The following is a 47,753-nucleotide window of genomic DNA, read 5'->3' on the forward strand; positions in this document are numbered from 1 at the left end:
ACAAGGTCAAGGTGAAGTTCCTGGGCGCCGACGAGCGCGGCAAGATCCGCCTCTCGATGAAGGTCGTCGACCAGGAGACGGGCGAGGACATCTCGGAGAAGATCAAGGCCGAGCGCGCCGAGCGCGGCGAACCCGAGGAGCGCGAGGAGCGCGGCGATCGTCCGCCCCGTCGTGACCGCGACGATCGCGGCGGCGGGCGTGGCCGCGAACGCGGCGGCTTCCGCGACCGCGGACCCCGCGAGGACCGTCCCCGCGAGGAGCGCGCCGAGCGCCCGGCCCGCGACGGCTTCCCGGGCGAGGGCGAGCCGGCCTCGAACCGCAGCGAGCCGGTCGACGCCGGCGAGTAAGCCGGCTGTCTTCAGCCATTGCGACGAGACAGGGGGCGGACCGAAAGGTTCGCCCCTTTTTCGTTGGGCCGCCATCGCCGCTCGACCCTCTCCCCATGTGGGAGAGGCGAGGAGGCGCGAAGCGCCGCCCGCATGGGTGGAGACTCTCCGGGTCTGCGAGGGGCCGCGACACCTCGCGCCCTCCGTAACCGACGTTCGCCCGACAGGGCCGGGGAACGGCGGAGCCCCAACCCCGTTTCAGGCAGGACGCGGAGGGGATCGCCTCCACCTGGAGCCGAACATCATGTCGAATGCCATCGTCGAAGAGGCGCAGCACCTCTTCTCGGGCGAGACCAACCTGTCCATGACGGAGCGGACGCTTTCGGTCGTGGGCGGGCTCGCGCTCGCGGCCCTGGCCGCGAAGCCCCGGCCGAACAAGATCCTGAGCCTCGTCGTCCTCCTGGCCGGGTCCGCCCTCGCGATCCGGGGCGCGACCGGCCATTGCACCGCCAAGGCCATGATCCAGGGCGACGATGCCGACGGCGTCGCCCACCCCGGCGCGTAGCCGCTCATCGACGCAGCAAAAAGCCGGCCTTCGGGCCGGCTTTTCTGTCTCCTACGGCTGGAGGTCCCGGCGCTCGCGCCGGGACCTCGTAGGCTCCACTCAGATCGTGCGGCGACGACCGGCGATCATCGAGTAGATGAACAGGACGATGATCGCGCCGACCACGGCGCCGATGAACCCGGCCCCGTCATTCGGCCGGTACCAGCCGAGTGCCTGGCCGAGATAGGTGGCCACGAAGGCGCCCACAATGCCCAGGATCGTCGTCAGGATGAAGCCCTGCGGCTCGTTCGGCCCCGGCATGATGAACTTGGCGACGATGCCGGCGAGGAAGCCGATGATGATGGTCCAGAGTATGCCCATGACGTGTTTCCTGACTGATCTGGCGGGAGAACGCGCCGATACGGTCAAGGTTGCAGCGCGACATCACGGTTTTCGCAAAGAACCGTCCTCAGGCGGCCTTTCGGTAGACGAGCAGCGACCGGGAAAGGCCGACGCGCTCGACCCCGGCCCCTTCCTCCCAGGCCGCCACCACGTCCTTGGCGCTGTCATTCGCGCGAGCCCAGGCGTAGGAGCCCGGAAAGAACAGGATGTGGCCGCCCGGCCGGACATGGTCCGTCAGCAGGCGCGTGAGGTCGAGATCGGTCATCCCGCCGTAGGCATCGTTCTTCTCGCCCCGGAATTCGCAGAGATGGAACAGGGTGACCACGTCGAACACCGGCAGGAGGCGCGAATTCAAGAGGTAGATGTCGCCGAAGAGGACGTTGTAATGCCGGAGCACGTCGGGCCGGGCGATCGCGAGCTCGACGAAGGTGTCGAGTTCCTTCGGCGCCGCCGTGATGCCGAGCACGGCATTGCGCCGGTCCGGCCGGGCGCATTCGATGCCGACATGATGGTGGCCGCCGGTGCCGAAATGGAAGATCGCGGCATCCCGGACCGCCATCTCGTCCAGCCAGAGCACGAAATCCTGGTCGCAGGGGCATTCCGCCGGACGGTGGTCCCAATAGGCGTCCCAGTAATGCAGTCCGGACGGCGGGGCAGGCGCGGGGACGGGGGACGACATCGGAGGCTTGCTCTTCGGTGGGGCGAGGGCTCTAGATGAGCCACAAGACAGGATGAAATCCGATGGACGGTCAAGCTTCCACCGCGACCGTGGCGCCCCGCACCCTCCGGCTCGGGGCCGGCGACAACGTCGCGGTGGCGCTCGACGTGGTCAGGCCGGGCGAACTCGCGCAAGCCATCACGGCGCGGGCCCGCATCCCGAAGGGCCACAAGATGGCGCTCCTGCCGATCCGGATCGGCGAGCCGGTCGTCAAGCTCGGCCAGATCATCGGCTTCGCCACCGCCCATGTCGCGCCGGGCGACTGGGTGCACGAGCATAATGTCGGCCTGCACGAATTCGACCGCGACTATCGCTTCGCCGAGGATGCGCGCGACGACGACCTCCTGACCGAGGCCGACCGCGCCACCTTCCAGGGTTTTCGGCGCGGCTCGGGCCGGACCGGAACCCGCAACTATATCGGCATCCTGACCTCGGTGAATTGCTCGGCCTCGGTCGCGCGCTTCGCCGCGCTCGCGGTCGAGCGTTCGGGCGTGCTAGCGGACTATCCCGGCATCGACGGGATCGTCGCCATCGTGCACGGCACAGGCTGCGGCCACGCCGCTTCGGGCGAGGGCTTCGACGTGCTCCGCCGGACGCAGTGGGGCTATGCCAGCCATCCGAACTTCGCCGGCATCGTCATGGTCGGGCTCGGCTGCGAGGTCTTCCAGATCGGCCGGATGAAGAAGGAATACGGGCTCGCCGAGACCGACACCTTCCGGACCCTTACCATCCAGGAGACCGGCGGCACGAAGAAGACCGTCGCGGCGATCCAGGCCGCGATCCTCGACATGCTGCCGCTCGCGGCCGCCGCGCAGCGCGAGACCCGGCCCGCCTCGGAACTCGTCCTCGCGCTGCAATGCGGCGGGTCGGACGGCTATTCGGCACTCACGGCCAACCCGGCCCTGGGCGTCGCGTCGGACATCCTGGTCCGGAACGGCGGCACCTCGATCCTGTCGGAAACGCCCGAGATCTACGGTGCCGAGCACCTCCTCACCCGCCGGGCCGCCTCGGTCGCCATCGGCGAAAAGCTCGTCAGCCGCATCCGCTGGTGGGAGGACTATTGCGCCAAGAACGGCGGCGAGATGAACAACAACCCGTCCCCGGGCAACAAGGCCGGCGGCCTCACGACCATCCTCGAGAAGTCGCTCGGGGCCGCCGCCAAGGGCGGCCGCTCGACGCTGCGGGCCGTCTACGAATATGCCGAGCTCGTGACCGAACGCGGCTTCGTCTACATGGACACGCCCGGCTACGACCCGGTCGCGGCGACCGGCCAGGTCGCGGGCGGCGCAAACCTCATCTGCTTCACCACCGGCCGCGGCTCCGCCTTCGGCGCCAAACCCGCCCCCTCGATCAAGCTCGCGACCAATTCCGACGTCTATCGGAGCATGGAGGGCGACATGGACATCGATTGCGGCGACATCCTCGCGGGCGTGTCGCTGGAGGACAAAGGCCGGGAGATTTTTGCACGCATCCTGGCCGTGGCGTCAGGGGAGCACACGAAGAGCGAGGATTTGGGGTATGGGGACGCGGAGTTCGTGCCTTGGCAGATCGGAGCGGTGATGTAATTGGCGACCTCGGCCGAATCGTGAAAGCGTTACGGAGCTAATTGTGCTTCCCCTCACCTACTCTCGACGCAAACGTCAAGCGGAAACATCGGCCGTTGATGTTTACGAGTACAGCATCATATCGAAGAAGGTTAGGATTCAAGTCGTCCAGATCATCAAGGACGGCCTAGGGCCATACTACGATAGCTTCGGGAACACCGCTTCAGGACCTCTGTACGATTTCATTGTTAAACAGGTCAGGCGAGATGTAGGTGTTCATCAACTCGTAGGTCACGCGCGGCATCCCGAAGCAGAGCTGTTCAAATGGTTGGAAGAGGTAAATACGACGGACGATTGGCTCGATGCGGTAGAACTCTCTCTTAAGGTGGTGGATCGTGTTGTGAAGGCCCATCCTAACACGTACTCTGAGACGGAGGCTGCACCGGACGACACGATCCAAGAGTTCAACGCCCGAATGCAGGAGGCGGCGCTCGGGTATCAATACGTTTCAGGTGAAATCGTTCGCGCGGATTCCTTCCATCTTCATCGAGAGGTCGTGGTTCCGGCCCTGACGCTGCTTGCGAATCCGCGGTTCCAAGCTGCAGAGCAGGAGTATCGTTCAGCCCACCATGCATTCAGGCATGGGGAGCTTGAGGACTCTCTGGTCGACTGCGGAAAGGCGTTCGAGAGCGTACTGAAGGTAATTGGGACTGCTCGCCGTTGGCCGATCAACGATTCCGATCCAGCAAGCAAGCTAATTCAAGCTGCGGTCAATGCAGGCTTTCTAGCCACATATTCGTCAGCTTCTCTAAATCACCTCAAAGGCCTTCTTGAAAGCTCAACCCCGACAGTGCGGAATAAGCAGGGGGGACATGGGGCTGGAGTTAGCCCCCGAACGGTTCCAAGGGAGCTTGCTGCACTTCAGCTCCATCAAACAGCTGCTGTGATCCTCTTCCTTGTCGAGCTTGACCGACGCTGAAGAGCCCTTGGACGCGAAAGTAGTCATGCCACTCTGAACTTCGATCAATCCCGATGCGGCCGAAGCTTCGATCCCGCATTGATCGGCAGGTGGAACCGGCCCCGCTCGGTGAGTTCGACCTGGGCCGACATCTTCGGGACGAGCCGAATCAGCCGCGCCGCCGTCTCCGCGACGTCGAACTTCCGCCAAGCTCCGTCCATGAAGAAGAAGACAATGCGGGCTCGGTCCATCGCCAGCCGCTCGTGCGGCCGCGTCCTGAGCCGGAGGTCTTGGGTCAGCACTGCCCAGCCCCCGTCTCGGTCGAGAGCCGTGATCCACTCTACATCGGTGGCGCGTGGGTGGAAGCGCTCCCGGAGGGCGACGACCTCATGATGGCCTGAGAACAGAGCGGCGAGCGCTCGCGCGATGCGCGGACTGATGTTGTGGTCGAGTAGCAGCCTCAAGCCGCCAGGGCCCGCTCGAACTGAATGGCATCGCGAACAACTTTCGCCGACACCTCGTAAAGTCTCGCCACCCTCTCCGGCGAACCTTCCACCGTCATGGCATGCGCCAGAACCTCGGTCGGAACGCCGGACTCGGCCGCAACGGGCCGACCGAAGGCGCGCGTCGGGTCGACCACGATCGACCGCTGCCCGGTCCCGAGCGGAAACCACCGCGCCACAACGTCGGCATCGAACTCGAGGTCGCGCAGGCTCGGCTCGACCACGGATCGGAAGACACCCTGGCGTCGCCTGAGATCGACCAGCTCGCCCTCGCGCACGTCGCGGGTGATGTCGAGAAAGATGGTTTTTCCATCCGTCCGGAAGCGCCGCGTCGAGAATGGGCGCTCGTCACCAACCTCCTCTACCGCCCGCCGGAGACATTCCCGGATGGTTGGCAAGGCGAGGCCAAGATCGCGAAACGCCTTCACGAAGCGCAGCTCGATCAAGTCGCGAAAGCTCAGCTCGAGAAGGTCGTCGTCGTTGGCGTAGTCCGGCAGCCACAGCGGATCGGAATGCCCGACCTCATCCCCGGCCCGAAAGTCGTAGCCCCGGAGCCAGCGGGAGAGCGTCTGGCGCGAGATCCTACGGTCGACGCGGGCCGCGTCGCGGCTGAAGTTCAGAAGACGGAGGCTCTCGGCAGCACCGTACGCCCCGCGCCCGAGCGCGTCCGGTTCATGAGATGAGAGCCGCGTGAGCATGTCACATCACATAGTCGGCCCAAAGGCAGGTAGAAAGGCCACCCGGGCATGTCGCCATCTCAATCCGGCCTCCTTCGGTCATCGGGAGGGGGTCCGGGCCGTCGAAGACGAGATCGCGACCGTCGCCGACCGTTTCGCCAATGCCCTTGATCGCGGCATGTTCGAGCGCTCCCGTCGGTCCGCCTTCTCACAACGGCGTAGCAGATTCGAAGCAGATCAAGGGGCCCGCCCTCCCCGTTGCCGTAGCCACTCCCGCATATGCGCGATCTCCCGGGTCTGGCTGTCGATGATCGCCTGCGCGAGCTCCCGGTTGTGGGCATCCGACCCGTATCTGAGCTCGATCCGCGCCATGTCGATCGCGCCTTGATGGTGCGGGATCATTCCCCTCACGAAGGCCACATCCGGATCAGGGTCCAGGATGCCCTCCATCATCGGCTTGTGCATCCGGTCCATGGCTTCCGTGAAAGCGGCGGTGGCAGCCCCAGGGACCGCTGCACCGCCCGAATGGGTCGAATGCGAAGGGGCACGATCCGGAGGGGCCCCGATCCCGCCGGGGGCTCGCGGGCCGTGGGGGTGTTCGGGGCTGTGCGAGTGCGTGGCGATCTCGGCGGTGGGCTGGCCGATGCGGCCTTCGGGGCCGTAGAACGCGATGTGCAGGCCCCAATAGCTGCCCGCCAGCAGCACGAGGGCGGCGGCGACCCCGGCCGGCACGCCGGCCAGCGAGCGCTTCACGGCCGGCAGGAAATGAACCTGCCGGGTGTGATCGGCCGCGATGGCGACGATGATCGCCATGATCAGCGCGTGGCCGATCATGTCGATGCGTCCGAAGGGGTAGACCGCGGCGTTGAAGATGACGAACAGGGCGAGGGCCGACAGCCTGCGGACGAGCGGGGTCCAGATCAGGCCGAAGCCCATCGTGAATTCCGCGACGCCGGCCATGGGGATGAACACGTCCCGGGGCATGCCGAAGGTCAGGAAGGGCTTTTCCACGACGAGCGGGTAGAACCAGTCCGGATAGGCGAATTTTTCCAGGCTCGACCACATCAGCGCGATCGCGACTCCCCAGCGGAGCATTTCGAAGCGGTGCTTGCGCCACTCGGGATCGCGCGACGTCTCGAGCACCAGGTAGCCGGCCACAGCCACCCCGAGGGCCAGGTAATCGAGCAGGTGGAAGAGGTCGTAGTCGCGCAGCGCGACGAGCCACAGCCCGATGATCCCGGCGGCCGAGAGCGGCATCGTCTTGCGGGAGAACACCCCCGCCGCGATGAGGAGCTGGGCCCACGAGACCCACTCGGCCGGGGTCTTCAAATCCGCGGTGAGATAGACGCCGCCGACGGCGAAGATCGCGACGAAGAAGGCGCCGATCACCACCCTGACGAAATCGTCCAGGCGCTGCCAGAGCGGGTCGGTGAGGCGGTCGAGGCCGGACAGGATAGTCTCGCCCGCGGGTGAGCGTTCGACCACCCGCGTGGCGAGGAAGAAGACCAGCACGAGCACGAGCCCCGTCCAGAACCAGGAGTTCGTGAGCGTCGCGGACAGAGGTGCCGGCGGAGCGCCGACGATGTAGGGCGCGAACCACTTCACGTGTGCCTCGGCCGGGAACGGGACTATCGCGGTGCCGAGCGCCGCGCCGACGATGCCCGTGCGGGCGGATCGACGGGTCGCATCGAGCGCCATCGCTCTGCGCCCCGCCGGTGTTGCACAGCTCGGACTTTCACGTCTCATGACGGAATTCCTCGGCCGACAGGAGGAAAGGACGGCGCCATCTCGGCATGCTGGATTGAACGTGAGCGAACCCCTGAGAGCAAGCGGCGAAATAGCCGACCATGGGCGCGCGGCCGCATCTCGCGGCCCCGCACTGCGCTCAACTGCCCTCCGACGCCCGATGACGCACGCATGGCGGCTTTGGGATGGGCAGGTATCTTTCCTGCCGCCGAAAAAACCGACACTCAGGGAAGGGCGCTCGTGTCCGAGACGGGTGGTGGAGAGCGGACGTCAGGCAATCGCAAGATTGCCGATGCCTCGAAGTGAAGCCGAAACGGCAAACCGCCACAATCACCTCATTGTCCTGCGTAGATCCGTGGGGCGACTTCCGACTCACGGTGATCTACGCGCTTCGGAACCGGATCGAGCCGGCCACGAACCGCGCCAGGTCGCCGCGGCCTGCGGTCCGTGTTCTTGCCTGAAGCGACATCATCATTTTTGGATCACTCAATGAATATCTACACGGATGGCCAGTTACGGGCAGTCGGGATCCTTGAGCGCCCCTGTCCCATGGTGCATGGCGCACTTGTTGATCACGGGCATCGCAATCGATCGACAGACCGCTGGCGTGAGGTCTTCACGGTCGCCAAGGAAACGGGATTTCAGTACATCAGAGGCGGTATTCCGTGGAACCGTGTTTGGCTCGACCGCGATGATTTCGACTGGGCGCAGCTCGATGAGGAGTTTGCTTACGCCAAGGAACTTGGGCTTATCATCATTCCCATGTTAGCGCATATGAGCTACGACTGGGAAAGCGGCTGGATGCGCGGCCCCTCAGGCGAGCATGCACTCGAGAACAAGGCACTACCCGAGCAGTTTGCCCATTATACTAGGCTCTACATAGAGCGCTATCGTGAACACCTCACGGCGGGCATCATCCCGATCGTGGAAGTTGGCGGCGAAGCCTTCAACCGGTTTGTCCGAGGAATTTGGGAACCACATCGCGAGGGCGACCACGCTGCAGAAGAGCGGGTGCTCTACCACTTGGTTGACACATTCAATGCCGGAGCGGCCGTAGCTCGCTCCCTCGGGGTTCCCGTCGTCGCCTGCGAAGCCATTTGTCTCAATGCGCCGAAGTTCACCGTCGCGGCGCTGCAGCTACAATTCGACGTGCTGGGGATCAATTTTTACGGTTTCGCGAACAAGGGACGATCTCTGACTGAAGCTCTCGTGCAATGGCGGCACATGTTTCAGATCACACGAGGTATTGACCCGATATTCGCGATGTTCGAATGGGGAAGTCCAGAGTATATGCCGCCGGACGATTGGTGGATCGAGGAAGAGGGTTACCTGAATCCCTCTCCGGAGCATCCGTATCCGGCACCGGGCCGAGACATCAACCGTAAGAAGGAGGACGAGCTTCTAGCATCGTGGCTTCCGGATGTGAAGCGGCACGGAATCAAGCTGTCGTTCGTCTGCCGCTTCCTGGTCAGCAATTGTTGGCATTACTGGCTCACCAAGCCCAGCGAAGGAATGGAATGCGATCGTAACGGCATCGTTGATCTCACATGGAACGAGGAGACGCAGGACTATGATTACTGCGTGGGTGGTGGGATCGCCGCACGCCTGCATTCGATGGTCGCGGACTATAGTCGGACAAGCTGAGGAGGCCCGGGCACTTTCGGTCCCATCGAGGTGGCGCACGCGACGCGGGGCGGTCGCGAAGCCCAGGGAGCCCGGACTGAAATCGCCGTGCGCGGGAGGCCGGACGGCCCTCCTCTCTAGCTAAAACGGGTTGACCGGACTCCCGCGTCCCCTCGCCTGGTCTTTGAACCATCCGTGATGACCGACCCGGGACACGGGATGGACGGCGCGTGCCTGCCCCTCGTCGCGACGGCCGAACGCCTCCTCGCCACCCCGTTTACGGCAGGTGGTCCCCATCTTGCTCCGAGGGCCGCGCGATCCGATAACGGACACCGATGAGCTCATCCCTCGCCATACCGGCCACGATCCCGGCCCGTGTCGCCGCGCCGTCCTGGCCAGCCGGGCTCGGACGGCTGACCTTTCGGCTGCTGCTGGTGGTCGCCTACGCGATCATCTTCGCGCCGATCGTGACGGTGATGATCGTCTCGGTCTTCGACCAGGAAATCGTCAGCGTGCCGCCGCCCGGGCTGACGCTGAAATGGTACGCCAATGCCTGGCTGCAGCGCGATTTCGCGCGCGGCTTCGTGACCTCCTGCCAGATCGCCGCCATGGCGACGCTGATCGGCGTGCCCTTCGGCACCTTGGCCGCGCTCGGCATCGCCCGCGGACGGTTCTGGGGCCGGGAGGCGCTGAACACCTTCCTGCTGGCGCCGCTTGCGGTGCCGGCGATCGTGGCCGGGTCGGCCCTCTACCTGTTCTACGTCTCGGCCGAGAACGTCCTCGACATTGACATCAAGGGGACGCTCGGCGGCCTCGTCGCCGCGAATGTGCTCCTGACCATCCCGTGGACGGTGCGGCTCGTCGGCGCGAGCCTCGCTGGCCTCGACCGCTCGGCCGAGGAGGCGGCGGCCAATCTCGGCGCTCGGCCCGGGACCGTGTTTCGCCGCGTCACCCTGCCGATGATGCGGCCCGGCATCGTCGCCGCGACCCTGTTCTCCTTCGTGTCCAGTTTCGAGAATCTCGAATTGAACCTCCTCCTCGTCGGCCCCGGCCGCACCACTCTTCCGGTCGCCATGCTGAGCTATCTCGAATTCCGGATGGACCCGACGCTGGCGGCCGTCGCGGCGGTCCAGATCACGATCATCGCGGCCATGATGCTGATCACGGATCGCTTCGTGAAACTCTCCCGGGTCGTCTGATGGGCACGCTGAAGCTCGAGGGCCTGATGAAGCGCTACGGCGCGTCGACCGCGGTCGAGCATGTCGATCTCGACGTCGCGGAGGGCGAGTTCGTGTCCCTCCTCGGACCGTCGGGATGCGGCAAGACGACGACGCTCCGGATGGTGGCGGGCTTCATCGAGCCCTCCGCCGGGCGCGTCGTCATCGCCGGCCGCGACGTGACCCGGGCGCCGCCCTATGCCCGCGACACCGGCATGGTGTTCCAGTCCTACGCGCTCTTCCCGCATATGAGCGTCGCCCAGAATGTCGGCTTCGGGCTCGAGATGCGGAAGGTGGGTCGCGCGGAGCGCGACGAGCGGGTGCGGGAGGCGCTCCGGCTCGTCCGACTCGACCATCTGGCGGAGCGTTTTCCGCGCGAGCTTTCCGGCGGGCAGCAGCAGAGGGTCGCCCTCGCCCGGGCGCTCGTGGTGAAGCCGGCGGTCTTCCTCCTCGACGAGCCGCTGTCGAATCTCGACGCGAAGCTTCGGGCCGAGGTCCGGCTCGAGATCCGGGCTTTGCAGCAGCGGCTCGGCCTCACGACCCTGTTCGTCACCCACGACCAGGACGAAGCCCTCGCCATGTCCGACCGGCTCGTCGTCCTGGCGCATGGACGCGTGCAGCAGGTCGGCACGGCCGAGGACCTGTACGAGCGGCCGGCCAACGCCTTCGTGGCCGGCTTCGTCGGCCGCTGCAACGTTCTCGCCGGCACCGAAGAGGCGCCGGGCCGGTTCCGGCTCGAGACCGGAACCGTGATCCCGTGCGGGCATGACGGCGCAGCGAACCCGGCGACGCAGCGGCTTCTCGCGCTCCGGCCCGAACGCGTCGCGATCTCGCGTCCCGAGCGCGAGGACGGCCTCGTAGGGACGGTGACGTCGGTGACCTATCTGGGCGCGCAGACCGAATATCATGTCGATCTCGGCGGCACCGACATCCTGGCCATCCGGCCGACCCCACCCGAGGGTGACGGGTTAAGACGGCTTGCATCCGGCGACCGGGCGGCGCTCCATTGGGAACCCGCCGCGGCCCGCCTGCTCGCGAGCGAAGAATAATCACAGAGGAGAACAGGATGACGATCAGCCGTCGCACCGCGCTCACCGGCAGCGCCGCCGCCCTCGCACTCGCCGGATCGCGCAGTCCCGCCGGGGCACAATCCTCTCAGGTCGTCGTCGGGACCTGGGGCGGGGATTACGGGTCGCTGCTGCAGTCGCAAATCGACCAGCCGCTCGTGAAGCCGCTCGGGATCGAGGTCGCACAGGACATCGCCAACAACGATCCGCGCCGCACCAAGCTCATCGCCGAGAAGGGATCGCGCCGCTCCAGCATGGACGTGGCCTGCATCAACGACGTCGATTCCTACACGCTGAGCCAGGCCGACATCCTGGAAACCGTCCCGGAGAAGGACGTGCCGCGCCTCTCGGCCGTGCTGCCGGTATTCCGCAAGCCCCATTCCATCCCGCATATCTATTCGGCGATGGTGGTCCTCTACAATCCGACCAAGATCACGACGCCGCCGAAATCCTACGCCGACCTGTTCGACCCGAAATACAAGGGCAGGGTCGGGTTCTCGGACATCCTCTACAACTTCAACATGGCCGGCGCGAATATCGCGGCCGGCGGCAAGGCGAACGATTTCACGGCTGGCAACAAGCTTCTGAAGGAGCTCAAGTCCCGCGACCCGAAGGTCTATCCCTCGAACGAGGCGCTGGCGGCGGGGCTGAAATCGGAGGAGGTCTGGATCACCACGATGTGGCTCGCCCGCGGCTTCATGTGGAAGAAGGGCGGCATTCCGATCGCCTGGTCCGTGCCCGAAGAGGGTGCCATCCCGATCCTGTTCGAGGCCGCCGTACCGAGGAATTCGCGGGCGAAAGACGCCGCCTGGAAATACCTGAACGCCATGCTCGATCCCACGGCCCAGGTCGCGTTCGCAGACAAGATGGGCTACGTGCCGACCGTCAAGGACGCGAAGCTTCCGGCCGATCTCGCCCGGGAGATCAGCCTGACCGAGGCCCAGCAGGCGAAGCTCCGGCCGCTCGATTACGCCTATATGCAGCAAGAGCGCGGGCCGCTTCTCGATTTCTGGTCGAAGGAGTTCAAGGCCTGAGCCGCACCGCGCTCACTCTTCTCCCCGTCACGACGGGGAGAAGACAACGATGGTGCCGCTGATGCCCGCCGCCGCCCTCGTCTTTCCCGCTGGATTGCTGGTCGCCGCGCTCCTTGTCGGCCCGATGCTCTATCTCGGCCGCATCTCGCTGAACCATTACGATCCAGCGCAGATGATGGTGGAGGCGCTGACGCTCGAGAATTACGTCCGGGCCGCCGCCGATCCGTATTACCGCAACGTCATGGCGACCACGCTCGTCATGGCCTTCACGTGCACGGCGCTGACGCTCCTCCTCGGCTTTCCGGCCGGGTATTGGATCGCCCGGATGCAGAGCCGGTGGAAGAGCCTCGTCACCGTGCTGACCCTCGTGCCGCTCCTCGTCGGCAACGTCGTGCGGGTCGCCGGGTGGGTCGGGCTCTTGGGCAACGAGGGCTTCGTCAATGTCGGCCTCCAGGCCGTCGGGCTGACGAGCGGGCCGGTGAAGATCCTCTATACGCCCGGTGCGGTCGTCATCGGCACGATCGCCGTCGTGCTGCCCTACATGGTGCTGACGCTCGCCTCCGTGATCGAGGGCATTCCGCGGGCCGTCGAGGAGGCGGCCGCCAATCTCGGGGCGCCGAACCTGACCGTGTTCCGGCGCATCGTGTGGCCGCTGGCCCTACCGGGCGTGGCGGCCGGCTCCACCCTCGTCTTCATCCTGTGCATGAACACCTTCGCGACCGCCGTCCTCCTCGGCGGATCGCAATTCAAGATGATGGCGCCAGCCGTCTACGACCAGTTCTCGAAGGGATCGAACTGGCCCTTCGGCGCCGCGCTCGCCTTCATCCTGCTGATCGCAACCCTGACGCTCACCATTCTCGGCAGCGCGCTCCTGGCGCGGCGCGCACGCCGGCCGGCCTGAGGAGACCTTTCATGGCAGACACCGACATCCTCGTCGGCGAGGAACTCACCCTCGAACGCGCCAAGGCCGGACAGCCGCCGGTCGCGGCGGCGACGACGCGCGACCGCGGCGAGGGACCGTATCGGCGCCTGGTGCTGCGGGGCGCGACCGTGATCGACGGCACCGGCGCCCCTCCGATCGGCCCGATCGACATCGTGGTCGAGGAGGGCCGCATCACGCTGATGAAGAAGGTCGGATCCTCGATCTCCACCATCAAGGACAAGCTGCGCCCGGAGGCCGGCGACCACGAGATCGATTGCCAGGGCAAGTGGGTCACGCCCGGCTTCGTCGATTGCCATGCCCATGCGGGTGTCGCCTACCACGCGGCCAATGGCTGGGTTCCGCCGGTCGACTATGTCTACAAGCTCTGGCTGGCGCACGGGGTCACGACCGTCCGCGAAATGGGCTCGTTCAACGGGCTCGGCTGGATGCTGGACCAGAAGGCGCTCTCGGCCGAGAACCGGATCGCGGCTCCGCGCCTCATCGCCTATGCCTATTTCCCGGCCGTGAACGACAGGCTGAAGACGATCCACTCTCCCGAAGAGGGCCGAGCCTGGATCCGGGCGCTGGCGGAGCGGGGCGCGGACGGCGTGAAATTCTTCGGCGCGCCGCCTGCGATCATGGAGGCCGCGCTCGACGAATGCCGCAAGGTCGGGCTCCGGTCCGGCTGCCATCACGACCAGATGGCCGTAACCCGGATGAACGCCCTGACCACCGCGCGCTGGGGGCTGACCAGCGCCGAGCATTATTACGGATTGCCCGAGGCCCTCTACGAGGACCAGGTCGTGCAGAGATTCCCGGCCGATTACGACCAGTCGGACGAGTATTTCCGCTTCTCGGTTGCCGGGCAGATGTTCGGACAGGCGGCGAAGCCGGGCAGCGCGAAATGGAAGGAGGTGATGGATGCCTTCCTCGAACTCGGCTTCACCTTCGTGCCGACCTTCACGATCTACGACGCCAATCGGGACCTGATGCGGGCCCGCCAGGCCGATTGGCACAAGGATTATACCTGGAAGTCGATGTGGAACTATTTCCAGCCTCAGCGCGGCGGGCACGGCTCGTATTGGTATCGCTGGTCAACCCAGAACGAGGTCGAATGGAAGGAGAATTACCGGCTCTGGATGACCTTCATCAACGAATACAAGAATCGCGGCGGACGCGTCTGCACCGGGTCGGATTCGGGCTTCATCTTCCAGATCTTCGGTTTCGGCTTCGTTCGGGAGCTGGAGCTTCTTCAGGAGGCCGGCTTCAACCCGATCGAGGTGCTGCGAGCCGCGACCTCCCAGGGTGCCGCCCTCTGCGGCCTCGAGGACGAGATCGGATCCGTCGAGGTGGGCAAACGGGCCGACCTTCTCGTTCACGACCACAATCCCCTGACCGACTTCAAGCTCCTCTACGGCACGGGCGCCCTGCGGCTCGACGAGGCGACCAACCGGCCGGAATGGCACCGGGGCCTGAAGCTCACCATCAAGGACGGCATCATCTACGACACCGCGGAGCTCCTGGCCGACGTGCGTGACCTCGTCAGGTCGAGCTGGGACGAGGCCGATGAGGACCGGCCTGTCGACGCCGCGCCCGGCCCGAGCCGTGCCGACGACGCGCGAGCCGCCGCGGGGTGACCCAGGCCGGAATCGACTTCGTCGTCCTCACCGGTTTCCTGGGCTCGGGCAAGACGACGCTGCTGCGCGAATTTCTCGGCACCGACGAGGCTGGCGAGACGGCGATCATCGTGAACGAGGTCGGCGAGATCGGGCTCGACGGCGCCCTTCTTCGCGAGGCCGGCGGCGACGTCGCCATGACCATGCTGGCGAATGGTTGCGTCTGCTGCCAGGTCGGAACCGACCTCACGCTGACCGTGGAGTCCCTGCTCGCGGCGCCGCGGCCGGATTCCGCACGGCCGCTGCGCCGGATCGTGCTCGAAACGAGCGGCCTGTCGAAACCAGGGCCCGTCCTGCGGCAGATCGCGCCTCTCGCCTCCCACAGGATGCGCCTCAGCGTGGTCGCGACCTTCGATGCCGCGCGAGGTCCGGAGACGCAAACCTTCGAGGAGGCCGCCGCGCAATGGGCCGGCGCCCACCGCATCGTGGTCACCAAGCTCGACACGATGCCTGAAGCGAGACTCGCCGAGGCGGCCAGCGAGGTGGCACTGGTGAACCCGTTGGCCGAGGTGGTCGCGCTGCGCTATCGGAGTGCCGCATCCCGCGCAGCTTTCGCCCCGCCCCTGCCAGGCGCGCTTTCGCTTTGGCCCGACCCGCATGCCCAACCGGGACGGGCAGCCGGCCCTCACCCACGGATGACGACCTTTCTGCTCCGGCAGTCGGCCGCCATCCGCTACGATGACCTGGCGGAGTGGCTGGACAATCTCGCGGGCGCGCTCGGCGACCGGCTGCTCCGGCTGAAAGGCCTCATCCAGGTCGCGGAGAGTGATCGCCCGCTGCTGGTGCAGAGCGTCGGCACCGTGTTCTCCCAGCCGCGCGCCTTCGGCGGCGTTCCGCCCGCGGGCGGATCTTTCCTCGTCGTCATCGGCCGCGATCTCGCAGCCGACGAGATCGAAGCCGTGTTGCCGCGCCTTCCTCTCGAACTCGGGCGGGGCACAGCCTTCGTGTCAAACGCAACCGCCAGCTTGGGGCGGAGATCGCTGCGGGCCGAGGCCGTCTGAGACTTGGATCGCGGCCTCAAACCAGGCCGGTTCTGGCGCTTGGGCCGGCAGGGTTAGCGCTGCCTTAACTGGCCGGCTTCTAGGGTCTGGCGAGCACCACGCCGCCGCGGTCCCCGACATGCACACGTATCGCCGCCACGAATCGCCTCTCGAGCGCGCATCCGACTTCCTGGTCGGCTTCCTGCGACGGCGGGTCGTCGAAGGGTCCGGCCTCGCCCTCGTGGCCGGGTCGGGCGCCATCGCGGTCGCTCTTGCGAGCTGGTCGGTGAGAGACCCGAGCCTGAACCACGCGACCTCGGCGCCCGTCAGGAACCTCCTCGGGACCTACGGCGCGATCTCGGCCGATCTCCTCATCCAGATCTTCGGCCTCGGCGCCGCGCCGCTCCTCCTCGCGCCCGCGGTCTGGGGTATCCGGCTCATGCGACAGGGCCGGTTGTCCCGGGTCGGGATGCGCCTCGCCTTCTGGGCTGCCGGCGTGTGGTCCGCCGCGGCTGCCGCCAGCGCGCTTCCCACGACAAGCCGCTGGCCCCTGCCGACAGGCCTCGGCGGGGTCGCGGGCGACGCGCTCCTGGGTGCGGCCCGCACCGTCGGCGGCCTTGCCGGTTCGACCGGTTCGGCCTTTGCCGGCCTCGTCTTCGCGGGCCTCGGAGCGCTGGCGCTCGTGGCCGCGTGCGGGTTCGGCAAACCCGACGCGCGGTCGCTGAGCGAGCTCGAACCCGCCCAGGCGCGGCGATTCGATCGTGACGAGCCCGCCCGGGACGACGAGCCGAGCTGGGCCATCATCTGGCTCGGAGGGCTCGTGCATGGGATCATGAGCACCAAGGCCGCGTTGAAGCGGCGCGTGGCCCGGCTTGGGCAGTCCGAATTCGACGCGCCGGTGGTCGCCCGCGCGCAAGCGTCCGGCGACCGGACCAACGCGACCGTCGTCCGGCGCGAGCCGGTCTTCGCACCAGGGCCGGCCGCAGCGCCTTCGATCCCGACAAGGATCCCGGTTCAGCCCCTCCCGCCGGAGGATGAGGACGAGCCGGAGGAGTTCGACATGGTGCCTGAGTCGGTCCCGAACCGACCCACGCGTGCGGCGGCGCGCGACCCGTCGGACCTGCGGGAGGTCGGTCCAGTCCCCTATCAGCCCGACCTCGGTGAAGAGGACGACGACGACGGCTTCCCCGAGGCTCCGGTTCTCGCTCCCGTCCCGTCCCGAAAAGCTCCGTCGGTCGCGGTCCAGCCACCGGCCGCCGCGCGGATTTTGCCCGCAGCTGCCCCGATCCGGCCCAGGCCCGGTGCCGATGCGGCCGGGCGCTCGTCGACGGCGGGGGAATACGAATTGCCGCCCCTGGCCCTTCTCGCAGAGCCGAAGAAGCAGGTCGCGACGGTATCGAAGGACGCGCTCGAGCAGAATGCCACCTTGCTCGAATCGACGCTGGAGGACTTTGGTGTCCGGGGCGAGATCATCAACGTGCGGCCGGGTCCGGTGGTCACGCTGTACGAGCTCGAGCCGGCGCCCGGCACGAAGTCGAGCCGCGTCATCGGTCTCGCGGACGACATCGCCCGCTCGATGTCGGCCGTGTCCGCCCGCGTCGCCGTGGTGCCGGGCCGGAACGCGATCGGCATCGAACTGCCGAACCAGAAGCGCGAGACGGTGTTCCTGCGCGAGCTCCTGGCGAGCCAGGATTTCGTCGGCACGAAGCAGAAGCTCGCCCTCTGCCTCGGCAAGAATATCGGCGGAGAGCCGATCATCGCCGACCTCGCCCGCATGCCCCACCTCCTGGTCGCGGGCACGACCGGCTCCGGCAAGTCGGTCGCCATCAACACGATGATCCTGTCGCTGCTCTACATGCACAAGCCCGAGCATTGCCGGCTCATCATGGTCGACCCCAAGATGCTCGAGCTGTCGGTCTATGACGGCATCCCGCATCTCCTCTCGCCCGTGGTCACGGACCCCAAGAAGGCCGTGATCGCCCTGAAATGGGCCGTGCGCGAGATGGAGGAACGCTACAAGAAGATGTCGAAGCTCGGCGTCCGCAACATCGACGGCTTCAACGCGCGCGTCCTCGAGGCGAAGGAGCGCCACGAGGTCATCACCCGGACCGTCCAGACCGGCTTCGACCGCGAGACCGGCGAGGCGATCTACGAAGACGAGATTATGGATCTCGAGCAAATCCCCTATATCGTCGTCATCGTCGACGAGATGGCCGACCTGATGATGGTCGCCGGCAAGGATATCGAGGGCGCCATCCAGCGGCTCGCCCAGATGGCCCGTGCCGCCGGCATCCACCTCATCATGGCGACGCAGCGGCCCTCGGTCGACGTCATCACGGGCACGATCAAGGCGAACTTCCCGACCCGGATCTCCTTCCAGGTCACCTCCAAGATCGATTCCCGCACCATCCTGGGCGAAATGGGCGCCGAACAGCTGCTCGGTCAGGGCGACATGCTCTACATGATGGGCGGAGGCCGGATCACGCGCGTACACGGGCCCTTCGTGTCCGACACCGAGGTCGAGAAGGTCGTGGCGCATCTGAAGGCGCAGGGCCGGCCGCAATATCTGGACAGCGTCACCTCGGACGAGGAGCCCGCCGGCGCCGGCGGGTCGGAAGAGGGTGGCCCGGTCTTCGACAAGGGGGCGATGTCGGCCGCATTCGGCGAGGAGGGCCAGGATCCTTACGACCAGGCCGTGGCGGTCGTGCTCCGCGACAAGAAGGCCTCGACCTCCTATATCCAGCGCAGGCTCGGAATCGGCTACAACCGAGCCGCCTCCATCATGGAGCGCATGGAAAACGAGGGTATCGTCGGTCCGGCCAATCACGCCGGCAAGCGCGAGATCCTCATCGCGGGCTCTGCGGCCCCGATGCGCGACGACGATTAGCGGCAGGGCCGGGAGAGACGCGAGCATGATGCGGATCGTTGGCGCCACGGCGCTTGTGGCGGCGTGCAGCCTGATGAGCGTGACGGCGCGGGCGCAATCCGCCGGCGATCCGCTCGAGATTGCACCGGCCCGGACCGAGCGTGCTGCGCTGAACGAGCGCGAGATCGTGGATCGCGCGAATGTCGCCCTGAATGGCGTACAGTCGATGAGCGCCACCTTCACGCAAACGGGCGGGGAAGGGCGTCAGCTGACCGGCACCGTCTATGTGCAACGCCCCGGCAAGCTTCGCTTCGAATACAACAAGCCCTCCACCATGGAGATCGTGTCGGACGGTTCCACCGTGCTCGTCCGAGACCGCAAGCTCAACACCTCCGATCCCTATCCCGTGTCCCAGACGCCGCTGAAGTTCCTGCTCAGCTCGCGCATCGATCTCGCGCGGGAATCGCGGATCCGGTCGGTCGGCCGCGAGGGCAACGGCGTCCAGGTCACGATCGAGGACAGCTCCACGCTCGGCGGCACGTCACGGATCACGCTGTCCTTCGACGCCGACCTGACCACGCTGAGGCGCTGGCGCGTGGTCGATCCGCAGGGTTATACGACCACGGTCGCGCTCTCCGGAATCGAGAAGAACAAGCCGCTCGATCCGAAGATCTTCATGCTGCAATACATGCGGCCGGTGGTCGACTGACGCGAGCTCGACCGACACCGTGCATCTCAAGGTCACGACCTGGAACATCAACTCCGTCCGTTTTCGCCTCGAGCAGGTGGGCCGGGCGCTGGACGAGATCGGGCCGGACGTCCTCTGCCTGCAGGAAACGAAATGTCCGGGCGACTGCTTTCCGCTGAGTTCGTTGCAGGGCTTTGGCTACCCTCACGTCGTGCAGGTCGGCCAGAAGGGCTATAACGGCGTCGCGATCCTGTCCCGCTTTCCGTTCGCCTCCGTCGAGCCGCGGAGCTGGTGCGAGCGCGACGATGCCCGCCACCTCTCGGTCGTCCTGGGGCCAGAGGCCGGCGCGGCGGCCGGGGTAGCGATCCACAATTTCTATGTGCCGGCCGGCGGCGATGTTCCCGACCGGGCTCTCAATCCGAAATTCGACCACAAGCTCCGCTTCCTGGCCGAGATGCGGCGCTGGGGTGCCGCGAGAGAACAGCGGCCCACCATCCTGGTCGGCGACCTCAACGTGGCCCCGCTCGAGCACGACGTCTGGTCGCATCGCCAGCTCCTTTCGGTGGTGAGCCACACGCCGGTCGAGACCGAGGCCCTCGAAATGATGCGGGTCGAGAGCGGCTTCACCGACGGGGCGCGGCATCTCACGCCCGAGCCGACCAAGATCTACACATGGTGGAGCTATCGCTCGCCGGATTGGGCGGCGGCCAACAAGGGACGCCGGCTCGACCATGTCTGGACATCCCAAGACCTCGCCGGCGCGCTTCGTTCCGTCGACGTGCATGGCGCCGCCCGCGGCTGGCTCCGCCCCTCCGACCATGCCCCGGTCACGGCCTCGTTGGTCCTGTAAAGCGCCCGACTAATGCTGGTCGATGTCAAGCAGCATGCGGCGCACTCGTCCGAGGCCCTCGGTGAGTTCGTCAAGGTCGCGGGCGAGCGCATCGCGGACCTCGCTCGCGGCCGACGGAAATTCCTCCAGCAGGCGTCGCATCAGCGTCGGCGAGATGCGGAGGACGCTGGTCGGCTGACGAGCAACCGCCGCGGCCGGCCTGACCATCCGGACGAAGAGTGCAACCTGTCCGACCAGTGAACCCGGCCCAGCCAGCGTCACCTCGTCCGACCCTGCGCGCGTGACCGCGATCTCACCCGACAGAACGACGTAGCCACCATCCGACCGATCCCCTTGCCTGAACAGGATCTCGTTCTGACGAAGCCGGCGGGTCTCCGCCGAGAAGGCGACCAGGCGGAGGGCGTCTCGCTCCAGATGACCAATGACGGGCGCATGGGAGAGGATCGCGATCGTATCGTCGAGGGCCAAGCCGGGCGCCTCGCCTCAGGGCATCAGCTTGTAGCCACCCGGCTCGGTCACGAGGATGCGGGCAGCCGAGGGATTGGATTCGATCTTCTGCCGGAGACGGTAGACGTGGGTCTCGAGCGTGTGCGTCGTCACCGCCGCGTTGTAGCCCCACACCTCCTGGAGCAGGACATCACGGCTGACGGTCTTCTGGCCCGCGCGGTAGAGGAAGCGGAGGATGGCCGTTTCCTTCTCGGTCAACTTGAGCTTCGACCCGCGTTCGCTGACCAGGATCTTCGCCCCAGGCCGGAATGTGTAGGGGCCGATCGCGAAGACGGCGTCCTCGGAGGCTTCGTGCGCCCGCAACTGGGCCCTGATCCGGGCGAGCAGCACGGCGAATTTGAAGGGCTTGGCCACATAGTCGTTCGCGCCGGCATCAAGGCCCATCACGACATCCGTATCGCTCGTCTGCGCGGTCAGCATGACGACCGGCCCGCGAAATCCTTCCTGCCGGATCAGCTTCACGGCCTCCCGACCATCCATGTCCGGCAGGCCGACATCCATGATGATGAGGTCGGTGCGCCCTTTGGCGAGCGCCTCGCGGGCTTCCCGGACGGTGCCGCATGCCACGACCTCGAACTCGCTCGAGGGTCCGAGCTGCTCGATGAGCGTGTCGCGGAGGTCGACATCGTCTTCGACGACGAGAAGGCGGCTGACATTGGCCATCAGCGGTCCCGCCGACGTTCTGGTGCGGGCGCCAGGCCCGATCTGAGGAGCGGCATGGAACCTGTATAGCTTGACAGCGGGGTGACATTGAAGTCCCTCCGGGCGGTGAAGCGACGCAGTGTCGACGTTATGCGCGTCTTTCGGGCGCCCGGCTGCCCGAATCGAGGGCGCCTGCGGGTCGGGCCGTTGGATATCCCCTGCGCCTTGGGTCGGAGCGGACCCGTCCCCCGCAAGCGAGAGGGGGATGGCGGCACGCCCACGGGCCGCATGCGCGTCCTTGGTGCCTATTACAGGGCCGACCGGATCTCGCGACCCTCGACCCTCCTGCAACTCCGGCCTATCGGTCCGGCGCACGGCTGGTGCGACGATCCGGCCTCCTCCCTCTACAACCGCCCGGTTCGGCTGCCGTCTGGACCTTCGCATGAGCGACTTTGGCGTGAGGACGACCTCTACGACGTGATCCTGGATCTCGGCTGGAACCGTCATCCTGCCATCAGAAGGCGCGGCAGCGCCGTCTTCCTGCACGTGGCGCGATCAGGGTTCCTGCCTACGGAAGGTTGCGTGGCCGTCGAACGCCGTCTCGTCAACCGGATCCTGAGCCGGATCGGACCCCGGACGGTGGTGGACATCCTGGCAAAACCTCGCCGCTCGCGACACCAGAGGCTTAGACCCTGAAGCTGTCGAGGTCTCATGACGGGCGGCTAGGCGGCCCGGCTTCGTTCTCCGAAAATGGCCGTTCCGACCCGAACATGCGTGGCTCCGAGTTGGATGGCCGCGGAAAAGTCCGAACTCATCCCCATGGACAGGAGGGGAAGGCCATTGCGCTCCGCGATCGACCGCAGCAGCGCGAAATGCGGGGATGGTGCGTCCGCGAAGGGCGGAATGCACATCAGGCCCTCGATCTTGAGGCCGTATTCGTCGCGACAGCGGCGCAGGAACTCGTCCGTCTCCCCAGGCGGTACGCCGCCCTTCTGAGGCTCTTCGCCCGTATTGACCTGGCAGAGCAGGATCGGCTGCCGTCCCGTCTGGTCCATCGCCTTCGCGAGGGCGGCGGCCAGGGAGGGACGGTCCACGGTGTGGATGACGTCGAACAGGGTCACGGCCTCGCGGGCCTTGTTCGACTGAAGGGGGCCGATCAGGTGGAGTTCACATCCGGGATACGCCTCGCGCAAGTCCGGCCACTTCGCCCCGGTCTCCTGGATGTAGTTCTCGCCGAAGCAACGATGGCCGGCCTCCAGCAACGGCCGGATGCCGCCGGCCGGAACCGTCTTCGAGACCGCGATGAGGGATACGGCCGACGGCTCGCGTCCCGCATCCTCGGCGGCGCGGCCAACTTCCGCCTCCACGGCCTTCAATTGATCGCTCATTCAGGGCGTCCCGGTCTCCGGCGCGAGGGGTCGGAAAACGTTGACCCTCCTCGGTATATCGTGTCTGTCGGTCTCGGCTCACCCTGATCCCTGCACAAGTCCGAGACCGCGGCCGCTATGTCTGTCGAGCGCTACAACGCGAAGGAAGCCGAACCTCGTTGGAGGCAAGCCTGGACCGATCGTGATCTTTTCACGACGGCGAACGACGATACGCGCCCGAAATACTACGTGCTCGAGATGTTTCCCTATCCCTCGGGCCGCATCCACATGGGCCACGTGCGGAATTACACGATGGGCGATGTGGTTGCGCGATACAAGCGCGCACGTGGCTTCAACGTCCTCCATCCGATGGGGTGGGACGCCTTCGGTATGCCGGCTGAGAATGCCGCGATGCAGAACAAGGTCCATCCAAGGGACTGGACCTACGCCAATATCGCGACCATGCGCACGCAGCTGCAGTCGATGGGCTTGTCGATCGACTGGTCGCGAGAGTTCGCGACCTGCGATCCGACTTATTACCGCCACCAGCAGCGCCTGTTTCTGGACTTTCTCTCGGCAGGGCTGGTCGACCGCAAGACCGCGAAGGTGAATTGGGACCCGATCGACCACACTGTGCTGGCGAACGAGCAGGTGATCGACGGCAAGGGCTGGCGATCCGGAGCGGTGGTCGAACAACGCGAACTCACGCAATGGTTCTTCCGGATCACCGATTTCGCGGCCGATCTCGACCAGCGCCTCGACGACCTGACGCGCTGGCCGGAAAAGGTCCGGCTGATGCAGCGGAACTGGATCGGCCGCTCAGAAGGCCTGCTCGTCCGCTTCGCCCTCGACCCTGCCACTTGCCCGGGCAGTGAGCCGGAACTCGACATCTACACCACGCGTCCGGACACGCTGTTCGGGGCGAAATTCATGGCGATCGCCCCGGACCATCCTCTCGCACTCGCCGTGGCTCAGCGAGACCCGAAGGTCGCGGACTTCATCGCGGAAGCACGGCGCACCGGGACATCCCAGGCCGCCATCGACAAGGCCGACAAGCGGGGCGTCGATACCGGAATCCGGGCGCTGCATCCCTTCGACCCGTCTTGGCAGCTGCCCGTCTACGTCGCGAATTTCGTCCTCATGGATTACGGGACGGGCGCCATCTTCGGTTGCCCTGGACACGATCAGCGCGATCTCGATTTCGCCCGCCAGTATGGGCTCGGTGTGACCCCGGTCGTTGCGCCCGACGATGCCGACCCCGCGACCTTCGCGGTGACGGATGTCGCCTATGACGGCACCGGTCGCATGATCAATTCGCGCTTCCTCGACGGGCTCACGACGGATGCCGCCTGCGAGGAGGTTGCACGGCGCCTCACGACGGAGCTGCGCGGCAACGCTCCCGTCGCCGAGCGCAAGGTGAACTACCGCCTCCGCGACTGGGGGATCTCGCGCCAGCGATATTGGGGCTGCCCCATCCCGGTCATCCATTGCGACGAATGCGGGATCGTACCCGTCCCGGTCGCCGACCTGCCCGTTACCTTGCCGGATGACGTCTCCTTCGATCTGCCGGGAAATCCGCTGGACCGGCACGAGACGTGGAACAAGGTCCCATGTCCCTGCTGCGGCGGCCATGCCCGGCGGGAGACGGACACGATGGACACCTTCGTGGATTCGTCCTGGTATTTCGCGAGGTTCACGGATCCGGATCTTGCCGACGCGCCGACCGACCCGGCCACCGTCGCGTCGTGGCTGCCCGTCGACCAGTATATCGGCGGCGTCGAACACGCGATCCTGCATCTCCTGTACTCGCGCTTCTTCACGCGCGCCCTGCACCGAACCGGCTGGGCGGGTTTGGACGAGCCGTTCGCCGGGTTGTTCACCCAGGGGATGGTAGTCCACGAAACCTATCGCAGCCCCGCCGGCGAGTGGCTGCAGCCGTCCGAAGTCAGGCTTGAAGTCGCCGGCTCCGAGCGGCAGGCGTTTCACGTGAAAACTGGCGAGTGCGTGCAGATCGGCGGCATCGAGAAGATGTCGAAGTCGCGTCGGAACACCGTCGATCCCGACGACATCATCGGCAGCTACGGCGCGGACACCGCGCGCTGGTTCATGCTGTCCGACTCGCCTCCCGACCGAGACGTGATCTGGACCGAAGAAGGCGTCAAAGGCGCCTCCCGCTTCGTGCAGCGGGTGTGGCGACTCGTGTTCGACGTGTCGGCGCTCGGGCTAGCTAGGGCCAATGTCAGCGCCGGTGGCGACATCCGGAAGGCCGCACACCGCACGCTCGCTGCGGTGCAGAACGACCTCGACAACCTTCGCTTCAATCGGGCGGTGGCTCGCCTCTATGAACTCACGAACGCGCTTACGGCCGCGTTGGCGGAGGAAGGCGGGGAGACCACGGCTTCGCCGGACATCGTTGAGGCCACGACGCTGCTTGTGCAGATGATGGCACCCATGATGCCCCACCTCGCCGAGGAATGCTGGCTGGCTCTGAAAGCGGGACCGGGTCTCGTCGCCGAGGCCTCCTGGCCAGTGGTCGATCCTTCGCTTCTCGTAGACGACCTGATCACGTTGCCGGTTCAGGTGAACGGCCGCAAACGGGCCGATGTGGTAGTAGATCGGTCGGCTGACGCCGCCGCCATTCAGGTCGCCGTGATGTCGCTGGAGGCGGTCGTGAAAGCCGTCGAGGGACGCCCCGTGCGTAAATTCATCGTCGTGCCGAACAGGATCGTCAATGTCGTGGCATAGATACATCCGGCCGGCCCTCGCAGCGGGAATCGCTCTTGCGGCGGCGGGCTGCCTTCGTCCGCTCTATGGACCGACGGCATCGGGCGTTCCTCTTCAGGAGGCCCTTGCATCGATCTCGGTCGAGAATGTTACCACCCCTCTGGGGCAGGAGCGGCTTGGTCATTATCTTCGGAGCGAACTCATCTTCGACCTCGACGGCTCCGGACAGGTCAGCCGCAAGAAGTATCGACTGACACTCGATGCGAGCGAGTCGGTCCAGGTGACCACCACAGACACGGTCACCGGCCGAGCCGACGCCGCCCTGCTGAATGTCACGGTGAAATACGTTCTTCTGTCGAACGATGGATCTCGCCCGATCGGTTCCGGGACAGCCCGGACGACGGCCACCTACTTCCGCGATCCTCAGCGTTTCGCCAACGTCCGCGCCGCGCGAGACGCCGAGATCCGCGCTTCCAAGCTCATAGCGGACGATATCAAGCAGCGTCTGGCAGCGTTGTTCGCCACGTCCCCTTGAGCCGATGACCGCCGTCAAGGCAGGGGACGTCGAACGGACGCTCCGCCGGCTGCCGCCCGGCGTCCAGCTTCTGCTCCTGTACGGGCCCGATGCGGGCAGCGTCAGCGAGCGCGCCCGTCGGGCGGCCGAGGAGGCCGTAGCAGACCCCAAGGATCCGTTTCAGCTAGTCCGGCTCGAAGGAGATGCAGTCGCAGACCGGCCAGGGCTTTTGGGTGAAGAAGCCTCCACATACGGCTTGTTCGGAGAGCGTCGCGCCATCTGGGTGGGGCCAACGGGGCGAAACATCTCGGGCGCCGTCGCGACCTGTCTGTCGACCAGCCTGACCGGCGTCCTCATCGTGGTCGAAGCAGGGGACCTGGCCCGCACCGCTCCGCTTCGATCCATCTGCGAGCAGTCCCGTCTAGCTTTAGCGCTACCATGCTACGCAGACGAGACCCGCGACCTCGGTACGATCATTGACGAGACGTTTCGAGGAGAAAACCTGCGGCTGGATCCGGATGCCCGGGAATTGCTCCTGCAGAGCTTGGGCGGAGATCGCCTGGCCACGCGGGGCGAGCTTGCGAAACTAGCCCTCTACGGCCGCGGTGCTGAGAGCGTCAGTGTCGCCGACGTCGAGGCGGTGGTGAGCGACGTCTCGAGCCTCAGCATCGACACGGTCGTGGACGCTGCCTTCTCGGGAGACGCAGCGGGCCTGGATTCCGCCTGGACGCAGCACGTGATCCACGGCACGAGCCCGGTCGCTGTCCTATCGGCGGCATCGCGGCATTGTCTCGCCCTTCTCGCCTGCCGGAGCCTGATCGACGATGGCCAAAGCGTCGAAACTGCCGTCGCGTCGTGGCGCGGTCTGCACTTCAGGCGCCGGAGCATCGCGGAGCGGCAGCTCCAGCGCTGGCGGACGGAGGCTTTGAAGGACGCGAACCGAGCCCTCTTTGCTGCGACGGAGCAGACCCGGCAGGCTGCCGGAATGGCAGCCGCAATCGTTCCGGCGAGCCTTTTCCGTCTGGCAAACTACAAGCGGACCGATCAGAGAGCAGAGGCCCGAAGCGAACGACAGAGCGCGTCGAGCTGATCGAATGAGCTGTAGCGGATGCTGATTTCCCCCTCGTTCCCCTGCTGACGGATGTGGACCACCAGCCCCAAGGCGTTCTGCAGCTCTCGCTCCAAAGCGCGGGTGTCTGCATCGCCGGCACCCCGGACCTTCCGGGGCCGGCCTCCTGATCTGGTTGCGGCCTGGCCGACAGCGGGATCTTCGGGCTGACTGAGGCGCTCGATGTCTCGAACGGTTAGTCCTCGAGCCGAGATGCGCCGCGCGACCTCTTCCGGGTCCTTCACGGCAAGAAGCGCCCGTCCGTGGCCGGCAGAAATCTCGCCACGCACGATCATGTCTCGGACGCTGTCCGGAAGTTTGAGCAACCGCAACGTATTGGCGACATGGCTCCGGCTCTTGCCCAGCATCGTCGCGAGGTCGGTCTGGTTGTAGCCATGTTCGCCGATGAGGTGCTCGTAGCCGGCGGCCTCCTCCAGCGCGTTGAGGTCGCTTCGCTGCACGTTTTCGATGATGGCCAGTTCGAGAGCGAGCCGGTCGTCCGCTTCGACCACGACCACCGGAACGTCGTGCAATCCCGCGCGCTGAGCGGCCCGCCAGCGGCGTTCGCCGGCGATGATCTCGTAGACGTCCGGCAGGTCGCGAAGGACGCGGACAACGATCGGCTGGATGATCCCGCGCTCGCGGATCGAGGAGGCGAGATCGTCCAGCTCGGTCTCGTTGAAGTGGGTCCTAGGATTGCGAGGATTGCGCCTCAGGAACTCGATCGCGACGCGTCGACCGCCCTTGCTTCGCTCGCCGGCGACGAAATCGTCGTCGACATCCCCGATCAACGCCGCCAGGCCTCGACCGAGGCGTGCTCGTGCGGGTTCTTCACCCATGGCTGTGTCCATTCCGATCAGGCCGCAGATTTGAGCGAACGCTCGCGGTGGATGACCTCGGACGCGAGCCGCAGGTAGGCCTGCGAACCGGCGCATTTCAGGTCGTAAAGCAACGCCGGCTTTCCGTGAGATGGCGCCTCCGAAACCCGTACGTTCCGGGGGATCACCGTGTCATAGACCTTGCTGCCCATGAACTGGCGTACATCCGCGACGACCTGGTTCGCGAGGTTGTTTCGCGGATCGAACATGGTCAGCACGACCCCGTGGATCGACAGCCGGGGGTTCAGGGTCGACCGAACCTGCTCGATGCTCTTCAAGAGCTGGCTGAGACCTTCGAGCGCAAAGAACTCGCATTGCAGCGGAACGAGGACGGCATCCGCTGCGACAAGAGCGTTGATCGTGAGAAGGTTGAGCGAGGGCGGGCAATCGATCAGCACATACGTGAAGGTGTCGGCTGCATTCCTGGTCTTGTTCATCGCTATCAGGGCGAGCCGTAGGCGCTGCGCCCTGTCCCGCTCCTGCGCAATCTCGAGTTCCAGGCCAAGGAGGTCCATGGTCGAGGGTGCCACGAACAGATTCGGCACGGCCGTCTCCCGGACAGCATCCGACACGGGCGTCCGGGTCGCCATGATGTGATAGGTCGAGACGGCACGCTGGCGCCGGTCGATTCCCAATCCGGTCGAGGCGTTTCCTTGCGGGTCGAGATCGATGATCAGCACACGCTCGCCAATCGCGGCCAACGCCGTGCCGAGATTGATGGTGGTGGTCGTCTTCCCGACCCCGCCCTTCTGGTTGGCCAGCGCGAAGACACGGGGCTTCACGATTGGGACAGGCGGTTGGCCCGTGGGAGTGGCGTCTGTCACTTCATGGTTCCCGTAGCGGGCGCACGGCTAAGACTTCGCGACGAGCTCGCTGATCCGAAGGATGCGCCCCTCCGAATCTGTCCTGCTGGGAATGATGTCGACCGAGAAGGTCCAGCATTCGCGGGCCTCGGTCAATTCCACATCGTAGGTCTTCCCCTTCGGAAACAGGCATATCGTTCCCCGACCGAGCAGAGGCTGCGCGTAAGCGAGCAGGCGCTTCAGAGGTGCGAGCCCTCGCGCGGTGACGACGCTGGCCTCCACTACGCCTTGGCAAACCGATTCGATCCGACCCTCAAGGACGCAGACCAGCAATCCCATGCGCTGTGCCGTCTGTCGCAGGAAGGCGCATTTGCGGCCGTCGCTCTCGACGAGCGTGACCCGCGGCGCCCTGTCCGAAGCAGCGATGATCAGCCCTGGCAGGCCTGCTCCCGAACCTAGATCAACCCAATCGTCGCAGCTGGGCGCCAAATCGGCGAGCTGCAAGCAGTCGGCAATATGACGGTCCCATAGATGCGGGAGGGATGCCGGAGACACGAGGTTCAGCGTTGGTTGCCACCGTCGCAGCTCCGCCACGTAGACCTCAAGACGATCCCGCGTTTCACGTGAAACACGGGATGTTGCGGCATGCACCGCCGTCAATGTGTTGCGGCCGCGGATCCGCGGCGCGCCCGGGCATGGGCAGCCAGTATGGTCAACGCGGCAGGCGTCATACCCTCCATACGGGCTGCCTGACCTAAACTGACCGGTCGGACCTGCCCAAGCCGCGTGCGAATTTCATGCGAGAGCCCTGGCAATTCGCCGAAATCGAGCCCCGCCGGAAGGGCGACTGCCTCATCCCGCTGAAATGCTGCAAGGTCCTGGTCCTGCCGAACGAGATAGACAGAATAGACTGCATCCGTCTCAAGTCTATCGGCGACGAGAGCGTCCAATCCCCGCAACTCAGGCCACAATCGTGCCAAGGATCTGATCGTCACGCCCGGTCGCGATAGAAGATCGAGGCCCGTCCGTCGGATCCCGTCTTGACTGACCGAGATGCCGACCCTCGCTGCTTCGGCCGGCGAAACCGTCTTTGCCATGAGCTGGCTTCGCGCCGCCGACAACGCGCCGCCGAACTTGGCGAAGCGAGACGCCCGGCCGGTCGAGAGCCCCCCCAAGGCGGCCGCCATCGGGGTCAGCCGCTCGTCCGCGTTGTCCGCCCGCAAGCTGAGTCGGAACTCGGAACGAGACGTGAACATGCGATAGGGCTCGGTAACGCCCTTGGTCACGAGGTCGTCGATGAGGACGCCAATATAGGATTGCGAGCGGGAGAAAACCTGCCCGGCCGCTCCGGACGCGAGCAGGGCCGCGTTGAAGCCGGCCACGATACCCTGGGCCGCCGCTTCCTCGTAGCCCGTGGTGCCGTTGATCTGGCCCGCGAAAAATAGACGCCCCACGGCCTTGGTCTGCAACGTCGGATCGAGCGCCCGGGGATCGACATAGTCGTATTCGATCGCGTAGCCGGGTCTTAACATTCGGGCTCGCTCGAGGCCTGGAATCGCCGCGATAACACCACTCTGAACGTCCTCCGGCAGAGAGGTCGAAATCCCGTTCGGGTACACCGTCGTGTCGTCCAAACCCTCGGGCTCGAGGAAGATTTGATGACTGTCCCGATCCGCGAAGCGGACCACCTTGTCCTCGATCGAGGGACAATAGCGCGGTCCCCGGCCCTGGATCGCGCCGCAATAGAGCGGGGAGCGGTGCAGGCTCGCCCGGATGAGGTCGTGCGCGGCCCGAGTGGTGCGGGTGATGCCGCATTCGATCTGGGGGGTCGTGACCCGATCGGTCATGAACGAGAAGGGGACAGGCTCTTCGTCGGCCCGCTGGCGCTCGATACCGGCCCAGTCGATCGTGCGGCCATCGAGCCGCGCCGGCGTCCCCGTCTTGAGACGTCCGAGGGGAAAGCCGTATCGAGCGAGCGTTTTGGCGAGAGCGTCGGACGCTGCCTCCCCATGCCGGCCTGCCCGTATCTGGCGGTCGCCGATATGGATGACCCCGCCCAGGAACGTCCCGGTGGTGATGATCAGGGAACCTGTGGCCAAGCGGCGACCGTCGGCCAGGACGAGGGCCGATACGGCTCCGTCGAGGATGTCGATATCGGCCGCCTCCGCCTCGATCAGCGTGACATTCGCGGTCTCCGCCAGCAACATTCGGACCGCGCGGGCATAAAGCTTCCGGTCCGCCTGGGTTCGGGGTCCCCGGACCGCCGGGCCCTTTCGCCGGTTCAGGAGGCGGAACTGGATGCCGGCCGCGTCGGCAGCCCGGCCCATGATGCCGTCGAGCGCATCGATCTCCCGGACGAGATGACCCTTGCCAAGCCCGCCGATCGCCGGGTTGCAGGACATGGCCCCAATCGTCGCGAGGGATTGCGTGACCAGAGCCGTGCGGGCGCCGAGACGGGCGGCCGCACTCGCCGCCTCCACGCCGGCATGCCCGCCTCCGACCACCACGACGTCGTATGTCAGTCCGTCCACGCTACGGCTCCACGCCTATTTGCCGATGCAGAAAGCCGAGAAGATCCGCCCCAGCACCTCCTCGACATCGACCCGACCCGTCATGCGGCCGAGAGCCCGGAGAGCCAAGCGCAAATCCTCCGCAACGAGTTCGCTCTGCTGACCCTGACGCAGGAGGAGGGCGCGATCGAGGCAGTCGACCACCTCGGCGAGAGCGATGCGGTGACGTTCGCGCGTCACCAACGCATCGTCCCCTGAGCCCATGAGCGCGACTGCCTCGGCCTTGATGAGGTCGAGCAATTCGGGGAGCCCGGCACCGGTCGCGGCCGAGATCACGGGACCATCATCATCCTGCAGGACACCCTGTCCGAGATCGCTCTTGGTCCAGACCCGACTGCAGCGCGTCGGTTCGGCTCGGTCCGGGATCCCGGTCCGATCGCCGACAGGCGTCAGCCAGAGGATGAGATCCGCGCTCGCCATTCTGCTCTCGGCACGTGCGATGCCCTCCCGCTCGACGTCGTTTTCGCTGTCGCGCAAGCCGGCCGTATCGACGAGCGTCACGGGCAGCCCGCCCAGGTCGCACCGCACCTCGATCGCGTCCCGCGTGGTGCCGGCGACCGGCGACACGATGGCGACGTCGCGGCGGGCCAGCGCGTTCAGAAGGGTCGACTTGCCGGCATTCGGCGGCCCCGCGATTACGACCGTGAACCCCTCCCGGAGCCGTTCCCCGAGGCCTGCGGCAGCGACGGCGGCCGCAACGTCGTCCCGGATCGCCAGGAGGGACCGGGTGGCCTCGTCGGCGACATCGTCGGGCACATCGTCCTCGTCCGTGAAATCGAGGCCCGCTTCGCACCATGCGAGCGCATCGATCAGCCCCTCCCGCCAGAGCTCGACCTGTGAGGCGAGTTTACCCTCAAGCTGACGCAGGGCCTGCTTACGCTGTGCTTCCGTCTCGGCCTCGATGAGGTCGGCGAGGCCCTCGACTTCGGTCAGATCCAGCCGGCCGTTCAGGAACGCCCGCCGCGTGAACTCTCCAGGCTCGGCGGGTCGGCATCGAGGCTGACCGGAGAGCGCTCTCAGAAGAGCGGCCTTGACCGCAGGACCGCCGTGGATCTGCAACTCGGCCTGGTCTTCCCCCGTGAAGGTGGATGGTCCGGGCAGCCAGACCACCATGGCCTGATCGATCGCCTCTCCACTCTCCGGGCTGCGGATGCGACGCAGAGACAGCCGGCGCGGTTCGGGCGGGCCCGTGCCGATCAGGGCCGAGACGATAGCGGCCGTGCGAGAGCCGCTCAGCCGTATGACGGCGATGGCTGAACGGCCATGACCCGAGGCCACGGCATAGATCGTTTCAGGGTCGGACGGGGTGGCGGGCAGCATCGCGCGTCCGAATCAGGATGTGGCACGACCCCCGCGCCGACCCCGGCTTGCCGGAGCCTGAGTCTCAGCCTTTGAACGGTTTCTGCGGGCTGGGGCGAACCCCAGCCAATCAGGTGTTCATCGAGTCGAAGAAGTCACCGTTGGTTTTCGTCTGCCGCAGCTTGTCGAGCAGGAACTCGATCGCGTCCACCGTCCCCATCGGGTTCAGGATGCGTCGCAGGACATACATCTTCTTGAGGACGTCGGCCGGAACGAGCAGCTCTTCCTTGCGGGTGCCGGAGCGCGTGATGTCGAGCGCCGGGAAGATCCGCTTGTCCGAGACCTTTCGGTCGAGAATGATCTCGGAGTTACCCGTGCCCTTGAACTCTTCGAAGATCACCTCGTCCATGCGCGAGCCCGTATCGATCAGGGCGGTCGCGATGATGGTGAGCGACCCGCCTTCCTCGATATTTCGGGCCGCACCGAAGAAGCGCTTCGGCCGCTGCAGGGCGTTCGCGTCGACACCGCCGGTCAGCACCTTGCCGGATGACGGCACGACCGTGTTGTAGGCCCGGCCCAGGCGGGTGATCGAATCGAGCAGGATGACGACGTCCTTGCCGTGTTCGACGAGGCGCTTCGCCTTTTCGATCACCATCTCGGCGACCTGGACGTGACGCTGCGCCGGCTCGTCGAAGGTCGAGGAGATGACCTCGCCCTTCACCGACCGCTGCATATCGGTGACCTCTTCGGGCCGCTCGTCGATGAGGAGCACGATGAGGTAGCATTCGGCGTGGTTCGCCGTGACGGATTTCGCGATATTCTGGAGCAGCACCGTCTTGCCGGTCCGGGGCGGCGCGACGATCAGGGCGCGCTGGCCCTTCCCGATCGGGGCCACGACATCGATGATGCGAGCCGAGAAGTCCTTCTTGCCACCCTCGTCGAGATGCTCGAGCCGGATGCGCTCGTCCGGATAGAGCGGGGTCAGGTTGTCGAAATGGACCTTGTGCTTGATCTTCTCCGGGTCCTCGAAGTTGATCGTATTGACCTTGAGCAGCGCGAAATAACGCTCGCCTTCCTTCGGCCCGCGGATCGGTCCCTCGACTGTGTCGCCGGTTCGCAGGCCGAACCGCCGGATCTGCGAGGGCGAGACATAGATGTCGTCGGGTCCGGGCAGGTAATTCGAATCGGACGAGCGGAGGAAGCCGAAGCCGTCGAGGAGCACCTCGACAACCCCTGTTCCGACGATCTCGGTCTCGCGTGCGGCCAGCTGCTTCAGGATCGCGAACATGAGCTCCTGCTTGCGCATGGTGCTCGCATTCTCGACCTCCACCTCCTCGGCGAAGGTCAGGAGTTCCGTAGCCGACTTGGCCTTGAGGTCTTCAAGCTTCACTTCCCTCATCGGGGAACACTCTCGCTAGGATCGCGGGGCCGGGACTTGGCGGGAAGGGGCGCGACAGGATGGCCCGGTTCAAGCACGCCCGGTGTTGCGAACCCGTTTGGGCTCCACGCGCGGCGACCTGTCGGTTGGGAGAACTGAGCTATAGTCCGGTCACGGCCAAGCCTCAAGGGACTTGGCCGAAAAATTCGCTCAGAACGGTTTCGCGACGACGAGGATCACGATCCCGATCATCAGGAGCGTCGGGACTTCGTTCAGAACGCGGTAGAAGCGGGCCGGCCTCACATTCGTGTCGGACCCGAACCGCCGAACAGTCCCGGCGAGCCATCCATGCACGCCCGACATCAGGACGACGAGCGCGAATTTGGCTTGGAGCCAGCCCGACTGGAGGAAGGCTCCCTCCCAGGCGAGCCATAGCCCGGCGAGCCACGTCAGGATCATCGCCGGCGTCATGATGGCCCGAAGGAGCCGCCGCTCCATCACCTTGAAGGTCTCGGATTGCGGCGACCCGGCAGGGGCCTCGGCATGGTAGACGAAGAGCCGGGGCAGATAGAGCATCCCGGCCATCCAGGAGATGACCGCCAGGATGTGGACGATCTTCAGGGTCGGGTAGAGCACCGGCCTAGCTTTCGCGGATACGCTTCAACAGCCGGGCGACATTCTCGACCGGGGTCTCCTTCGTGATCCCGTGGCCGAGATTGAAGATATGCGGCCGCCCGCGCACCGCCTCCAGCACGCGGTCGACGCCCTCGTCGAGAGCCTTGCCGCCCTGGACGAGCAAGGTCGGGTCGAGATTGCCCTGCGAGGCGACCGCCGCTGGCAACGTCGTGATCGCGGCCGACAAGTCCGTCTCCTGGTCGATCCCAATCCCGGCTGCGCCAAGCGCTGCATACTCGGCCAGCCGCTCGCCCTGCCCTCTCGGGAACACGATCACCTTCGCACCGGGCCGTCGCGCCGTGACGCCGGCGATGATACGGCCGATCGGCTCGAGCGACAGCGGACCGAGACGGTCGGGTGACAGCGACCCGGCATGGCTCTCGAAAATCTGCACGGCGTCGGCCCCGGCTTCGAGCTGCGCCGACAGGTAGACGATCGAAGATTCGACGAGGAGATCGATCAGGGCGGCCATGAAGCCGGGATCCGACTGGGCCGCCTCCCGGGCCGGGCCCTGGTCCGGCGTACCCCGCCCGGCAATCATATAGGCCGCCACGGTCCAAGGAGCGCCGCAGAAGCCCAGCAGCGTCGTCTCCGCCGGCAGTCTTGCCCGGATCAGCCGCACGGCCTGGAGCACCGGCTCGAGGCGTTCGAGCGGCAAGGCAGACGCGAGCCGGTCGAGGCCCGCCCGGTCGGTCGTCGGCCGCAGCCGCGGCCCCTCGCCCGCATCCAGCCTGAACTCGGCGCCGAGCGCATCCGGCACGACGAGGATGTCGGAGAACAGGATCGAGCCGTCGAAACCGTAACGGCGGATCGGCTGCAGAGTCACCTCGGTCGCGAAACCAGGCGTGTAGCAGAGCGTTGTGAAGGAGCCGGCCTCGGCCCGGGTGGCGAGATATTCCGGGAGGTAGCGCCCGGCCTGCCGCATGATCCAGACGGGGGGCGGCCAGACGGCCTCGCCGTCGAGGACACGCATGATGGCCTTCTCGGTCGCGATCGCGGCCATCCCGCTCCCTTCAATCTAAATTCTGAATCTGACTCTCTCTTTCTCCTCTTGGAGCGTGACTCACGATCCCGCAATGCCATCCACAGCTCGCCCACACCATCGAGTCGGCGTGACGTCCGGCCTAGCGCTCAGCCCGGTTAACGAAAGGTAAAGGTTAATCAGGCGTTAACGTTCGCCTTCATCCTTGGAACCCGCCCATCTGCCCGGTTCCTCCCCGACTCCCGTTCCGACGCCTCCCGACGCGTCAAATGTTAACGATTGAGCCCAGGCTTGAACCGGCCCGGCTCCTGGACCGGGCTGGTCGGCTTCGCTATCCACACTCGTCGACTCCCCATACATGGGCTGGAGATCGTGGGCCGAAGCTACTTCCATCTCCACCTTGTGTCGGACTCGACCGGCGAAACGCTGATCGCGGTCGCCCGGGCAGCGACCGCGCAATACGAAGGCGTGTCCGCGATCGAGCATGTCTATCCGCTGGTCCGCTCCGCCAGGCAGCTCGACCGCGTGCTCTCCGAGATCGACACGGCGCCCGGCATCGTCCTCTACACGCTGGTCGACCGCGACCTTGCCGTGCGGCTCGAGGAGAAGTGTCGCGAGGTCGGCTGTCCGCACCTTTCGGTTCTGGCGCCGGTCCACTCGCTTCTCGAATCCTATATCGGCACGGCCTCGACGGCGCGGCCCGGCGCTCAGCACATGCTGAATGCCGAGTATTTCAAGCGCATCGACGCCATGAACTTCACCCTGCTCCACGACGACGGCCAGCTTCCCGACGACCTGGACGATGCCGACGTGGTCTTGGTGGGAATCAGCCGGACATCGAAGACGCCGACCTCGATCTACCTCGCCAACCGGGGCCTCAAGACGGCGAATATCCCCCTCGTGCCGGGACATCCGCCGCCTTCGCGTCTCGACCGGGCCAAGCGGGCGCTGGTGGTCGGGCTCGTGGCCTCGCCGGAGCGCATCGTACAGATCCGGCAGAACCGGCTGCTCTCCCTCAAGGCGGACGAGGATACGGCCTATGTCGATCGGGAGCGCGTGGCCGAGGAGGTCGCCTTCTCGCGCCGGCTCTGCGCCCGCAACAACTGGCCGATGATCGACGTCACGCGCCGCTCGATCGAGGAGACGGCAGCTGCGATCGTGGACCTCTACCGGGCGCATGCGATGAAATTCATCGCGACCTGAGATGACGAAGGCCTTCGTGATCGGGCATCCGATTGCCCATTCCCGCTCGCCGCTGATCCACGGCTTCTGGCTCAGGGAGCATGGCCTCGCCGGATCCTACGAGCGGATCGACGTGCCGCCGGACGAGCTTGCGGGTTTTCTGACGACCTTTGCGGAGCGCGGCTTCGTGGGCGGGAACGTGACGGTGCCGCACAAGGAGGCCGTCTTCCGCCTCGTGCCGGCCTCGACCGAGCGGGCGCAGAGGCTGGGCGCGGTCAACACGCTCCGCGCGATGCCGGACGGGAGCCTTCTCGCCGACAATACGGACGGGATCGGATTCGCCGAGAATGTCGCGGACGCGATCGGGCCGGGCTGGGCCGGGGAGGTTTCCTCCGCGCTCGTCCTCGGCGCCGGCGGAGCGGCCCGGGCCATCCTGGGTGCGCTCCTGGAGCATGGCATCCCGCGCATCCGGGTCGCGAACCGCAATCCCGACCGGGCCGCCGACCTCGCGCGATTCGACCCCGACCGGGTCGAGGCGATCGCCTGGAACGCCCGGGAGGCCGCGCTCGCCGGGACCGACCTCGTGGTCAACACGACCTCGCTCGGCATGACCGGGCAGCCGCCGCTCGATCTCGACCTGTCGGCGCTCGGCCCGTCGGGAATCGTCGCCGACATCGTCTACGTGCCGCTCGTCACGCCGCTCCTCGAACGGGCCCGGGCTCGAGGGCTCCGGACCGTCGAGGGCCTCGGGATGCTGCTCCACCAGGCGGTCCCTGGCTTCGAGGCTTGGTTCGGCACGCGACCTCGGGTCACGGGCGAACTTCGAGCCCTGGTCGAGGCCGATGTCGAGGGCCGCCGGTGACCTTCGTGCTCGGGCTTACGGGCTCGATCGGAATGGGGAAGTCGACCACGGGCGCGATGTTCAGGAACCGGGGCGTGCCGGTCCATGATGCCGACGGGGCGGTCCACGCCCTCTACCGGGGTAAAGCTGCATCCCTGATCGAGGCGGCCTTTCCCGGAACCGTGCAGGACGGGGTTGTCGATCGGGCTCGACTGGGCGCGATCGTGCTCGGCTCGACCGAGCAGCTGCGGAACCTGGAAGGGATCGTCCACCCGCTTGTCCGCGCGGCAGAGCAGGCCTTCCTGGACAGGGCCGTTCGGAGCAGGGCCCCGATCGCCATCCTCGACATCCCGCTTCTTATCGAATCCGGAGGGATGAACCGCGTCGACGCTGTCCTGGTCGTCACCGCCCGGGCCGAAATCCAGCGCGACAGGGTTCTGGCGAGGCCCGGGATGGATCAGGCGAAGTTCGTCGCCATCCTGGCCCGGCAGGTTCCCGATCGCGAAAAGCGGGCGCGCTCGCATTTCCTGGTGGATACGGGCCACGGCCTCCATCGCGCGGAAGCCCAGGTCGGGGATATCCTGCGGGCGATTGCCGGCCGAGATGGCCGCGTCGCCGCCACCATTCGGGATACCCGCCCTGACCGCCCTGCGTGAAATCGTCTTCGACACCGAGACCACCGGCATCGACCATGCGACGGGGGATCGGGTCGTCGAGATCGGCGGGATCGAGCTCCTGAACCACATCCCGACGGGACGGAACTTCCATGCCTATCTGAACCCCGAACGGCCGATGGCACAGGGTGCCTTCGAGGTGCACGGCCTCTCGGACGCATTCCTGGCCGACAAGCCCCTGTTCCGGACGGTGGCGGACGAGCTTCATGCCTTCCTGGGCGACGCGAGACTCGTCGCCCACAACGCCGCTTTCGACATCGGCTTCCTCAATGCGGAATTCGGTCGGACCGGGCATCCGGTGCTCGCGATGGAGCGGGTCGTCGACACGTTGGCGCTGGCCCGCCGCAAACATCCCGGCGCGTCGAACAGTCTCGACGCCCTGTGCAGCCGCTACGGCATCGACCGCTCACGCCGCGTCAAGCACGGCGCCCTGCTGGATTCTGAGCTGCTGGCCGAGATCTATATCGAACTGATCGGCGGCCGTCAGACCGATCTCGGGCTGGGCCTTGCCCGCGAGGCAGCCCGACCCACGGCAGGAGCCATGCTGATCCCGGTGATCCGGTCCGTTCGGCCGGACCGGTCACGTCTGAGCGCGGCTGAACGCGAGGCTCACGCGGCTTTTCTGGCGAGCCTCGGCGACGCGCCGCTCTGGGGCCAATACCTGGGCGGCGGGGGTACGATGGCCGCCTGACGTCCGTCAGCTCGCGAGCGGTGCGATGCCCTGCTCGGCCCCGGCCGAAGCCTCGACCTTCTGCCGGTACAAGCCCACGAAATCGATCGGATCGATGTAGAGCGGAGGGAAGCCGCCGTTCCGAACGGCCTCGGCCACGATCTGCCGAGCGAACGGGAACAGGAGGCGCGGGCATTCGATCATGATCACGGCGTGAAGATCGTTCGCCGGGATATTCTTGACCCGGAACACGCCCGAATAGGTGAGGTCGAAGGCGAACAACACCTCCTCGCCGATCTTGGCATTCCCCTCGAGCGAGAGATCGACCTCGAAATCGGTCTCGGCGAGCTGCTTCGCGTTGACATTCACCTGGATGGAGATCTGCGGGCCCTGCTGCTGGGGTTGCAGCGAGCGCGGCGCGTTCGGATTCTCGAAGGAGATGTCCTTGGCATATTGCGCCAGCGCATTCAGCTGCGGGCCTTCCGGGGTAGCCTGCTGATGCGGCGGAGGGGCGGCGGGGTGTGCGCCGTTGCCTGCCGGATTATCGGCCATGTTCGGCTCCTGTCGAGTGGGATTGGGATCGGCTGGACGCCAAAGCGATCGGGCGCCCCGGACCTCGGCCCGGCCGGCGGGCATGGCGCTATCACGCTTTATTGAGGCTCACAAGACGATGCGGCGGGCCTTGCTTGTGAAGCCGCAGGGTGGATGTTACGGACCATGTCTCCCATATGGCCAATATCCGTAATGGCGGCGGCCGCGGCGAGCCGCCTGCGACCGGCCGGCTTCGAGGTCAAAGATCCGTTCGATGATGCAAGAGTCGTTCGACGTGACCACCCTCGTATTCCTGGCGCTCGCCGTCTTTGTCATCTGGCGGCTTCGCTCCGTGCTGGGACAGAAGACGGGCCGGGAGCAGCCCCCGGCTGACACGTTCGCCCGCAAGGAGGTACCAGACCCGTCCCGCCCGGCCGCGAAGCCTGCGGACAACGTGGTCAGGCTGCCGACCGGCGGGGTCGAGCGGCCAGCCTCTGCCGTGGTTCCGCCGCAGGAACGCTGGGCCGGCATCGCCGAGCCCGGAACTCCGATCGCTCGTGGCCTCGACGAGATCAGCAAGATCGAGTCGAATTTCGACGCGCGGGCTTTCGCCGAAGGCGCGAAGTCAGCCTATGAGATGATCGTCACCGCATTCGCCCAAGGCGACGCCAAGACGCTGAAGGGCTTGCTCTCCCGCGATGTCTTCGAAGGGTTCGAACGCGCGATCCAGGATCGGGAGAAACGCGGCGAGAAGGCGGAAACGACCTTCGTGTCCGTCGACAAGGCCGAGATCGTCGGGGTCGAATGCCGTAATCGCGTCGCGCAGGTGACGATGCGGTTCGTATCGAAGCTGATCACGGCGACCCGGGATTCGGCCGGTGCGGTGATCGAGGGCGATCCCGAGGCGGTCGTGGATGTGACCGATGTCTGGACCTTCGCCCGGACGCTCGGGATCCGCGATCCCAACTGGCAGCTGGTCGCAACCGAAGCCGGCCAGTAGCGGGGCACGTAGCCATGAGCTCGTCGCTCCAGGATCTCGGCTGAGAGCTGGGTCGAGCCGATGAGCCGGCCGCGATCCCGTCTGCCGCGATTCCGGCCCGCGCTCCTCGCAATCATCCTTGCGGCTGTCGGTTCCGCGCCGGTGGCGATTGCGCGTCCCTCGGGTGGGCCCGAGGTTCTGTTTGCCGGTCTCGAGGGCTGGCTCGCGGACGACCATGCCGGAGCCTTGCGGGCCTTCCGGGCGGGGTGCCGGTCGGCCAAGACGGGGGTTCGGCACCCGACCCGGACATGCCGGGCTGCCGCGCGGGTCGGGCCGAGCCAGCCTGAGGCCCGACGCTTCTTCGAGCGCTGGTTCGATCCCGCCGAGGTCTCCGCGCGTGGCTTCCTGACCGGGTATTACGAACCCGAACTGCCCGGGTCGCTGACCCCGGACTCCCAACATCGCACGCCGCTCCTCGCAAAGCCGGCCGACCTCGTCGTCCGCTCGCCCGTCGGCGCGCCGCCGGGCTGGCCGGAGGGCCGAACCGCAGCCCGGCGAACGCCGTCCGGCTTCGAGCCTCTGCAGGAGCGCGGCGCGATCGAGGACGGGGCGCTGGGTGAGGCTGCTGCGCCGCTCGTCTATCTGGCCGACCAGGTCGATGCCTTCATGGTCCATGTCCAGGGCTCTGCCCGTATACGGCTGCCCGACGGAAAGCTGATGCGCGTCGGGTTCGACGGCCGGAATGGGCATCCCTACACCTCGATCGGGCGCGTCCTGGCCGATCAGGAGGGGATCGCTCCGGCCGAGATGACCGCGGACCGCCTGGTGGCCTGGCTCAAGGCCAACCCGGACCGCGCGCCAGGCATCATGCGGGCGAACCGCTCCTACATCTTCTTCCGAGAGGTCGAGTCCAAGCCGGGCGAGGGTCCGGTTGGGGCGGCAGGGATTCCGCTCGTGGCCGGGAAGAGTCTCGCCGTGGATCGCTCCGTTTGGCGCTACGGGACTTTGGTCTGGCTCGAGGGCGATCTGCCTCGGCCGGAGGGCGGCACGGAGCCTTTGCGGCGCCTGGTCGTGGCGCAGGATACGGGCGCAGCCATCGTCGGCCCGGCCCGCGGCGACCTTTTCTTCGGGTCCGGCACCGATGCCGGAGCCCGGGCGAGCCTGGCCCGGCAGCAGGTGCGATGGGTGGTGCTGCAGCCGCGGCCGCGGCCGCGCCCCGAGATGCCGCGGTGAAACGGCGGTCGCGCCGTGCCCTGACCGTGGAGGAGCGGCGGCTCTGGGCGGAGGTCGCCCGCCATGTGCGGCCCCTCGCGGGACAGCTGGTCGTTCCGAAGGAACCCGGGCCCAAACCGGAGGCGGAGGCTCAACCTGCGCCCGCGCCGAAGGTCGAGCCAAGGGCCGAGCCGCCTCGACCTGTCCCGCGACCTCGCCTGGCACCCCTGGCGCCGCTCGAGCGGCGGACCGTGCGCGCTCTCGCTCGCGGCCGCGCTGAGCCGGATGCCGTCATCGACCTTCATGGCCTCACCCAGGCCGAGGCCCATGGCCGGCTGATCGGCTTTCTCCGACGGGCGAGAAGCGCCGGGCACGGGCTCGTCCTCGTCGTCACAGGGCAGGGCGGCCGCGACGGCGGCACGGGCGAGCGCGGCGTGCTGCGGAGGGTCGTCCCTCACTGGCTCCAGGTGGCTGACTTGCGGTCGCTGGTGCTCGGTTTCGAGGAGGCCGGTACCCGCCAGGGCGGCGCGGGTGCCCTCTATGTCCGCCTGCGTCGCGACCGGTCGCACGGCTGAGGCCGCTTGACCCTTCCGGGGCGCCGGTGCCAAAGCGGGCCTCCTTCTCCCATCGAAGTTTCGCCATGCCCCAGCCCGGCCTCGACATCCTTGCGCTCGGCAACGCCATCGTGGACGTCCTGTCCCACACCGACGAACGCTTCCTCGTGGACCATGCCCTGCACAAGGGAACCATGGCCCTGATCGACGAGGCGCGCGCGGAAAGCCTCTACGCGGCCATGGGCCCGGCCGTGATCGTCTCGGGCGGCTCGGCCGCGAACACGGCCGTCGGCGCGGCCGCGCTCGGGGCCAGGACCGGCTTCGTCGGCAAGGTCCGGGACGACGAGCTCGGCCGGCTCTTCAGCCACGACCTGAACGCGACGGGCGTCGCCTTCGCGACCGCCCCGGCCACGTCGGGGCCGGCGACGGCGCGCTGCTTCGTCCTCGTGACACCCGACGGCGAGCGGACGATGAACACCTATCTGGGCGCCTGCCAGGATCTGAACCCGTCCGACATCGACGAAGCGACGGTCGCCGCAGCCCGCATCGTCTATCTCGAAGGCTATCTGTGGGACCCGCCGGCCGCGAAGGAGGCCTTCCGCAAGGCGGTCGGGATCGCGCACGGCGCCGGCAACCGGGTCGCTCTGTCGCTCTCCGACCCGTTCTGCGTCGACCGCTACCGGGCCGAGTTCCGGGAACTTGTTCGCGACGGCAGCGTCGACATCCTGTTCGCCAACATCCACGAATTGAAGAGCCTCTACGAGACGGCGGACGAGGACACGGCGCTGGCTGCCCTGCGGCAGGAGCGGTTGCTTGGCGTCGTGACGCGGTCGTCCGACGGCGCCCTCGTCGTGTCGCGCGAGGGGACCGAGGAGGTCGCAGCCTTCCCGGTCGACAAGGTCGTGGACACGACCGGAGCGGGCGACCTGTTCGCGGCCGGCTTCCTGGCCGGCCTGTCGCGCGGCCTGGACGCTCGCAGCTGCGCCCGGCTCGGCGGGCTCGCCGCGGCGGAGGTGATCGGCCATCTCGGCGCCCGGCCGCAGGCGAACCTGGCCGAACTCGCGGTCCGGGAAGGCGTGCTTCCCGGGTAACGGTCCCGCTCGAACGCTTTCGTCGGCCTCGCGTTGTCGGCGGACGGAGGCGACATGAGCAACGCAGGCTACGAGAATCACGACGCGCCGACACCCGGATCGTCGACTCCGCCCGGGGCGGAACCAGACCGACCGGGCGAGGGGTCCGGACCTCCAAAGGCCGAGACCGACAGCCGTGTCAAGCCGCGTCCGGACGGCTCGGGTCAGCCTGCCGCGACGACCGACACGACCAGGTCCGGCGCCGGTCAGGGCGATGTGGCGACGCCGGGCGACGGTGCCGGCCCGGCCGGCGGACAGGGCGACGAAGCCGATCCGGGCGTGGGCTAGGAGCGCGGTCATGGGCTACGACAAGCCGAGCGACGACGCGGTCGGAACCCCCGAACTCCGGGACGATGGCCGCCAGACGAGCGCCCAGAAGGCGGTGCTCGGAGGCGGTGGCGAGGATGGCGGCAGGCCCGAGCCGAAGAGCAAAGAGGACTGGCGGGAGCGGGGCGCCTCCGGCGGCGAACCTGGCCGGCCTCCGGTCGCGATCGGGGGCAATAGCGGAGGCCATGGCGACCGCATGCCCGTCGGGGGCCCGGGATCGCCCGACGTTCCTGCCACCAATCCGAAGACACGGCCCGGCCATCAGCATGAGGCCTGAACGGATGCTGGGGCGGCCCGTCCCAGACACGCCGTTACCGGGCCAGGAGAGCGTCTGGTCCTTTCCCCGGCCGGCAGTCGCGCAGCCGACCTCGCATCATCTCCGGGTCGTGTTCGCAGGCCGCGTGGTCGCCGAGACCCGGCGCGGCTTCCGGGTGCTCGAGACGAGCCACCCGCCAACCTATTACTTCCCGGCCGACGATGTCGTGACCGCCTGCCTCGCCGCGGCGGACGGAAGCAGTCTCTGCGAGTGGAAGGGGGGCGCCCGCTATTTCGACGTTATGGCCGGCGGGGCGACGGCGCCCAAGGCGGCCTGGTCCTACCCGCATCCCGCGCCGGAGTTCAGGCGCATCCGCAACCACATCGCCTTCTACGCGGCCGCGATGGAGGCCTGTTTCGTGGACGAGGAACGGGTGACACCGCAGCCGGGCGGCTTCTACGGCGGATGGATCACCTCGCATGTGGCAGGGCCCTTCAAAGGCCCGCCGGGCACGCGGATGTGGTGACGGCGGATTGCCGGTCGCGCGGGATCTCGCGATGATGTCTGCAGAAACGCCACAAGAGGCGGGCGGGGAGGAACGGATGTCGGTGCTCACGAGGCGAATGGTTTCGGTTGCGATCGCGGCTTCGGCCTGGTCGGGAACGGCCTCTGCCCAGGACTGGCCGCAGCGTCCCGTGACGATCGTGGTCCCGTTCACGGCGGGCGGAACGACCGACATGTTCGGGCGCATCTTTGCCCAGGCCATGCAGGAGAAATACGGCAAGCCCTTCCTGGTCGAGAACCGGGCCGGGGCGGGCGGGACGGTCGGGGCCGCGGCCGTGTCCAAGGCGCTCAACGACGGCCACACCCTTCTCGTCGGCACGGCGTCCACCCATGCCATCGCGCCCTGTGTCTATAAGCGCACGGGCTACGATGCGGATGCCGATTTCCAGCCGATCAGCCTGTTCGCCACCCTGCCCAACCTCCTCGTCGTGAGTCCCAAGCTTCCGATCAAGACCTTCGCGGAGTTCGTGGAACACGTGAAGGCGAATTCGGGCAAGCTCAGCTACGGCTCCTCGGGGGTCGGCGCCTCGAACCATCTGCCGGGCGAGATGATCCAGAATCTCACCGGCGCGAAGATGACCCATGTGCCGTATCGGTCCTCGAACGACATCATGAACGCGCTCGCGGGCGGCCATATCGACCTCGCCTTCGACAACATGACGCTCGCCTGGCCGCAGGCCCAAGGCGGGACCGTGCGGGCGATCGCGGTGACCTCGAAGGAGAGAAGCCCGACCGCACCGGATGTGCCCGCGATCGCCGAGACCTTCCCGAGCTTCGACGTCGCGACCTGGCACGGGCTCTTCGCGCCGGCCGGCACGCCACGCCCGATCGTCGATCAGATCGCGGCCGACGTGAAGCGGATCTACGACACGGCCGAGGTGAAGAAGAAGCTCTACGACGTCGGCGCCGTGCCGACCCCCAACACGCCGGACGTCTTCACGGCTTTCGCCAAGACGGAACGGACCAAATACGAGCGGATCGTCAAGGAAGCGGGGCTGTCGCCGCAATAGGCGAGGGCCCCGAAACGCCGGGCCGGAAGAACAATCCGGCTTGCAGGCTGGCGGCAATGAGCCCGGCGCGGGCCTCCATCGCAGCGGCGAGGTCCGGAGCGAGGAGCGACCGGCAGGATTCCCCGAAGAGACTGAGCCAGCGCGCGAACAAAGCCGGGCTGATCCCCTCGACCTTCGCGTGGACCGCGAAGGGATTGCCCTTGTAGCGGCCGGTCTTGAGCATGACCGAGGACCAGAAGTCGGCGATGACGGCCATGTGGGCGGGCCAAGCCTCGTCGGTGACGGCGCGAGCGAAGACGGGGCCGAGTTCGGGATCGAGCCGGACCCGGGCATAGAACGCATCCAGCACCGCCGCGATCGCGGCTTCCGACACGACGTCGAAGGTCGCGCTCCCGGCGGCGGCGCCGCCTGCCTCAGGCAGCCGCGTCGCGGGTCCGCTCGGCGCGTTTGCGGTCATTCGGGTCGAGCACGCCCTTGCGGAGCCGGATCGATTTCGGCGTCACCTCGACGAGCTCGTCGTCGGCGATCCAGGCGAGCGAGCGCTCCAGCGTCATCCGGATCGGCGGCGTGAGCCGCACGGCCTCGTCCTTCGACGTGGTTCGGATATTCGTGAGCTTCTTGCCCTTGAGCACGTTCACCTCGAGGTCGTTCTCGCGGTTATGCTCGCCGATGATCATGCCCTGATACACCTTCCAGCCGGGCTCGATCATCATCGGGCCGCGATCCTCGAGATTCCAGAGCGCGTAGGCGACGGCCTCGCCGGAATCGTTCGAGATCATGACGCCGTTGCGGCGGCCCGGGATCTCGCCCCGGAACGGCGCGTATTCGTGGAAGAGCCGGTTCATGATGGCGGTGCCGCGCGTGTCGGTCATCAGCTCGCCCTGGTAGCCGATGAGGCCACGGGTGGGCGCGTAGAAGACGAGCCGCTGGCGCGAACCGCCCGACGGGCGCATCTCGACCATCTCGGCCTTGCGCTCGGACATCTTCTGCACGACGACGCCGGAATATTCCTCGTCGACGTCGATCACGACCTCCTCGATCGGCTCGAGCAACTCGCCGGCGGCATCCTTCTCGAAGACCACGCGGGGCCGCGACACGGCCATTTCGAAGCCCTCGCGCCGCATGGTTTCGATCAAGATCGCGAGCTGCAATTCGCCCCGGCCGGAGACGAAGAAGGAATCCTTGTCCTCGGCCTCCTCGATCTTCAGCGTGACGTTGCCTTCGCCCTCCTTGAACAGGCGCTCGCGGATCATCCGGCTCGTGACCTTGTCGCCCTCGGTTCCGGCGAGCGGCGAGTCGTTCACGATGAAGGACATCGTCACCGTTGGCGGGTCGATCGGTTGGGCCTGGATCGGGGTGTCGATCGCGGGATCGCAGAAGGTGTCGGCGACCGAGCCCTTCACGAGGCCGGCGATCGAGACGATGTCGCCCGCCTCGCCGAGCTCGATCGGCTGGCGCTCCAGGCCCCGGAAGGCCAGGATTTTCGTCACGCGGCCGGTCTCGACGTGATTGCCCAGGCGGTCCAGCACCTTGATCGTCTGGTTCGGCTTCACGGTGCCGGAATCGATCCGACCGGTGATGATGCGGCCGAGGAAGGGGTTCGCCTCGAGGAGGGTGCCCAGCATCCGGAACGGCCCCTCGCCGACCGAGGCCTCGGGCACGTGCCGCAGCACGACGTCGAAGAGCGGCGCGAGGCCCTCGTCCTGCGGACCCTCGGGCGAGGTCGCCATCCAGCCGTTGCGGCCGGAGCCGTAGAGGATCGGGAAATCGAGCTGCTCGTCGGTCGCGTCGAGCGCGGCGAAGAGATCGAACACCTCGTTGATGACCTCGGTCGCGCGCGCGTCCGGCCGGTCCACCTTGTTAATCGCGACGATCGGCTTCAGCCCGATCTTCAGCGCCTTGCCGACCACGAATTTCGTCTGCGGCATCGGGCCCTCGGCCGCGTCCACCAGCACGATCACGCCGTCCACCATGGAGAGGATGCGCTCGACCTCGCCGCCGAAATCGGCGTGGCCGGGGGTGTCGACGATGTTGA

Annotated in this window: 49 protein-coding genes; 30 read left to right on the forward strand and 19 right to left on the reverse strand. The window is 66.7% G+C overall.

Annotated elements, in window-relative coordinates; genetic code table 11:
* Together ACFE87_RS17220 and ACFE87_RS17225 are read left to right on the forward strand one after the other, a co-directional pair.
* On the forward strand, nucleotides 1–347 hold a 347-nt coding region (locus tag ACFE87_RS17220; RefSeq protein WP_375460928.1), incomplete at its 5' end, for a hypothetical protein.
* Nucleotides 348–630: 283 nt separating this feature from the next.
* The gene (locus tag ACFE87_RS17225; protein WP_375460880.1) at nucleotides 631–891 is read left to right on the forward strand and encodes a YgaP-like transmembrane domain; all 261 of its coding nucleotides are present in this window, start codon (nucleotides 631–633) and stop codon (nucleotides 889–891) included.
* 99 nt (nucleotides 892–990) lie between these two features.
* Here the strand turns inward: ACFE87_RS17225 and ACFE87_RS17230 are convergent, their stop codons facing one another.
* A complete protein-coding gene (locus tag ACFE87_RS17230) occupies nucleotides 991–1,251 on the reverse strand; it encodes a GlsB/YeaQ/YmgE family stress response membrane protein (RefSeq protein WP_375460881.1) in 261 nt (86 codons plus the stop codon).
* Nucleotides 1,252–1,339: 88 nt separating this feature from the next.
* Nucleotides 1,340–1,951 (reverse strand): hypothetical protein, encoded by a 612-nt coding sequence (locus ACFE87_RS17235; protein WP_375460882.1) that lies wholly within the window; start codon nucleotides 1,949–1,951, stop codon nucleotides 1,340–1,342.
* A 62-nt stretch (nucleotides 1,952–2,013) separates the two neighbouring features.
* On the opposite strand from ACFE87_RS17235, the gene ACFE87_RS17240 reads away from it, so the two are divergent.
* Nucleotides 2,014–3,555, forward strand: a complete 1,542-nt coding sequence (locus ACFE87_RS17240) for a UxaA family hydrolase (protein WP_375460883.1) — start codon at nucleotides 2,014–2,016, stop codon at nucleotides 3,553–3,555.
* Nucleotides 3,556–3,598: 43 nt separating this feature from the next.
* Nucleotides 3,599–4,513: an STM4504/CBY_0614 family protein gene (locus tag ACFE87_RS17245; protein WP_375460884.1), complete on the forward strand. Its 915-nt coding sequence runs from the start codon at nucleotides 3,599–3,601 to the stop codon at nucleotides 4,511–4,513.
* A 44-nt stretch (nucleotides 4,514–4,557) separates the two neighbouring features.
* Here ACFE87_RS17245 and ACFE87_RS17250 read toward each other — a convergent pair whose 3' ends face one another.
* The 3 genes from ACFE87_RS17250 to ACFE87_RS17260 all read right to left on the reverse strand — a co-directional run bounded on the left by ACFE87_RS17250 (nucleotide 4,558) and on the right by ACFE87_RS17260 (nucleotide 7,370).
* On the reverse strand, nucleotides 4,558–4,956 hold the full coding sequence (locus tag ACFE87_RS17250) for a hypothetical protein (protein ID WP_375460885.1): 399 nt from the start codon (nucleotides 4,954–4,956) through the stop codon (nucleotides 4,558–4,560).
* Nucleotides 4,953–5,693 (reverse strand): hypothetical protein, encoded by a 741-nt coding sequence (locus ACFE87_RS17255; RefSeq protein ID WP_375460886.1) that lies wholly within the window; start codon nucleotides 5,691–5,693, stop codon nucleotides 4,953–4,955. Before ACFE87_RS17255 ends, ACFE87_RS17250 begins: the two co-directional genes overlap by 4 nt.
* 216 nt (nucleotides 5,694–5,909) lie before the next feature.
* Nucleotides 5,910–7,370, reverse strand: coding sequence for a DUF305 domain-containing protein (locus ACFE87_RS17260; protein WP_375460887.1), 1,461 nt, complete (start codon nucleotides 7,368–7,370; stop codon nucleotides 5,910–5,912).
* A gap of 537 nt (nucleotides 7,371–7,907) precedes the next feature.
* On the opposite strand from ACFE87_RS17260, the gene ACFE87_RS17265 reads away from it, so the two are divergent.
* The 10 genes from ACFE87_RS17265 (at nucleotide 7,908) to ACFE87_RS17310 (ending at nucleotide 20,341) form a co-directional block, all read left to right on the forward strand.
* Nucleotides 7,908–9,062, forward strand: a complete 1,155-nt coding sequence (locus tag ACFE87_RS17265; RefSeq protein WP_375460888.1) for a hypothetical protein — start codon at nucleotides 7,908–7,910, stop codon at nucleotides 9,060–9,062.
* Between the two features lie 314 nt (nucleotides 9,063–9,376).
* Nucleotides 9,377–10,240 (forward strand): ABC transporter permease, encoded by an 864-nt coding sequence (locus tag ACFE87_RS17270; RefSeq protein ID WP_375460889.1) that lies wholly within the window; start codon nucleotides 9,377–9,379, stop codon nucleotides 10,238–10,240.
* Complete coding sequence (locus ACFE87_RS17275; RefSeq protein WP_375460890.1) at nucleotides 10,240–11,307, forward strand: ABC transporter ATP-binding protein; 1,068 nt, start codon at nucleotides 10,240–10,242, stop codon at nucleotides 11,305–11,307. The genes ACFE87_RS17270 and ACFE87_RS17275 overlap by 1 nt, the downstream gene beginning before the upstream one ends.
* A 17-nt stretch (nucleotides 11,308–11,324) precedes the next feature.
* Nucleotides 11,325–12,359: an extracellular solute-binding protein gene (locus ACFE87_RS17280; protein ID WP_375460891.1), complete on the forward strand. Its 1,035-nt coding sequence runs from the start codon at nucleotides 11,325–11,327 to the stop codon at nucleotides 12,357–12,359.
* 49 nt (nucleotides 12,360–12,408) lie between these two features.
* On the forward strand, nucleotides 12,409–13,260 hold the full coding sequence (locus ACFE87_RS17285) for an ABC transporter permease (protein WP_375460892.1): 852 nt from the start codon (nucleotides 12,409–12,411) through the stop codon (nucleotides 13,258–13,260).
* Nucleotides 13,261–13,271: 11 nt separating this feature from the next.
* On the forward strand, nucleotides 13,272–14,918 hold the full coding sequence (locus ACFE87_RS17290) for an amidohydrolase family protein (RefSeq protein WP_375460893.1): 1,647 nt from the start codon (nucleotides 13,272–13,274) through the stop codon (nucleotides 14,916–14,918).
* Nucleotides 14,915–15,958 (forward strand): CobW family GTP-binding protein, encoded by a 1,044-nt coding sequence (locus tag ACFE87_RS17295; protein WP_375460894.1) that lies wholly within the window; start codon nucleotides 14,915–14,917, stop codon nucleotides 15,956–15,958. The genes ACFE87_RS17290 and ACFE87_RS17295 overlap by 4 nt, the downstream gene beginning before the upstream one ends.
* Before the next feature lie 118 nt (nucleotides 15,959–16,076).
* Nucleotides 16,077–18,824, forward strand: a complete 2,748-nt coding sequence (locus ACFE87_RS17300; protein WP_375460895.1) for a DNA translocase FtsK — start codon at nucleotides 16,077–16,079, stop codon at nucleotides 18,822–18,824.
* 25 nt (nucleotides 18,825–18,849) lie between these two features.
* Entirely contained in the window at nucleotides 18,850–19,512 is a 663-nt protein-coding gene (locus ACFE87_RS17305; RefSeq protein WP_375460896.1) for an outer membrane lipoprotein carrier protein LolA, read from the forward strand.
* 19 nt (nucleotides 19,513–19,531) lie between these two features.
* Complete coding sequence (locus ACFE87_RS17310) at nucleotides 19,532–20,341, forward strand: exodeoxyribonuclease III (RefSeq protein WP_375460897.1); 810 nt, start codon at nucleotides 19,532–19,534, stop codon at nucleotides 20,339–20,341.
* 9 nt (nucleotides 20,342–20,350) lie between these two features.
* On the opposite strand, the gene ACFE87_RS17315 is transcribed toward ACFE87_RS17310, so the two are convergent.
* Both ACFE87_RS17315 and ACFE87_RS17320 read right to left on the reverse strand, forming a co-directional pair.
* On the reverse strand, nucleotides 20,351–20,809 hold the full coding sequence (locus tag ACFE87_RS17315) for a Crp/Fnr family transcriptional regulator (RefSeq protein ID WP_375460898.1): 459 nt from the start codon (nucleotides 20,807–20,809) through the stop codon (nucleotides 20,351–20,353).
* Nucleotides 20,810–20,824: 15 nt separating this feature from the next.
* Nucleotides 20,825–21,511, reverse strand: a complete 687-nt coding sequence (locus tag ACFE87_RS17320) for a response regulator transcription factor (RefSeq protein WP_375460899.1) — start codon at nucleotides 21,509–21,511, stop codon at nucleotides 20,825–20,827.
* A gap of 129 nt (nucleotides 21,512–21,640) precedes the next feature.
* Between ACFE87_RS17320 and ACFE87_RS17325 the strand changes: the two genes are divergently transcribed.
* Nucleotides 21,641–22,186: a L,D-transpeptidase gene (locus ACFE87_RS17325; RefSeq protein ID WP_375460926.1), complete on the forward strand. Its 546-nt coding sequence runs from the start codon at nucleotides 21,641–21,643 to the stop codon at nucleotides 22,184–22,186.
* A 26-nt stretch (nucleotides 22,187–22,212) separates the two neighbouring features.
* Here the strand turns inward: ACFE87_RS17325 and ACFE87_RS17330 are convergent, their stop codons facing one another.
* Nucleotides 22,213–22,878: a YggS family pyridoxal phosphate-dependent enzyme gene (locus tag ACFE87_RS17330; protein ID WP_375460900.1), complete on the reverse strand. Its 666-nt coding sequence runs from the start codon at nucleotides 22,876–22,878 to the stop codon at nucleotides 22,213–22,215.
* Between the two features lie 117 nt (nucleotides 22,879–22,995).
* On the opposite strand from ACFE87_RS17330, the gene leuS reads away from it, so the two are divergent.
* Genes leuS through holA form a run of 3 tightly spaced genes read left to right on the forward strand, consistent with a single transcriptional unit; the run spans nucleotide 22,996 to nucleotide 27,185 of the window.
* A complete protein-coding gene (gene leuS, locus ACFE87_RS17335; protein ID WP_375460901.1) occupies nucleotides 22,996–25,602 on the forward strand; it encodes a leucine--tRNA ligase in 2,607 nt (868 codons plus the stop codon).
* Complete coding sequence (gene lptE, locus ACFE87_RS17340; protein ID WP_375460902.1) at nucleotides 25,589–26,116, forward strand: LPS assembly lipoprotein LptE; 528 nt, start codon at nucleotides 25,589–25,591, stop codon at nucleotides 26,114–26,116. The genes leuS and lptE overlap by 14 nt, the downstream gene beginning before the upstream one ends.
* Nucleotides 26,117–26,120: 4 nt before the next feature.
* Entirely contained in the window at nucleotides 26,121–27,185 is a 1,065-nt protein-coding gene (gene holA, locus ACFE87_RS17345; protein ID WP_375460903.1) for a DNA polymerase III subunit delta, read from the forward strand.
* Here holA and ACFE87_RS17350 read toward each other — a convergent pair.
* From ACFE87_RS17350 to hemE, 8 genes are all read right to left on the reverse strand, one after another.
* The gene (locus tag ACFE87_RS17350) at nucleotides 27,140–28,042 is read right to left on the reverse strand and encodes a ParB/RepB/Spo0J family partition protein (protein ID WP_375460904.1); all 903 of its coding nucleotides are present in this window, start codon (nucleotides 28,040–28,042) and stop codon (nucleotides 27,140–27,142) included. The two genes, holA and ACFE87_RS17350, sit on opposite strands and share 46 nt — an antisense overlap.
* Before the next feature lie 17 nt (nucleotides 28,043–28,059).
* Nucleotides 28,060–28,863, reverse strand: coding sequence for a ParA family protein (locus tag ACFE87_RS17355; RefSeq protein WP_375460905.1), 804 nt, complete (start codon nucleotides 28,861–28,863; stop codon nucleotides 28,060–28,062).
* Between the two features lie 69 nt (nucleotides 28,864–28,932).
* Complete coding sequence (rsmG, locus tag ACFE87_RS17360) at nucleotides 28,933–29,544, reverse strand: 16S rRNA (guanine(527)-N(7))-methyltransferase RsmG (RefSeq protein WP_375460906.1); 612 nt, start codon at nucleotides 29,542–29,544, stop codon at nucleotides 28,933–28,935.
* Nucleotides 29,541–31,415 (reverse strand): tRNA uridine-5-carboxymethylaminomethyl(34) synthesis enzyme MnmG, encoded by a 1,875-nt coding sequence (gene mnmG / locus ACFE87_RS17365; protein ID WP_375460907.1) that lies wholly within the window; start codon nucleotides 31,413–31,415, stop codon nucleotides 29,541–29,543. Before mnmG ends, rsmG begins: the two co-directional genes overlap by 4 nt.
* A 15-nt stretch (nucleotides 31,416–31,430) precedes the next feature.
* Nucleotides 31,431–32,774 carry a tRNA uridine-5-carboxymethylaminomethyl(34) synthesis GTPase MnmE gene (gene mnmE / locus ACFE87_RS17370; protein WP_375460908.1) on the reverse strand — a complete coding sequence of 448 codons (1,344 nt, stop codon included), beginning with the start codon at nucleotides 32,772–32,774 and terminating at the stop codon, nucleotides 31,431–31,433.
* A gap of 109 nt (nucleotides 32,775–32,883) precedes the next feature.
* Nucleotides 32,884–34,152: a transcription termination factor Rho gene (gene rho / locus ACFE87_RS17375; RefSeq protein ID WP_375460909.1), complete on the reverse strand. Its 1,269-nt coding sequence runs from the start codon at nucleotides 34,150–34,152 to the stop codon at nucleotides 32,884–32,886.
* A 189-nt stretch (nucleotides 34,153–34,341) separates the two neighbouring features.
* Nucleotides 34,342–34,767: a protoporphyrinogen oxidase HemJ gene (hemJ, locus tag ACFE87_RS17380; protein WP_375460910.1), complete on the reverse strand. Its 426-nt coding sequence runs from the start codon at nucleotides 34,765–34,767 to the stop codon at nucleotides 34,342–34,344.
* A 4-nt stretch (nucleotides 34,768–34,771) separates the two neighbouring features.
* On the reverse strand, nucleotides 34,772–35,809 hold the full coding sequence (hemE, locus tag ACFE87_RS17385) for a uroporphyrinogen decarboxylase (RefSeq protein WP_375460911.1): 1,038 nt from the start codon (nucleotides 35,807–35,809) through the stop codon (nucleotides 34,772–34,774).
* Nucleotides 35,810–36,160: 351 nt separating this feature from the next.
* Between hemE and ACFE87_RS17390 the strand changes: the two genes are divergently transcribed.
* From ACFE87_RS17390 to dnaQ, 4 genes are read left to right on the forward strand one after another with little or no spacing between them, the layout of a single operon-like run.
* A complete protein-coding gene (locus ACFE87_RS17390) occupies nucleotides 36,161–36,991 on the forward strand; it encodes a pyruvate, water dikinase regulatory protein (RefSeq protein ID WP_375460912.1) in 831 nt (276 codons plus the stop codon).
* A gap of 1 nt (nucleotide 36,992) precedes the next feature.
* Entirely contained in the window at nucleotides 36,993–37,832 is an 840-nt protein-coding gene (locus tag ACFE87_RS17395) for a shikimate dehydrogenase (protein ID WP_375460913.1), read from the forward strand.
* Nucleotides 37,829–38,467 carry a dephospho-CoA kinase gene (gene coaE / locus ACFE87_RS17400; RefSeq protein WP_375460914.1) on the forward strand — a complete coding sequence of 213 codons (639 nt, stop codon included), beginning with the start codon at nucleotides 37,829–37,831 and terminating at the stop codon, nucleotides 38,465–38,467. Before ACFE87_RS17395 ends, coaE begins: the two co-directional genes overlap by 4 nt.
* Nucleotides 38,415–39,176 (forward strand): DNA polymerase III subunit epsilon, encoded by a 762-nt coding sequence (dnaQ, locus tag ACFE87_RS17405; protein ID WP_375460915.1) that lies wholly within the window; start codon nucleotides 38,415–38,417, stop codon nucleotides 39,174–39,176. The genes coaE and dnaQ overlap by 53 nt, the downstream gene beginning before the upstream one ends.
* Nucleotides 39,177–39,182: 6 nt before the next feature.
* Here the strand turns inward: dnaQ and secB are convergent, their stop codons facing one another.
* A complete protein-coding gene (secB, locus tag ACFE87_RS17410; protein WP_375460916.1) occupies nucleotides 39,183–39,707 on the reverse strand; it encodes a protein-export chaperone SecB in 525 nt (174 codons plus the stop codon).
* Nucleotides 39,708–39,963: 256 nt separating this feature from the next.
* Here secB and ACFE87_RS17415 point away from each other — a divergent pair, with 256 nt between their 5' ends.
* The 8 genes from ACFE87_RS17415 (at nucleotide 39,964) to ACFE87_RS17450 (ending at nucleotide 45,718) form a co-directional block, all read left to right on the forward strand.
* Nucleotides 39,964–40,686, forward strand: a complete 723-nt coding sequence (locus ACFE87_RS17415) for a Tim44/TimA family putative adaptor protein (protein ID WP_375460927.1) — start codon at nucleotides 39,964–39,966, stop codon at nucleotides 40,684–40,686.
* Between the two features lie 141 nt (nucleotides 40,687–40,827).
* Nucleotides 40,828–41,898, forward strand: a complete 1,071-nt coding sequence (locus tag ACFE87_RS17420; RefSeq protein ID WP_375460917.1) for a murein transglycosylase A — start codon at nucleotides 40,828–40,830, stop codon at nucleotides 41,896–41,898.
* Nucleotides 41,899–42,128: 230 nt separating this feature from the next.
* Nucleotides 42,129–42,452 (forward strand): Smr/MutS family protein, encoded by a 324-nt coding sequence (locus ACFE87_RS17425; RefSeq protein WP_375460918.1) that lies wholly within the window; start codon nucleotides 42,129–42,131, stop codon nucleotides 42,450–42,452.
* Nucleotides 42,453–42,517: 65 nt separating this feature from the next.
* On the forward strand, nucleotides 42,518–43,522 hold the full coding sequence (locus ACFE87_RS17430; protein WP_375460919.1) for an adenosine kinase: 1,005 nt from the start codon (nucleotides 42,518–42,520) through the stop codon (nucleotides 43,520–43,522).
* A gap of 54 nt (nucleotides 43,523–43,576) precedes the next feature.
* On the forward strand, nucleotides 43,577–43,849 hold the full coding sequence (locus ACFE87_RS17435) for a hypothetical protein (protein WP_375460920.1): 273 nt from the start codon (nucleotides 43,577–43,579) through the stop codon (nucleotides 43,847–43,849).
* A gap of 10 nt (nucleotides 43,850–43,859) precedes the next feature.
* A complete protein-coding gene (locus ACFE87_RS17440; RefSeq protein ID WP_375460921.1) occupies nucleotides 43,860–44,165 on the forward strand; it encodes a hypothetical protein in 306 nt (101 codons plus the stop codon).
* A complete protein-coding gene (locus tag ACFE87_RS17445; protein ID WP_375460922.1) occupies nucleotides 44,155–44,670 on the forward strand; it encodes a DUF427 domain-containing protein in 516 nt (171 codons plus the stop codon). The genes ACFE87_RS17440 and ACFE87_RS17445 overlap by 11 nt, the downstream gene beginning before the upstream one ends.
* A gap of 76 nt (nucleotides 44,671–44,746) precedes the next feature.
* Nucleotides 44,747–45,718 carry a Bug family tripartite tricarboxylate transporter substrate binding protein gene (locus ACFE87_RS17450; protein WP_375460923.1) on the forward strand — a complete coding sequence of 324 codons (972 nt, stop codon included), beginning with the start codon at nucleotides 44,747–44,749 and terminating at the stop codon, nucleotides 45,716–45,718.
* On the opposite strand, the gene ACFE87_RS17455 is transcribed toward ACFE87_RS17450, so the two are convergent.
* On the reverse strand, nucleotides 45,690–46,175 hold the full coding sequence (locus ACFE87_RS17455; RefSeq protein WP_375460924.1) for a group III truncated hemoglobin: 486 nt from the start codon (nucleotides 46,173–46,175) through the stop codon (nucleotides 45,690–45,692). The genes ACFE87_RS17450 and ACFE87_RS17455 overlap by 29 nt on opposite strands.
* Nucleotides 46,132–47,753, reverse strand: a 1,622-nt coding sequence (gene typA, locus ACFE87_RS17460) for a translational GTPase TypA (protein WP_375460925.1), incomplete at its 5' end; no start/stop codon positions are given. The genes ACFE87_RS17455 and typA, both read right to left, overlap by 44 nt.

The organism is uncultured Enterovirga sp. (genome assembly GCF_964242715.1).
Classification (GTDB): Bacteria; Pseudomonadota; Alphaproteobacteria; order Rhizobiales; family Beijerinckiaceae; genus Enterovirga.

What these genes read in the sequence shown, in the direction of transcription:
- ACFE87_RS17235 (WP_375460882.1), bottom strand. Translation starts at nt 1,951, where the DNA reads ATGTCGTCCCCCGTCCCCGCGCCTGCCCCGCCGTCCGGACTGCATTAC.
- ACFE87_RS17320 (WP_375460899.1), bottom strand. Translation starts at nt 21,511, where the DNA reads ATGGCCAATGTCAGCCGCCTTCTCGTCGTCGAAGACGATGTCGACCTC.
- ACFE87_RS17330 (WP_375460900.1), bottom strand. Translation starts at nt 22,878, where the DNA reads ATGAGCGATCAATTGAAGGCCGTGGAGGCGGAAGTTGGCCGCGCCGCC.
- ACFE87_RS17445 (WP_375460922.1), top strand. Translation starts at nt 44,155, where the DNA reads ATGAGGCCTGAACGGATGCTGGGGCGGCCCGTCCCAGACACGCCGTTA.
- ACFE87_RS17225 (WP_375460880.1), top strand. Translation starts at nt 631, where the DNA reads ATGTCGAATGCCATCGTCGAAGAGGCGCAGCACCTCTTCTCGGGCGAG.
- ACFE87_RS17285 (WP_375460892.1), top strand. Translation starts at nt 12,409, where the DNA reads ATGGTGCCGCTGATGCCCGCCGCCGCCCTCGTCTTTCCCGCTGGATTG.
- ACFE87_RS17350 (WP_375460904.1), bottom strand. Translation starts at nt 28,042, where the DNA reads ATGGGTGAAGAACCCGCACGAGCACGCCTCGGTCGAGGCCTGGCGGCG.
- leuS (WP_375460901.1), top strand. Translation starts at nt 22,996, where the DNA reads ATGTCTGTCGAGCGCTACAACGCGAAGGAAGCCGAACCTCGTTGGAGG.
- ACFE87_RS17265 (WP_375460888.1), top strand. Translation starts at nt 7,908, where the DNA reads ATGAATATCTACACGGATGGCCAGTTACGGGCAGTCGGGATCCTTGAG.
- ACFE87_RS17395 (WP_375460913.1), top strand. Translation starts at nt 36,993, where the DNA reads ATGACGAAGGCCTTCGTGATCGGGCATCCGATTGCCCATTCCCGCTCG.
- ACFE87_RS17435 (WP_375460920.1), top strand. Translation starts at nt 43,577, where the DNA reads ATGAGCAACGCAGGCTACGAGAATCACGACGCGCCGACACCCGGATCG.
- ACFE87_RS17280 (WP_375460891.1), top strand. Translation starts at nt 11,325, where the DNA reads ATGACGATCAGCCGTCGCACCGCGCTCACCGGCAGCGCCGCCGCCCTC.
- ACFE87_RS17415 (WP_375460927.1), top strand. Translation starts at nt 39,964, where the DNA reads ATGCAAGAGTCGTTCGACGTGACCACCCTCGTATTCCTGGCGCTCGCC.
- ACFE87_RS17430 (WP_375460919.1), top strand. Translation starts at nt 42,518, where the DNA reads ATGCCCCAGCCCGGCCTCGACATCCTTGCGCTCGGCAACGCCATCGTG.
- secB (WP_375460916.1), bottom strand. Translation starts at nt 39,707, where the DNA reads ATGGCCGATAATCCGGCAGGCAACGGCGCACACCCCGCCGCCCCTCCG.
- ACFE87_RS17455 (WP_375460924.1), bottom strand. Translation starts at nt 46,175, where the DNA reads ATGACCGCAAACGCGCCGAGCGGACCCGCGACGCGGCTGCCTGAGGCA.
- ACFE87_RS17305 (WP_375460896.1), top strand. Translation starts at nt 18,850, where the DNA reads ATGATGCGGATCGTTGGCGCCACGGCGCTTGTGGCGGCGTGCAGCCTG.
- mnmE (WP_375460908.1), bottom strand. Translation starts at nt 32,774, where the DNA reads ATGCTGCCCGCCACCCCGTCCGACCCTGAAACGATCTATGCCGTGGCC.
- ACFE87_RS17275 (WP_375460890.1), top strand. Translation starts at nt 10,240, where the DNA reads ATGGGCACGCTGAAGCTCGAGGGCCTGATGAAGCGCTACGGCGCGTCG.
- dnaQ (WP_375460915.1), top strand. Translation starts at nt 38,415, where the DNA reads ATGGCCGCGTCGCCGCCACCATTCGGGATACCCGCCCTGACCGCCCTG.
- ACFE87_RS17290 (WP_375460893.1), top strand. Translation starts at nt 13,272, where the DNA reads ATGGCAGACACCGACATCCTCGTCGGCGAGGAACTCACCCTCGAACGC.
- ACFE87_RS17325 (WP_375460926.1), top strand. Translation starts at nt 21,641, where the DNA reads ATGCGCGTCTTTCGGGCGCCCGGCTGCCCGAATCGAGGGCGCCTGCGG.
- ACFE87_RS17300 (WP_375460895.1), top strand. Translation starts at nt 16,077, where the DNA reads ATGCACACGTATCGCCGCCACGAATCGCCTCTCGAGCGCGCATCCGAC.
- ACFE87_RS17255 (WP_375460886.1), bottom strand. Translation starts at nt 5,693, where the DNA reads ATGCTCACGCGGCTCTCATCTCATGAACCGGACGCGCTCGGGCGCGGG.
- ACFE87_RS17440 (WP_375460921.1), top strand. Translation starts at nt 43,860, where the DNA reads ATGGGCTACGACAAGCCGAGCGACGACGCGGTCGGAACCCCCGAACTC.
- ACFE87_RS17260 (WP_375460887.1), bottom strand. Translation starts at nt 7,370, where the DNA reads ATGGCGCTCGATGCGACCCGTCGATCCGCCCGCACGGGCATCGTCGGC.
- holA (WP_375460903.1), top strand. Translation starts at nt 26,121, where the DNA reads ATGACCGCCGTCAAGGCAGGGGACGTCGAACGGACGCTCCGCCGGCTG.
- rho (WP_375460909.1), bottom strand. Translation starts at nt 34,152, where the DNA reads ATGAGGGAAGTGAAGCTTGAAGACCTCAAGGCCAAGTCGGCTACGGAA.
- ACFE87_RS17270 (WP_375460889.1), top strand. Translation starts at nt 9,377, where the DNA reads ATGAGCTCATCCCTCGCCATACCGGCCACGATCCCGGCCCGTGTCGCC.
- ACFE87_RS17450 (WP_375460923.1), top strand. Translation starts at nt 44,747, where the DNA reads ATGTCGGTGCTCACGAGGCGAATGGTTTCGGTTGCGATCGCGGCTTCG.
- lptE (WP_375460902.1), top strand. Translation starts at nt 25,589, where the DNA reads ATGTCGTGGCATAGATACATCCGGCCGGCCCTCGCAGCGGGAATCGCT.
- hemE (WP_375460911.1), bottom strand. Translation starts at nt 35,809, where the DNA reads ATGGCCGCGATCGCGACCGAGAAGGCCATCATGCGTGTCCTCGACGGC.
- ACFE87_RS17240 (WP_375460883.1), top strand. Translation starts at nt 2,014, where the DNA reads ATGGACGGTCAAGCTTCCACCGCGACCGTGGCGCCCCGCACCCTCCGG.
- ACFE87_RS17230 (WP_375460881.1), bottom strand. Translation starts at nt 1,251, where the DNA reads ATGGGCATACTCTGGACCATCATCATCGGCTTCCTCGCCGGCATCGTC.